Below are 49,661 nucleotides of genomic sequence, written 5' to 3'. Positions count from 1 at the left end.
AGATCTTCTTCAAAAAGGAAAAGCACCTTTTTGAAGAAGATCTTAAATTCTAATGCATGTTCACTTTTGTTTTTGCATATGGTTTATTAATCGCGCTCTTGAACACGAGGATGGAGGTACGATACATGAGTATATTAAAAAAAGTAGAACAGTTCAGAGAAGAAGAGGAACGCTTAAGATGGGAAGGAACATTTGCTGACTATTTGGAGTTACTAAAGGAAAAACCGTGGATTGCACAAACCGCTCACTCCCGTGTTTATAATATGATTAAAGATGCTGGTGTGGAAGAAGTGAACGGGAAAAAGGAGTATTCCTTTTTTAAGGATCAACTTTATGGCGTAGAAGAATCTCTTGAGAAGCTTGTTGAAGAATATTTTCACTCTGCTGCTAAAAGACTTGATGTTAGGAAAAGAATCCTTCTTTTAATGGGTCCTGTTAGTGGAGGGAAATCGACACTTGTTACAATGTTGAAGCGTGGATTAGAGCAATATTCTAAGACTGACAAGGGCGCGGTATTTGCAATAAAAGGTTGTCCAATGCATGAGGATCCACTACATTTAATTCCAACTCATTTACGTAAGGATTTTCAAGAGGAATATGGAATAAAAATTGAAGGTAATTTATCACCGTTAAATATGATGCGTGTGGAAGAAGAGTATGGTGGTCGTATTGAGGATGTTTTAGTTGAGCGTATTTTCTTCTCTGAAGACAAACGTACAGGTATTGGTACATTTAGTCCGTCAGATCCAAAATCCCAAGATATTGCTGACTTAACAGGAAGCATTGATTTCTCGACAATTGCTGAGTACGGTTCTGAGTCAGATCCAAGGGCTTACCGATTTGATGGGGAATTAAATAAAGCGAACCGAGGGATGATGGAGTTTCAGGAAATGTTAAAATGTGATGAGAAATTCTTATGGCACTTACTTTCGCTTACTCAAGAAGGAAACTTCAAAGCCGGTCGATTTGCATTGATTAGTGCTGATGAGCTTATTGTGGCGCACACGAATGAATCCGAGTATAAATCGTTTATCTCTAATAAAAAGAATGAAGCCTTGCATTCCCGGATCATTGTCATGAAGGTTCCATATAACTTAAAGGTAAGTGAAGAAGAGAGAATCTATAAAAAGATGATTCAAGATAGTGATCTCGCACATGTTCATATAGCACCTCACGCTTTAAAAGTGGCTGCCATTTTCACAATATTAACAAGGTTGAAGGAGCCGTCAAAGCAAGGCGTTGACTTGTTGAAGAAAATGCGCTTATATGATGGAGAAAGTGTTGAAGGATTTAATTCTCAGGATTTAGAAGAATTAAAGCAGGAAGATCCAGATGAAGGTATGAGTGGAATCGATCCGCGTTATGTCATTAATCGTATCTCTTCTGCGATCATTCGTAAGCAATTAACGTCTATTAATGCATTAGATGTATTACGCTCAATAAAAGAAGGGTTGAGTGAGCACGCCTCCATTTCAAAAGAAGACCGCGAGCGCTATATGGACTTTATTGCGATAGCTCGAAAAGAATATGATGCAATTGCAAAGAAAGAAGTACAAAAGGCATTTGTATACTCTTATGATGAGTCGGCTAAGACGTTAATGGATAACTATCTGGATAATGTCGAGGCTTATTGTAATAAAAATAAACTTCGCGATCCTCTTACTGGTGAAGAAATGACACCAGATGAAAAATTAATGCGTTCAATTGAAGAGCAAATTGGAATTTCAGAAAATGCTAAGAAAGCATTTAGAGAAGAAATCTTAATTCGAATATCAGCTTATGCTCGTAAAGGGAAGAAATTCGATTACAATTCCCATGAGCGCTTACGTGAAGCTATTCAAAAGAAATTATTTGCTGATTTGAAAGATATTGTGAAGATCACGACTTCTACAAAGACACCAGATGAATCTCAGTTAAAGAAAGTCAATGAAGTGATTGCTAGATTAATTGATGAGCATGGGTATAACTCTGTATCAGCGAATGAACTCCTTCGCTATGTAGGAAGTTTGCTAAATAGGTAATAGAGATTTAAGACACTGAAAGAGGTCAAATTGACCTTTTTCAGTGTTTCTACTTATTATTACTGGCTCCACCCTTGGGGGGTCTCAAAGGTCAAAAACAGACTTTTGAGACGCCCCCTTTTTTATGGATGCAACGGCTTTAGACATTGCAAGAGAATAACTAAAAGGTAAAGCAATGCTTTTTCAGAACTTCCCATACTGTGCAAGCTTCTTTTCTAATAAATTTGGTGCAGACTTTAACTTGTAGCGGTGGCAAATCTTTGGTAAATTGAAGAAAAGAGCTGGGCGGAGGAAATAATGTGGAAACTAGAACTAATGAGTGGCTGGAATGGGGAAAAGCATTTTTCATAGCAATTGTTTTTGCAATTTTAATCCGAACATTTGTCTTTACAAGCTATGAAGTACAAGGAGAGTCGATGTCTCCAAGTGTCTTTGATGGTGAGAGGTTTATTGTTAACAAAATTGGTTATGGATTTACAGAGCCTGAGCGTTTTGATCTCATCGTATTTCACGCTAATGAAAATGAGGATTATATAAAACGAGTAATTGGCCTGCCAGGAGATATCATATCTTATCAAGACGATGTGCTCTACATTAATGCTGAACCTATCGATGAGCCGTTTTTAAAGCAAAGAGTGGCAGAGCATAAATGGGGATCATATACAAATGATTTTGCTGTTTCTGACGTTGTTCCAGAAGGTCATGTTTTTGTTCTAGGAGATAATCGGCCAAATAGTTTGGACAGTCGTCGCCTAGGGTTTATTGCAACAGATCAAATTGTTGGAAAAGTCGATTGGCGTTTTTGGCCTATAAAAGAATTTGGGTTAATGAGATAATATATATAGTATCCAAAAAGGAACCAGCCCTCTTGATTTTAAGCGATTCAATTAAAATCATGAAATAAAAAAGGAGTTCAATTCAAATGAATTGGGCTCCTTTTATACGTCTAATAAGTCTATAGATTAGCACTGACTGGATTAAGGTCAGTATCAGTATTGCCACTTCCTAACTATCTTCATTCTCTGTGGTGCAGCGCTAATTTTGCGCTGCATGGATGGATACGAGAAAAAACTGCAACAATCTTTACGAAAGTTGCTTTTAATAAAAGAGGAGAATACCATACTTATCGCAGCAATTGAACTATGGAGCTTATGGCTCGTAGATATCTTCTAGTCATGAAGGCCATTTTGTATAGTATCTGAACTCATTTTGTCAATCATGAGTGTGATGATGACCTGTTTGTAATTGAATGAAACTCATTTGGTCTTTCATCAGTGCGATGAAGGACTTTTTATATATGGCATTATATGCTTTAGTCCTTAAATATCCAAAATGTGGATGTGTTTGCTTGTGTTAGTAAAAGCGTGGCTTTAGTTTAATCATTTTTGGGGAGGTAGTTAAATTATTAAACAAATTTCGATATGAAGATGAAGCCATAGAGCAGTGAACATTTAAGACTACTCACTCCGCTTGTTGGCAGTAGATATATACCTATTTTTTGCTTGTCCAATTTCGAAATTAGAAGATTTGTCAGAATTTATTAGCAACTCTCTCCCCTGTCTGCATAGGATAAAGTAAGCCATTTTATTAAAGGCTTTGTTATCTAATGCGACTCGAGACCATAGTATGCAAAGGCATAGGAAAGTGTGAAAACAAAAAATCGTTTTGTGAAACAGGAATGAAGTTATAAGAATAAAAAAGGAGGGGAATCACATGACGAAAAATAATCAACGTCAATTTGTCGTGTCACAAGAAAACTGGTCTCTTCATCGAAAAGGCTATCAAGACCAAAGACGCCATCAGGAAAAAGTACAAGAAGCGATCAAAAAGAACTTACCTGATCTTGTAAGTGAAGAAAATATTGTCATGTCTAATGGTCGAGATGTGATTCGTATTCCAATCCGTTCTCTCGATGAATACAAAATTCGTTATAACTATGATAAAAATAAACATGTTGGTCAGGGAGAAGGAGATAGTAAAGTAGGCGATGTGGTAGCGAGAGATCCAAATGCCCAAAAACAACAAGGGCCAGGAAAAGGAAGAGGACCTGGTGATCAAGCTGGGGAAGATTACTCTGAGGCAGAAGTTTCAATTATGGAATTACAGGAAATGCTTTTTTCAGAACTAGAATTACCTAACTTACAGAAGAAAGAGGAAGATGAGATTCTAATTGAAGACATTGATTTCAATGATATTCGCAAAAAAGGATTAATGGGGAATATCGATAAGCGCCGTACGATTCTTTCGGCTATCAAAAGAAATGCTCTTGAAGGCAGACCAGGTTTGAACCCAATTTATAATGAAGATCTTCGTTTTAAAACATGGAATGAAGTAACAAAACCAGAGTCGAAAGCAGTTGTCATTGCGATGATGGACACGAGTGGTTCTATGGGACGTTGGGAGAAGTATATGGCACGAAGCTTTTTCTTTTGGATGACTCGTTTCTTAAGAACCAAATATGAAACGGTCGATATTGAATTTATCGCCCACCATACAGAAGCGAAAGTTGTTTCTGAAGAGGACTTCTTTTCAAAAGGTGAGAGTGGTGGAACGATTTGTTCTTCAGCCTATCGCAAAGCTTTAGAAGTGATCGATAGCAAATATGATCCAAAACGTTACAATATTTATCCGTTCCATTTCTCTGATGGTGACAACCTTACTTCTGACAATGCACGTTGCTTGAAGCTTGTTGAGAAATTAATGGATGTCTCTAGTATGTTTGGATACGGAGAAGTAAATCAATATAGCCGTCACTCAACACTCATGAGTGCATACAAAAACATCGACGACATTCGCTTCCGTCACTATATCCTTAAGGAAAAAGGGGATGTCTATCACGCAATGAAGACATTTTTTAAGAAAGAGGAAGAAGAAGCAATGGCGTAAGTGAATAACCTAAAGCGAGGCTGTCACAAAAGTCAAAGAACGGACTTTTGTGACAGCCTCTTTGTTGTGAATACAGTAAATAGTCTATGGTGGAGCTATTGGAGTGGAACATTTTGCTGAATAGCTTCTAATGTTGGTGTCCCTAGACCTGCGCTAGGTGATCACTGCAGCCCAGCAAAAATAAAGGCTGTTTTTTTCACGATCAAATTGGTTGGTCGTATTCCTTTGAATTTTTAATGTTTCTATTAAATTAGGAGATAATAAAAAAAGTGGTAATAATGCTATAATAACGAAATGAGGTTATTCGTTATGGAGGTGAATGCATGAAAATTAACAAAGTAGAAAAAAAATCTATAGCTTTAGGTATGATAGGATTATTATTGTTTTTTATAGTTTTCTTTCAGACTATTCCAACGAATGAGTATTATCTTACCGACCATTTACCAGTTCATACACTTCTTGAACTAGCTAGTATTGTAATATCACTCTCAATATTTATTTATGGTTGGTTAACATTCCCTTTGGTTAAGTCAAGGTTTTTATTTGTCGTTTCTCTTACATTTCTTGCAGTCGGAATATTTGATGTTTTACATACATTCTCATATACAGGTATGCCGTTTTCCATTGCTTCCAATGCTCAAACAACGGTCTGGTTTTCGATAGTGGCTCGATTAAAAGTAGCTATTGTTTTAGTGCTAGTTGTTTTCTTATTAAGCTTAGAAACTAAAATCACTACTAAGTATGAAAGAAATAGTTGGTTAGTTGTTTTTAGTGCATATGTGGTTTTTATGTCGTTTTTTATTATTGCTAATATTTCTGCATTCCCACTGTTACTCCTTGAGACTGGACCGACTGTATTAAAAACGGGACTAGAGTACTTTATTGCTTTTTTACATTTGGTGGCTATTATTATTCTATGGAAAAATTATACTAAGAGCAGAGATCAATTTTATTTAAACTTAATAACAGCTTGTTATTTTCTTATTCTTAGTGGGTTAACCGTTACCATTTTTGCAACGGTTCACGATGTAACGTTTGTTGTAGGGCAATTATTCAAGGTAACCGGCTTCTATTTTATTATGAAAGCTTTCTATTACTTTACGATTCAGGTCCCTCTTCTAAATAAAAAAGAAGCAGAGGATAAATTAGTAGATATAGAAAGTGAGCTAGAGCTTCTATTTAAGAATACTGAAGATGCAATCTTTATTTATAATTTGAAAGACAAAAGTATCCTACGTAGGAACGCAGCTTTTACGAAGATGTTTGGATATGATAGTGCAAAGCCTTTATCTGCTAATTGCCTGATTCCTTCTGATCGTCGCAAAGAGTTTTCTCAATTAATTCGTCAATTAGAGCAGGGGCATTCAATCGTTAATTTTAAAACAGTTCGTCAACGTCAAGATAAAAGTCTAATTGATGTTAGTATGACCGTGTCTCCCATGATTAGTAAGGGGGGGATTGTAATATGTGCTGCTATTTTTCGTGACATTTCTGAACAAACTAAAGCAGAAGAGGAACTTAAACAAACAAAAAAAGAATTGCAGGAAATCATAGAGCAATATCAAGGGTTAATCTTCAAATTCAAAAAAGTTCAGGACACCTTTGTTTATACATTAATGGATGGAAAACTACTTTATGAAGAAGGAATGTCTCCAGAAAAGGTTGTTGGGAAACCTGTCGAGAAAACGTACAAAGGGAACGATAGGAGTCTTATAGATGTAAATAATGAGCGAGCATGGCAAGGAGAAGAAGTTGAATTCCAATTTGAAGATTCGAAAGGTTCAATTTTTCTTGCTTCATTAAAGCCAATTTACGCTAATGGAAAAGTTATTGAAGTGCTTGGTACAGTTGTAGATATTACAAAATTAATAAAGACTGAGGAATTACTTCGAAGAACAGAAAAGCTTTCTGTTGTAGGAGAACTTGCAGCGGGCTTTGCACATGAAATTCGCAACCCACTGACAACTGTTAAAGGGTTTCTACAATTAATTGGCCTTGAAGCTAAGGAAAAAAATCAAGAATATATTACAATCATGCTCAATGAAATAGACCGACTCGAGATGATCACGAACGAATTTATGGTTGTTGCAAAGCCTCAAGCTACTAAATATGAAATGGAAGACTTACAGATAATGACAGAGAGTGTTATCAAGTTTCTACAGCCGCAATCAATCTTAAATAACACCGAAATGAAAACGGTTGTACATGGCAAGTTAGCCGAGGTCTACTGTGATAAACATCAGCTAAGACAAGTGCTGATCAACATTTATAAAAATGCTATGGAGGCTATGCCGAGTGGCGGGGTTATCACAACAGAATTAGCTATATACGGGAATAATATTTCCATAGCTATAACCGATGAAGGAGTAGGAATTCCAGACGAATTGATTCCAAAGTTAGGTGAACCATTTTATTCGTTAAAAGAAAAAGGAACCGGGCTTGGTTTAATGGTAAGCAAAAAGATCATTGAGTCTCACGAAGGAGAATTATTGATCAACAGTAAACCAAATATAGGAACAACCATGACGATTGTGATTCCAATTAAGTCTAAAAAAGAATTATGTCAAACCTAGAAGTATAATAAATAGGAGGGTCTTTATGGTCCGTTTTGCCGTGATAGGAACAAATTGGATTACCGAAAGTTTTATTGAGGCTGCAAAGAACATTGATGGATTTGCTCTGACTGCCGTCTATTCAAGAACAGAAGATCGTGCTAACCAATTTGCTAGAAAGTTTAATGTGGAAAACATATATACAAATTTACAAGAGTTGGCTAGTAGTAATCAATTTGATGCCGTCTATATAGCCAGTCCCAATTCATTTCATGCTAGTCAGGCGATTCTCATGATGGAGAATGGAAAGCATGTTTTATGTGAGAAACCTCTTGCTTCAAACACAGCAGAAGTAAAAGAGATGGTACAATGCGCAAAGGATCATCACGTTGTATTAATGGAAGCATTAAAAACAACACTGCTGCCTAATTTTTTAACCATTAAGGAACACTTGCATAAAATTGGAACAGTTCGAAGGTATGTCGCTAGTTACTGTCAATACTCGTCACGCTATGATCGTTATAAGCAGGGGGAAGTATTAAATGCCTTCAATCCTGTTTTTTCGAACGGTTCTCTTATGGATATTGGCGTGTATGCTGTTTATCCTCTTGTGGTTTTATTTGGAGAACCACATTCAATTAATGGCCAATGTTATATGCTCGAATCAGGTGTAGATGGTCAAGGGAGTCTTTTACTACAATACGATGAAATGGATGCGGTTATCACTTACTCTAAAATCACTAATTCCTATATTCCTTCTGAAATTCAAGGTGAGAATGGAAGTATCATTATTGACAAAATTCATACGCCGGAGAAGGTTACAATAAAATACAAAGACGGTTCCGAAGAAGACATTACCGTAAAACAAGATCAACATTCGATGTACTATGAAGCAAAGGAGTTTATTTATTTAGTTCAAAATAAAGCTTTTGAATCGACCGTTAATTCTCACAAAAGCTCAATCATTACTGCAACAATTTTAGAAAAGGCAAGAAGACAGATGGGTGTTATCTATCCAGCCGATAAGTAGGATGAATGATTAGCTAAACCGTGCATAGAAATAGTAATACCCCACTCCAATAGGAGGGCATTGAAAAAGTACAACAGAACTTTTTCAGCGCCTTTACCATTTAGTGGGGTATTACGCTATTTATTTTGTAGTATTCAGCAGCATAATAATGAATTCTAGTTTGATTCTCTGGAGCTTCAAATGACATTGGGCTTGTTGATGAAGTGAAAGAGTAGATGAAAAACTAATCGATGCTACCTCATCGGTGATAATATTCATCGATCCCTCAATGATGTGCTCCAATTCTGTTACATTACCAGGCCGACTATATTGATAAAATGCTCGTAGAACTCCATCAACAATATAACAAACGATTCTTTACGTATGTAATTATTTCCAATTGCTTCAAATGGACCCTCACGTTACTCTATTTTTCAAAACATTTTCTTACAAACTTTCATACTTAGTAATATCACTAGCAGTATCAATTGCCCGACCATTTCACCGTTAGTTGTACCGGTTACGTATTATTGAGGGGTGTGATCTTTTTGCCGTCCTTATTGTAGTACGTTTGTTTCGCGTTCTTAGTAGTTTTTCCATCCTCTAACGCTGAGGTTTAAATATAATGTGCAATATTCGTATTTTAGAAAGTAAGGAATCATTTTAAAAGAAAAAGGAGTCGATTTCTATGACAGTCCCTTACAAACATGAACCTTTTACAGACTTTTCAATTGAGGATAATGTTAAACAATTTGAAATAGCATTAAAAAAAGTGAAAGATGAGCTTGGAAAAGACTACGGTTTAGTGATAGGAGCTGAGAAAGTTTCAACTGAGGAGAAGATTGTATCAGTAAACCCATCTAATGTATCTGAAGTCGTCGGTACAGTATCAAAGGCTAATAAAGAATTAACGGAAAAGGCAATGCAAGTGGCAAATAAAACGTTTCAAACGTGGAAAAAATGGGACCCTGAAGTCCGTGCAGATATTTTATTTAAAGCAGCTGCTATTGTAAGACGACGCAAACATGAATTCTCTGCATACCTTGTTTATGAAGCTGGAAAGCCATGGAATGAAGCAGATGCAGATACGGCTGAAGCAATTGACTTTTTAGAGTATTATGGTCGTCAAATGATTGAACTTGCAAAAGGGTATCCAATTGAAAGTAGAAAAATTGAGAACAACCGACTTGCCTATATTCCATTAGGAGTTGGAGTCGTTATTTCTCCTTGGAATTTTGCATTTGCGATCATGGCTGGGATGACTTCAGCAGCTCTTGTATCTGGAAACACAGTTCTGTTAAAGCCAGCCAGTACTACACCAGTTGTCGCTGCAAAATTTATTGAAGTATTAGAAGAAGCCGGTCTACCTGCTGGAGTAGTTAACTATATTCCTGGAAGTGGCAGTGAGGTAGGAGATTATTTAGTAGATCATCCAAAAACGAGATTTATTAGTTTTACTGGCTCTAGAGATGTAGGAGTTCGTATATATGAGCGAGCAGCTAAAGTACATGAGGGGCAAATTTGGCTTAAACGTGTCGTTGCTGAGATGGGGGGAAAAGATACAATTATCGTTGATAATCAAGCAGATCTTGATTTAGCTGCTGAAGCAATTGTGAAATCAGCATTTGGGTTTTCCGGCCAAAAATGCTCTGCTTGTTCAAGAGCAGTTATACATCAAGATGTATATGATGAAGTGTTAAGAAAAACAATTGCATTAACAAAAAAATTGACAGTAGGAGATCCAGCAGAAAGAACATTTATGGGTCCTGTTAATGATCAAGCAGCATTTGATAAAGTAATGAAGTACATTGAGATTGGGAAGGAAGAAGGAACATTAGTTGCAGGAGGAAAAGGTGATAATTCAAAAGGTTATTTCATTGAACCGACGATTTTTGCAGGGGTAAATGAAAATGCTCGTTTAATGAAAGAGGAGATTTTTGGCCCAGTTGTGGCTTTTTGTAAGGCAACAGATTTCGATCATGCCTTAGAAATTGCCAATAATACCGATTATGGATTAACAGGGGCGGTAATCTCGAATAACCGAGCACATATTGAAAAAGCAAAAGAAGATTTCCATGTTGGAAATTTATATTTTAATCGTGGTTGTACGGGGGCGATCGTTGGTTACCATCCTTTTGGAGGTTTTAACATGTCAGGGACGGATTCTAAGGCAGGAGGTCCAGATTATCTTCTCCTATTCACCCAAGCTAAATTAATGTCTGAGCAACTTTAAAAAAAGATACTAGTAGTTTTGTTTAAAAAGGACGAATAACTCTTTAGGGAATACACTCTATAAATTTCAGACACTTAAAAAGGTCGGTCTTCATCTTTATCCATGTCTACATCGCAAAGGGGGTTATTTTATTGGTTGAGAAACTCTCAAAAAATTTTTTTCTCTATCTTTCAAAAAATAAAATCCTTAATAAAGGTGCAAAAAGGTGGGGACTTAAATTAGGAGCAGCACAAGTAGTAGCTGGTGTAACCGTTGATAGTGTAATTAAAGTCGTTAAAGTTCTTAACAAAAAAGGATTGGTTTGTACCGTAGACCATCTTGGTGAATTTGTCCTTAATAGAGATGAAGCTAAACAGTCTATGAAAGTATGCATTGAAACGCTAGAAGCTATGTCAGCTACAGGTGTCAATTGTAATCTATCTTTAAAATTAACCCAGCTTGGACTTGATATAGACCGACAATTATGTATTGATCATATGAAAGCTATTCTGGATGCAGCTAAGAAAACGAATAATTTTGTCAGAATTGATATGGAGGATTACTCACATTATCATCAAACATTAGAGATATTGGCAGAACTTCGTCAGACATATGACAATGTAGGAACGGTTTTACAAGCATACTTGCATAGTGGTAAGAAAGATTTGGAAAGTTTGAGAGGTGTGCCGTTGCGTCTTGTAAAGGGGGCTTATAAGGAGTCACCTAAAGTAGCTTATCAAAATAAAGAGAAAATAGATGAGAATTATTTAGAGATGATCAAACAACATTTGCTAACAGGAAGTCACACAGCTATTGCTACTCACGATCACAGAATCATTGAAAAAGTAAAGCGCTTCTGTAAAAAATGGAATATTCCAAAGTCACAATTTGAATTTCAAATGCTATATGGTTTCCGAACCGAACTGCAGGAACAAATTGCTAAAGAAGGGTACACGATGCGTGTTTATGTACCTTTTGGTCATGATTGGTACGGCTATTTTATGAGAAGATTAGCAGAAAGACCTCAAAATGTTTCTTTTGCATTAAAGGGCCTCTTTTCTAAGAAATGAGCATAGATTAATAGAAGCGGTTGTGTCAAAAGGAAAGCCGTAAAAAAGGTGAAAATCGGAGGCCCTTTGAAAAAGTCCTTTTTAGCAGATTCGAGGAAGTAGCAATGGCTCCACACGTTGCGCGCCTGCTATGAGAAAACCACTCATAGCAGGCTTTAAGACAAAGCAACGGTTTCGCTCATTGCTTAAAGGCCACTGAAAAAGGTCAAAACCGTACCTTTTTCAGTGGCCTCGAAAATCGAACCTGCTTCAATGCCTGTAACAATGGCTACGGACCTGGTATGAGAAACCCCCACTCATAGCAGGCTTTTTCAAAAAATGGGGAAGGCTGTGGCTTTTGACACAACCTTTAAGCAATGAGCCCTTATTTTATAGTTTTTAAGTCCGTACTCTCTTCGTTTTTTATTTCTCATTAGTATGTTAAATGTTACGCCTTATTGAGAGGGGGGTTCATAATGGATGAACAGAAAAAAATATCAATAGTTGGAGTTCCTATGGATTTAGGGCAAGTTCGCCGTGGTGTCGATATGGGACCAAGCGCGATGAGATATGCTGGCTTACTAGAGGAGCTAAAGAGTCAAGGTTTTGAAGTAGTAGATTACGGTGATATACCCATTCATAGGTCGACAAATGGAACAAACCAAGAACAGAAATTAAGAAACTTACAGGAAGTTATTAAAGTTAGTGAAGAGCTATGCACAGAGTTAGACAAGGCGATAAATAAAGGAGGATTTCCACTAGTGTTAGGTGGAGACCATAGTATCAGTATAGGCTCGATTGCTGGAATTTCTAAGCATTATAAAAGGCTGGGGGTTATTTGGTATGATGCTCATGCTGATTTAAACACGGCGGAAACATCTCCATCCGGGAATATTCACGGCATGCCCCTTGCTATTAATCTAGGTTTGGGCCATAAGTTATTAACAAAAATTGGTGGATATATCCCTAAACTGAAACCAGAGAATATTGTTATTATTGGTGCAAGATCGATTGATGAAGGAGAGCGTAAGTTAATAAAGGAAAAAGGGATCAAAGTGTTTACGATGCATGAAATTGATCGCAGAGGCATGACAGCAGTTATGGAAGATACGATTCATTATTTGTCTGACCGTACAGACGGGGTACATCTAAGCTTTGACTTAGATGCCATTGACCCGATATATGCACCAGGGGTGGGGACTCCAGTACTTGGAGGGGTTACCTATCGTGAAAGTCACTTAGCAATGGAAATGTTAGCAGAATCAGAAATCGTAACATCAGCAGAATTTGTAGAAGTAAATCCTATCTTAGATCATAAAAATAAAACAGCAGATATAGCAATTGAGTTAGTAGCCTCTTTACTAGGTAAGCAGCTTCTTTAAATACAGGTGTTTGCTATAAAAAGAAAAGCTGTTGAAGTGGGTTATGATGGGAGGAATGAATATGAAGAACTCAAGAGATATTATTAGAAAAACAGAGCAATTTGGTGCTAATAACTATCATCCACTGCCCGTAGTCATTTCGGAAGCAAAAGGAGTTTGGGTAAAGGATCCTGAAGGTCATACGTACTTAGATATGTTAAGTGCGTATTCAGCTGTAAATCAGGGACATTGCCATCCGAGAATTGTAGCTGCCTTAATAGACCAAGCAAACAAAGTGACATTAACATCGAGAGCTTTTCATAATGACAAACTTGCCCCATTTTATAAAAAGGTGGCTGAATTAACTAGAAAGAATATGGTATTGCCGATGAATACGGGAGCAGAGGCTGTGGAAACTGCGGTAAAAGCTGCGAGACGTTGGGCTTATGATGTAAAAGGGGTAAATGACAATAAAGCAGAAATTATTGTTTGTGAAAATAATTTCCATGGGCGGACGATGACGGCTGTTTCATTATCTTCAAATGATGAGTACAAAAGAGGATTTGGCCCGATGCTCCCAGGTATAAAAGTGATTCCTTATGGCAATTTAGAGGAATTGAAATCAGCTATCACTCCAAATACAGCAGCATTTCTCCTTGAACCAATCCAAGGAGAAGCCGGGATTATCATTCCTCCAAAAGGATTTTTGAAGCAAGCATATGACTTGTGCAAAGAGAAGAATGTTTTATTTATAGCTGACGAAATTCAATCTGGTTTAGGGCGAACAGGAAAGCTATTTGCTTGTGATTGGGATGGAGTAGAACCAGATGTATACATTTTAGGAAAAGCATTGGGTGGTGGGGTTTTCCCTATTTCCGTTGTCGCAGCAAATCAAGAGATTCTTGGTGTATTTGAACCAGGGTCTCATGGATCGACCTTTGGAGGAAATCCGCTTGCATGTGCTGTTTCGTTAGCCGCATTAGAGGTTATCGAAGAAGAACGATTGGTGGAACGCTCACTTGATTTAGGAAATTATATGCTAAAACAGTTAAGGAATATTAAAAGCCCGGTGATAAAAGAAGTGAGAGGAAGAGGTTTATTTATTGGAGTTGAATTACATGTTTCGGCGAGAGAATACTGTGAACTTTTAAAAAAGGAAGGACTATTATGTAAAGAAACACATGAAAACGTGATCCGTTTTGCACCTCCTCTTGTCATTGAGAAAAAAGATCTAGAATGGGCTATTGCTAAGATCTATAAAGTTTTTCAATAATTTTTAGATAGCCTTCTTCTCTATTCGGGTTTAGATCAAAAAAAGAAAACGCTTTCTTAATTGAACTTGCTTAATTTAAACGATTCCTGTACGATTTTCATATCACATGATAATTAGGGGTAAAAAGTATGGGGAAAAGCAAATACATTTTAGCAGAGTCGATAGGTTATAAAATAACGAACACAGCACGTCTTATTACGAATCGTTTAAATAAAAATTTCAAGCAAAATAACTTACCTGTAACACATGAACAATGGGCGATAATGATCAGGTTGTGGGAGGAAGATGGGTTAACTCAAAACAACTTAGCAGAAATGACGAAGAAAGATTCACCAAGTATCTCAAGGTTGATTAACAATATGGAAAAAAGAGATCTAGTCACAAGGATCCCGCATCCAGTCGATAAACGTACAAACTTAATTTTTTTAACAGCAACAGGAAAGAAAATGCAAATGAGTATGATTGAACAAGCTCAAAATACAGTTGATCAAATATCAAATGGAATTGAAAAAGAGGAGATGGAAATCTTCTTAAAAGTTTTAAGGAAAATTGACCAAAATTTATCTGATTAAAAAAACACTTCTTTTCTCTAAATGAGAATAGAAGTGTTTTTTTTGATGCACCAATCATACCAACATTAATACAATAAAGTTGTTTAGACAACATTGTTGTTTGCTTATTATTTAATATAGTAATAAATTCAATGAAAATACGCATAATATAGCGGTTTTCTTTATGTCAATTAGTTGTTTAGACAGATAATTTCAAAAATGATATTGACAATCGTTATCAATTAGCATTAAAATACGTTATACCGATAATCATTATCAATGACGAAGGTTTTCTTTTTTGTCTTTAACTGAATATGATTCTCATTTACATACGGCGGGAGGCTTAAGTAGTTCCATACGATAGTTTACTAGAATAAATTTTTTTACATAGAAAGAGCTGTCCATTATGCGTAAAAGTTATTTAGTACTAATTCTAATAATATTATCTATAGCCTCACTTTTTATAGGAGTTAGGGATATATCGCCACTTGATGTGTTTCGTCTGACGGAAGAGCAAATTCAAACGATGATGCTTGTCCGATTCCCAAGGTTAATTAGTATAATAATTGCTGGAGTTGGGATGAGTATATGCGGACTGATCATGCAACAATTAACAAGAAATAAATTCGTATCTCCTACAACGGCAGGAACGTTGGATTCAGCGAGGCTGGGAATCTTAGTATCATTAATTCTATTTACATCTGCTAGTCCGTTGCAGAAAATGATTGTTGCTTTTGCGTTTGCGTTAGCAGGAACGTTCATATTCATGAAGATTCTTGAGCGAATAAAGCTTAAAGACACGATATTTATCCCGCTTGTTGGATTAATGTTTGGAAACATTGTAAGTTCTGTAACGACATTTTTTGCTTACCAGTACGATCTCATTCAAAATATGTCTGCTTGGTTGCAAGGGAATTTTGCTGTCATTATTAAAGGTCAATATGAATTACTTTACATAAGTATTCCAGTGCTAATTGCCGCTTACATATTTGCTAATAAATTTACTGTTGCAGGGATGGGTGAAGAGTTTGCTGTTAACTTAGGTTTGAACTACAAACATGTAATGAATATTGGATTAGTTATAGTAGCACTTATCACTTCTGTTGTTGTTCTGACAGTTGGAATGATTCCTTTCTTAGGGCTAATTATTCCAAATTTAGTAACGATTTATAAAGGTGATAATCTTCGTGAGAATTTACCTTATACGGCTTTACTTGGAGCAATATTTGTACTTTTCTGTGACATTTTAGGACGCATAATTATTTACCCATATGAGATTGCCATTGGTCTCACAGTAGGGGTAATTGGAAGTGGTATTTTCCTGTATTTATTATTAAGGAGAAAGACGTATGGGCTATAAAGGGAAGTTAACAACATTATCCATCATCGCTGTGGCTCTCACGATTCTCTACTTAACAATAGGCGCAAATGGGAATTGGGAGTATGTTTTACCAAGAAGAGGTTATAAGATTGCTGCAATTATTTTAACAGGTGCTGCAATAGCGTTTTCAACGATGGTGTTCCAGACAATTACAAATAACAGAATTTTAACCCCGAGTATTATAGGACTAGATTCACTATACTTATTGCTTCAAACATTCATAATTTTTACGTTTGGTTCATTAAGTGTTGTGATGATTAATAAATATTTAAATTTTGGTCTTTCTATTGTTTTAATGGTTGTATTTGCAGCAATTCTTTTTAAACTACTTTTTAAACGTGAAGGACAAAACATTTATTATTTATTGTTAGTTGGAATTGTGTTCGGAACGTTATTTGGAAGTTTATCAACGTTTATGCAAGTATTAATTGATCCAAATGAATTTCTTATGGTTCAAAATCGGATGTTTGCAAGCTTTAATAATGTAAATACAGATATTTTTTGGATCTCGGTGCTTTTGATCATTTTCCTCTCTATTTATTCTTACCGCTATGTCAAATTTTTAGATGTTTTATCATTAGGAAAAGAGCATGCGGTTAATTTAGGAGTTAACTATGATCAAATTGTCAAAAAATTATTAATGATTATTGCGATATTAGTAGCTATTGCAACGGCTTTAGTAGGCCCGATTACATTTTTGGGACTTCTTGTAGCAAATGTTGCTCATGAATTTATGAAGTCGTATCAGCACAAGTATTTGATTTCCGGTGCGATTCTTATAAGCATTGTTGCATTAGTTGGTGGTCAGTTAATCGTTGAACGTATTTTTGCTTTTTCAACGCCATTAAGTGTCATCATCAACTTTGTTGGCGGCGTGTATTTCCTATATCTATTGTTAAAGGAGACGAAAAAATGGTAGAAGTGTTGAATGTTTCAAAACAATATCAATCGAAAAAAGTGGTCGATGATGTCTCAGTTAAAATTAGAAAAGGAACGATTACTTCGTTTATCGGTCCCAATGGGGCTGGAAAGAGTACACTACTATCGATTGTTAGTCGCTTAATTGCAAAAGACGAGGGCGAAGTCAAAATAGATGATGTTGATATTAGCAAAACGAATAGCAATGAATTAGCGAAAAAAATATCAATTTTAAAACAGTCTAATAATATTACGATTCGCTTAACGATAAGAGATTTAGTATCTTTCGGTCGCTTCCCATATTCACAAGGCAGATTAACAAAAGAAGACAAAAAATATATTGATGAAGCAATTCGCTATATGGAGCTAGAGGATATTCAACATAAGTTTTTAGACCAATTAAGTGGTGGGCAAGGGCAACGTGCCCATATAGCCATGGTTATTGCTCAAGATACAGAATATATTTTACTAGATGAGCCTCTTAATAATTTAGATATGAAGCATTCAGTCCAAATTATGAAAGTGTTAAGAAGAATGGTAGATGAATTAGGAAAAACAATTGTCATTGTTTTACATGATATTAACTTTGCTTCCTGTTATTCGGATTTCATTGTTGCATTAAAGGATGGAAGGATTGTACGGGAAGGCCCCGCACAAGAGATCATTAATAATGCAGTTCTAAAAGAAATTTATGACATGGATATTCCGATTAACTGCATAGGAGACAAAAAGATTTGTGTGTATTTTGCATAGATTTTATGCCAAAAGGGTGAACTTCCCTTTTGGCATAAAATCGAAGCGCTGAGCGGAGCCGCCGTAAGGTTTTAAGCCTTTTAAGCGGTCTTCTTAAAAGGCGCACGGCGAGAGAAGCCAGCGCAAATCATGATCGTACACGCTTAAAAGAGTATTATTTCTTTTTTTTTTTTTTTTGATGACAATGATAATCATTATTGATATTAGTGGGTTCTGTTATAACATTCGTTAGTTATAGATTTTTGGCAGTTTAGTAGTAAGTACTCGTCTAACTCTTGCAAAACAGAAACTGTCAATGTCTTTAATTATAAAAAATAAGCAAAGAAAAATAGGAGTGAGTAGAAATGAAAAAGTCATTGATGTTTTTACTAATGACATTGGTTTTATCGTTATTTATTGCAGCTTGCACTTCAGCTAAAGAGACAGATGGGGAAGCATTAGAACCAGCAGAGGAGGGAGTTGAAGCTATAGAAGAAGAAGCAACTGAAACAGCAGAAGAAATTACAGTTACGCATGAACTTGGTGAAACAGTAGTCCCTAAAAACCCTCAAAGTGTTGTTGTTTTTGACTTAGGGGTACTTGATGCTTTAGATAAATTAGGAGTCGAGGCTGTAACAGCTGTACCAACAGATAATGTGCCTGATTACCTTGCAAAATACAAAGGTTCCGAATATGAAACTGCAGGAACTTTATTTGAGCCAGACTTTGAAAAGATTTATAATCTGCAACCAGATTTAATCATTATTTCAGGTAGAGCACAAGAAGCTTATGATGAGTTAAGTGAAATTGCACCTACTCTTTTCGTTTCACTAGACACATCTAACTATTTAGAATCACTAACTGGAAACATTGATTTATTTGGCGAAATCTTCGGAGTAGAGGAAACAGCAGAACAAGAATTAGCTGCAATCAATGAATCTTTAGATGCGTTAAATGCAAAAGCAGCTGAAATGGGAGCTGAAGGTTTAGTTATTCTAGCAAATGATGGGTCAATTAGTGCTTATGGCCCGGGTTCAAGGTTTGGAATGCTTCATACTGATTTTGGGGTTACTCCTGTAGATGAAAATATTGAAGTTTCTCAACATGGACAAAACATCTCTTTTGAGTATATTGCCGAAAAGGATCCAGAATATTTATTCGTTGTTGACCGAGGTGCTATCGTTGGTGGAGAATCATCTGCACAACAAACAGTAGAAAATGATCTAATTAAAGGTACTCAAGCGTATCAAAATGACAATATTATTTACTTAAACCCAGTTTACTGGTATATCACGACTGGCGGGTTAACTGCAGTAGACGAAATGATTGCTGAAGTAGACGCAGCGTTAACTGAATAAAATGTGGTTAAGGCAGCAACAGTGGAGAGCATTGTTGCTGCCTTTTTGGATTAAACCGTAGTTTTAACGAAGGAGATTAACCTACGAAAAACGTGAATCTATCTCCTTTATTCTCTTCTACGTTGAAGTTTTGGGATATATAGATAGGTTCCCCATCTCCAAAACCACTCAAATGGGCCAATGTAAAAGTTGCGAAGCCACCACTTACTTGCAATTAGTTGCAATGTAAAGAACAAAAAGACAAGCAACAATCCCATAAAAACACCGATACTAGAATATAAACCAAGACCATAACCGTAAAATAAAGTCGTAAAAACAATTGATTGTACTAAATAGTTAGTTAATGATAATCTCCCTACATACGTGAGAGGCTGTAGAAATTTTCGACCACGTTTATTCTCAGCTAGTAGTGCAATGCTTGAAGCATAGAACATAGCGACAAGAGGACCTCCAACAGTTGTATGCAGCATTTCATAGGCATAGTTATCAATGAATAAATAGGCAATTTTACATGGGAATCCAATAAACAACGTTATCCACCAAACGCGTAAAAAGAGCCGACGATGAGAAGCAACATCTAACAGCCATTTCTTTCTAGCGACAAAGGCCCCTAGTAAAAACATTCCCAACACACTAACCATCGCTGTTGCATTGATAATGATATCTCCTGTCCAACCTAAACCTAGAGGATCGGTAGTTAAGCGAAAATGAACGACTTCTGAGTAACTACCTGACATTAATACTTCTTTTTCTTCAATTGAATAAGCTAAGAGCTGATCATCTAGAGTTGTTGATGAGTCTTCCTCGGGTGTAGCAATTGATAAGGCCATAAGAAATAATAGGAGGAAGGACCAGATCAATAGACCTCTTTCTTTTAGTTTTAAGAAGAAAAAAAGAATAAAGGCAGTAAGTGCGTAAACAAAGAGGATATCCCCATCCCATATGAACAATCCGTGTAAATAACCGACGATTAGCAATATGAATGTACGCCTAAAATAAACGACTCCAAATTGTAAGTTTCTTTGTTCAAGTCGTTCTTTTAAAAAGGCCATACCATACCCAAATAAAAATGAGAAAAGAGTATAAAAGCTAGCTTGTGCAAAGACAATGATAAATCCTTCAGTTATTTGATCAATAATGCCAAGGGGATAAAGTTGATGAATATCAGGAATCACGAACAATCCATATTGAAAGTGTAAACTGTTGGCTATGAGAATACCTAAGAGTGCCAAGCCTCTCATCATATCTAAAGCAACAATTCTCTCACCTTCTTGTAAGGGACGAGAATGACTATTCATGAATAGCTCCTTTCATTTTTGTGTTTTCCTTTAATTGTAAATTACCATTAATCAAAAGAACAAGGCGAATGTATGATTTTTAAGTAAGATTTCTTTTAAGAACATATCACATTGATATAAAATAATAATAGAAAGTAATCAAAAAGGAGTCAATCACATTGGAAAACAATTCCGTTGTTACATTAATTCAAAGCCATCGGTCCATCCGTAAGTTTACAGATAATCAATTAAAAAAAGGACAAATTGAACAAATCATTGAATCAGGACGCTGGGCTCCGACTTCTCATCATGTTCAAGCATATAGCATTATCGTTGTCCAAGATGAGGAAAAGAAAAGAAAATTAGCGACTTTGTGTGGTAACCAATCTTATGTTGAGACATGTCCTGTATTTTTTGTCATATGTGCTGACTTCTATCGATTAAAACAAGCAAGTGATATTCATCAGCAAGCCTTTGAAGCTGGTGAACAAGAACAGGTCCTTGTTGGAGCGGTTGATGCTGCTTTAGTTGCTCAAAATATGCTTTTAGCAGCAAGGTCCTTTGGTCTTGGAGGCGTCATGATTGGCGGGATAAGAAATGATCAGCAAGCTGTTGCAGAATTGCTTAACTTGCCATCTCATACATTCCCTGTAATGGGCCTTTGTGTCGGATTCCCGGCTCAGAACCCTGAGCAGAAGCCGCGTTTGCCCCAAAAGGCCGTTGTTCACGTTGAGGAGTATAACAAGGAAGATTTTGTTGAGCAGATTAAAGAGTATGACGAGATTATGAAGAGGTATTATTATGAAAGAACAAATGGGAAACGTTCAGACACTTGGTCAGAACAAATGGCGGAATTTTTCTCAACACCAAAGCGACCGCAAGTCGGTGTATTTTTAAAAAATCAAGGGTTTTCTAAAGGTTAACAATAATGAAAGATCTATAAGTATAGGTCATATTTGAACAGGAAGGCTCTTTTTTGAATATAGAGAGGTGAAAAATATTGAAAGAATTTCCACAATCAGAAGCTTTGCAACGATTGCCTGAACAGTTTTTTGCAAAGCTTGTCAATAAGGTAATGAAAGTGAAAGAACAACATGATGATGTCATAAATTTAGGACAGGGGAATCCGGATCAGCCAACGCCTAAGCCAATCGTTGATCAATTAAAAAAAGCAGCAGATAATCCTAATTATCACAAGTACCCACCATTTGCTGGATACCCATTTTTAAAAGAGGCAGTTGCAGACTATTATAAGAGGGAATATAACGTTGATATTGATCCTGGAACTGAGGTTGCGGTACTTGCTGGAGCAAAAACAGGTCTAGTAGAGATTAGTCAATGCTTACTAAATGCTGGAGATACTGTTTTAGTACCTGATCCGGGATACCCTGATTATTGGTCAGGAATTGCACTAGCAGGAGCTAATATGCATGAAATGCCTCTAAAACAAGAGAACGACTTTCATCCTGATTTTGCCGAATTAAGCGCTAACACTTTACATAATGCAAAACTTATGTTCTTAAATTATCCTAATAACCCAACAGGTGCTGTTGCCACCCATGCGTTATTTGAAGAGGCGATCAACTTAGGAGATAAGCATGATATATGTATTGTTCATGATTTTGCCTATGGTGCAATAGGCTTTGATGGAAAGAAACCAATTAGCTTTCTTCAAATACCAGGAGCGAAGAATGTTGGTGTGGAAATGCTGACCTTATCAAAAACGTATAATATGGCTGGCTGGCGCGTTGGATTTGTTGTAGGGAATCCAAGCGTTATTAAAGCAATAGAACTAATTCAGGATCATTATTACTGCAGTTTATTTGGAGGAATTCAAGAAGCAGCCGCTTTTGCCTTGAGGTCAGATCAATCGAGTGTCACACAATTAGTCACAATGTATGAAAAACGGAGAACGGCACTTGTTGATGCAGCTCAAAAGATTGGATGGAACGTTGAGGCACCTAAAGGTTCTTTTTTTGCATGGTTTCCTGTTCCCGAAGGATATACTTCTGAAACATTTGCTGACCTTGTGCTAGAAAAAGCTAGGGTTGTGGTTGCGCCAGGGGTTGGCTTTGGAAAGCATGGCGAGGGGTACGTGAGAATCGGATTATTAAGTGAAGAGAAGGTACTTCAGGAAGCAATGGAACGTATTGGAAAACTGCAGCTGTTTCCGTCCCCTTAGTAAAATAATTTATGGAATAGGACATCCGTCTTCCTTCATATGAACATAGTGAATCTCATTTTGTTCAATTGGAGGGACGGCTTGTGATAAAACGTTTAGATAAGCTATTAATTGACTTGCCTAAGCCGGAGCACCCAGATGCCAATGCTGCTGCGGCGGTACAAGAATTACTTGGTGGTAAGTTCGGGGAAATGTCTACATTAAATAACTATATGTATCAGTCTTTTAATTTTCGCAGTAAGAGGAAACTTAAACCGTTCTATGATTTAGTTGCAAGTATTACGGCTGAGGAATTTGGCCACGTCGAACTGGTATCTCATACAATTAACAACATGATTGAGGGCACAACCTTTACAGCAGACCCTGATATGCAACCAATGCAAAACGCAAAGGATAAGCGTAATACGTACCACTTTATTGATACGGCTCAAACGTCACGCCCGATGGATTCAATGGGGGCTCCTTGGAGAGGAGACCACGTTTTTAACAGTGGAAATTTGATTTTAGATTTATTGCATAATTTCTTCTTGGAATGCGGAGCGAGAACTCATAAGATGCGAGTGTACGAAATGACGGAGAACCCAGTTGCCCGTGAAATGATTGGCTACCTCCTCGTACGTGGTGGTGTCCATGTAGTTGCATATGCCAAAGCGCTTGAAATAGCAACAGGTGTTGACATGACGAAAATGGTACCAATCCCGAATTTATCGAACAAAGCTTTTGACTATACTAGAAAGTATGAAGACCAAGGAATTCACCGTAAGTTGTATACGTTTAGTGATACGGACTACCAAGATATCGATAAGATTTGGAAAGGAACTCATCCTGAGGATGGAAAACCGGTAGAAGTCATTCGAGGCGCTCCACAAGGTGCTCCAATTCCAGATTATCCAGAAATACCAGAGGAATTTGCTCCAGGAATTTCACACGAGGACTTCTTGGAAATTGCCAAGCGACTCCAACGTTCAGCTGGAATTTAGTATGAATGATAAGTGTTCCAATAGGTTAGTAACTTATTGGAACACTTTTTTGTTTAATTTGTTAAAGGGAATAGGATCGATTAGATAAATCGTTAACGCTATCATTCTTTATATTGTTTCAGTACAATGAAATTAATATGATGAGTGCCCCTATTTTGAGTCTGGTGAGGCGATTCATTGTCATAAATGAAAGGATGATATCGATGAATATTTATTGCATTGGTCGTAATTATGCAAATCATGCTAAAGAACTAGGGAATGCGATTCCGGATCAACCGCTTTTATTCTCAAAACCTAGTCATTCGTTAACAATTGCCCAAGGCCAGTCGATTGTACTCCCAAAAGGGCTGGGAGAAATACATCACGAGTTAGAAATTGTTTTAAAAATAAATAAGACAGTTCAAAAGGGAGACAAAGTCACGGATGTAGTAAACGAAATGGCTCTTGGGCTAGATTTAACGTTAAGGGATGTTCAATCTGTGTTGAAACAAAAGGGACAGCCTTGGCTTCGAGCTAAAGGGTTTAAAAACTCGGCTATTATTACTGATTTCTGGGAATTTAGTCAAGAGGAGTGTGCGAACACAGAGTTTGCTTTCGAATTGAATGGGCAATTGGTTCAAAATGGGAATATTCGAGATATGTTGTTTGACTTTCAAGAGATTATCGATGAATGTGCAGAATGGTTTGGATTAGCTGAAGGTGATCTTATTTTTACAGGTACACCTGAAGGAGTGGGACCATTACAATCTAATGATTTTGGAAGAATGCTATGGGGGAAAGAGGAGAAAGGTACCTTTTCTATAGAATAGTGTTCTTATATTTGTAAAGTAAAAGGGGGAATCAAGATGAATCAGACAAAAGTTTTCGCGCATCGCGGTTTCTCAAGTCAGTATCCTGAGAATACAATGGCGGCTTTTGAAGCTGCTGTAAAAGCAAATGCCGATGGAATTGAACTTGATGTCCAGCTAACATTAGATGAAGTACCTGTCGTTATTCATGATGAAACATTAGATAGAACAACATCAGGGTCTGGGCTCGTTCAAAGCCACACGGTAGAAGAAATAAAGAAATTAAGCTCAGGTGCTTGGTTTAGCCAAACATATAAAAACGAACAAGTTCCAACACTTGAAGAAGTCTTAGTATGGTCAAAGGATCAATCTATCGTATTAAATATTGAGCTTAAAGGCCAAATCAGTGATAGATATAAGGCAGCGTCTATTATTTTTCCGCTAATAGAAAAACACGGATTAGAAGAACAAGTAATTATATCATCTTTTGATCACAAAGTGATTGCGTTATGTAAAGAGCAGGCGCCTATGCTTGAAACAGCCATTATAGTTTTCGCAGCACTTTTTGAACCTGTACCGTATTTAAGAAAAGTTGATACGCTAGGGTATCATTTTTATTATAAAAGTTTGTTAAATGAAGAAATTGAAGATCTTATAAAAAGGGGGATTCGTCTAAGGCCGTATACGGTTAATGATGACCATCAAATAAAAAAGTTTATTCAGCTTGGTTGTGAAGCAATTATTACAGATCACCCTAAAAAGGCCGTGGACATAAGAAGATATTACTATAATCAATTAACCAAATAAAATGTAAGTAGGAGGTGTCTCCAAAGGTTTGTTTTTAACCTTCTGAGACACTCCCTTACCTTTTATAAAATTGGATGTGTTGGGACCTTGGTTGGATGGATATTCCAAATCTCTTCAGCGTATTGTCTAATTGTTCGATCACTTGAAAAAGCACCAGAGTGCGCAATATTCACGATACTTTTTTGTAACCAATCTCTTTGGTTTTGGTACGTATGATCAACTCGATTCTGAGTAGAGAGGTAACTATCAAAGTCTCGCAGGACAAAATACTCGTCATTATTATAAAGAAGCGAGTAGAAGATATCCTTGAAATCAACATCATCTCCTGAAAAATGTTGATTAACAAGAAGGTCCATTACATTTCGTAATCTTCTATCATTGTTATAATAATCTCTAGCACGATAGTCTCCACGCATTTGATAATTAAATACTTCTTCTGACGTTATACCGAAAGTGAAAATGTTGTCATTTCCTACATACTCACCAATCTCTACATTGGCTCCGTCTTGTGTTCCAATTGTTAATGCACCGTTCATCATGAGTTTCATATTTCCAGTGCCTGACGCTTCTTTACTAGCTGTAGAGATTTGCTCACTGACATCTGCCGCCGGAATGATTTGTTCTGCTAGTGTCACTTGATAATTTTCTAAAAACAGAACTTTTAGGTGTTTGCTAACAGTTGGATGATGATTAATCTTTTCTGCAACGGCATTAATGAGCTTAATTACTTGTTTAGCAAATGTGTAACCAGGTGCTGCTTTTGCTCCGAAAATGAAAATGCGTGGAGTCATTTTAATATCAGGGTTCTCTAAACAAGTATTATAAAGATGAATGATATGAAATAGATTTAACAACTGACGTTTGTATCCGTGTAGACGTTTAATATGAACATCAACAATAGCGTGATCATCAATTGTGAGATTGTAATGTTGTTTAATATACATGGCTAACTTCTTTTTGTTCTCATGTTTTACGCGAGCAACTGCATCTTGAAAAGCTGGATCCGTCGCATAAGGGAGAAGAGAAACAAGCTGTTCCGGTTTCCTTATCCAATCAGTGCCAATCGCTTCTGAAATGACATTAGCAAGGCCTGGGTTGGCATTTAAAAGCCATCGCCTATGTGTGATTCCATTTGTCTTATTATTAAACCGGTCAGGATAAACAATATGAAACGGCTTCATTACACGATCCCTTAATATGCTCGTATGTAACTTTGCTACACCATTAATACTAAAGCTTCCTACCATTGCAAGATGAGCCATATGAATCTGTCCATATGCTAGGATGGCCATTTCTGGTATCTTTTCGCGTAATTCTGGGTAGTCAAACCAAAGCATTTTACAGAAGCGTTCATTTATTTCATATATGATTTGGTACAGCCTTGGAAACAACGTTTCAATCATATCTTCTGGCCATTTCTCTAAAGCTTCACTTAAAGTGGTGTGGTTTGTGTAAGCAACTGTCTCCTGAGTGATCGCCCATGCCTCATCCCAACCAAGTCTTTCATCATCAAGCAAAAGACGCATTAATTCTGGAACCACAAGGCTTGGATGTGTATCGTTTATCTGGATAACGACATGTTTTGAAAGCTCCTTTAGTGGTTTATTTCGTTTTTTGTACCTTTGAAGGATACTTTGTAAACCTGCAGATACAAGGAAATATTGTTGCTTTAGGCGCAATATTTTCCCTTCATAATAGGAATCATCGGGATAAAGGAATTCTGAAATCTTCTCGATTGAACGTTTATAGTCAAGGTAGTGATAGTAGTCATGGCCGCGACTTGAGTGAAAGTGGAAGTGATTCGTAGTTGATTCAGCGCTCCATAACCGAAGTGTATTTACTGTATTATTGTCGTAACCTACTATAGGTACATCATATGGTATTGCGAGAACACGCTCATAGTCGTGATGTTGAAAATGAAGTTCACCATTAATCGTTGTAGTCTCAACCGTACCACCGAAGCGAACTTCAATTGCTTTATCAGTTCGCTTTGTTTCCCACATGTACTCATCTTCTAACCAGTAGTCTGGTAGCTCTACTTGATAACCATTAACAACCTTTTGTTGGAATAAGCCATATTTATAACGAATGCCCATTCCATATCCAGGTAGTTGAAGGGAGGCAAGGGAATCTAAAAAGCAAGCAGCCAGACGCCCTAGTCCTCCATTTCCAAGTCCTGCATCATGTTCTTCCTTAAATACTTCCTCTGGGTTGAACCCTAGGGATGTCAAAGTTTCTTTGTAGACATCTAATAGTCCCATGTTAAGTAAATTGGTCTCAATCATTCTTCCAAGGAGAAATTCCATTGAAAAATAATAAACTTGTTTGCTTTCGTTCTCATCATATGTTTGCTGCGTCATTTGCCAATTAGGGTGTATAGAATCTTTCATTATAAGACAAATGGATTGAAATACATCTTTTGTCGTAGCTTCCTCGAGGCTTTTACCGAATGATGAGGTGAGCTTCTCTTTCAGTAACTGACTTAGATTGTCGACGTTCATTGTCATGTTTTTCCTCCTCATTCACCTGCATCGTTAGCATATTATATACTTCCAAATAGCTTGATGCAGAATGTTCCCAATTTAATTTGGATTTGTAGACGTTCTTTAGGAGTCGGTTCCAGTGTGTAGGTTGATAGTACAAATGGATGGCATAACGGATGGTGTTTAAAAAGTCATAGGCATTATAATTCGTGAAAGAAAAGCCATTTCCTTCTCCATTAAATTCATTATACGGTTTTATTGTATCTTTTAACCCTCCTGTTTCTCGAACAATCGGAATACTTTCATATCGAAGGGCTATTAATTGCCCTAAACCACAAGGTTCAAATCTTGATGGCATAAGAAAGAAATCAGATGCTGCGTAAAGTCTGTGAGCGAGCCCTTCATGAAAGACATTTATGAATCGACATGAATTAGGAAATCTGTTTGAAATAGAATGAAAGGCTTCTTCAAAACGGGCTTCTCCTGTTCCCATAATGACCACTTGAACGGTTTCGGTACTCAACAACTCGTCAAGAATGTGGGTGAGAAGTGGCAGACCTTTTTCTTCTACTAAACGACTAATTAAAACAAACATAGGAATATCGTTTGAGATGATTAGATCTAACTCTTGTTGCATTATTCTTTTATTCTCTTTTTTTCCCGCGTAATTCTTAGAGTAAGGTACTGATACATTAAGATCAGATTGAGGATTGTATATCTCTTCATCTATCCCATTAACAATTCCTGTAATACTCGATATTCTTTCGGCTAAATACTTCTCTAAGCCTTCACCGTAATAAGGGTCTAATATCTCTTTTGCGTACGATGGACTAACAGTTGTAACCCAATCTGCATGAACTAGTGCACCTTTCATAAAATTAATCGTTCCATTAAGTTCAAGTCCACCCATATGAACAAGGTCTAAATGTAATAATTCCTCAAAGATAGAGAGGGGGAAAACACCTTGGTATTTTAAATTATGAATAGTAAAGACAGTTTTAATAGGATGTTGATAGACTCCAGCCTTGATATAGAGAGGGATTAATCCGGTTTGCCAATCATGACAATGGATAATGTCTGGAACTAGATTCAATTTGTTAAGAGTTTCAAAAAAGGCATGAGTAAAAAAGGTGAACCGTTCAGCATCATCTGGCTCGCCATATAGATGAGCTCTGTTGAAATAGTATTCGTTATCAATAAAATAATATGTTACGCCTTCTTGTTTATAAGAAAACAACCCACAATATTGTTTTCTCCACTTTACCCAAACATCAAATGAGGATTCAAACTGTAGTTGGCTCTGTATTTCTGATGGCATAGCTCGGTATTTCGGTAAGATAACCGTCAAATTATGCTTTTTATTCGAAAGTGCCTTTGGAAGAGAAGCGATGACATCTGCTAAACCTCCTGTCTTAAAGAAAGGTGCGCATTCGGATGCTGCCATTACAATATTCATCAGTTTAACTCCTTTCGAACTATTATTTTAGGGATTACAATACTTTTCTCTTAGCAACGATGTATGGGTTCTCTGGTGCACCAATGAAAGTGCGATCAGGTGAAATAATGATGTCTTTATCAAGTACGACATTTTGCAATAAGGTTCCTGCTTGTATTTCACAACGTTGCATAATAATTGAATTTCGGACGACAGCGTCTTTATGTATGTGAACGCCGCGGAATAAGATGCTATTTTCAACTGTACCTTCAATCACACAACCATTTGCTATTAATGAACCCTTAGCGATAGCGCTTTTTGCATACTTAGTTGGTGGTTCATCTTTAGGTTTCGTGTAAATAGGTTTTCTATTTAAAAACAATTGAGCATAAACGTCTATGTCTAATAAAGACATACTGTGTTTATAGTAGCTTTCGATTAAATTAATGACGGATAAGTATCCATTGTATTCATAAGAATGCACAGTAAGACGATTTAAATTGGCAATAATACCATCAAGTAGTAAATTTTCTTTCTTTCTAGCAATACAGAAGTCTACTAGCTCTAACAATAGAGACTTTTTAATAATATACATATCCATAAATAAATTAGAATTGTTTGCATCCGTCGTAATGTTTAATACGTTTCCAAGCTCATCTAACTCTAATTTCTTTTCGGTTAAGTGCTCACTTTGCAGATGGGTAACAGGTTGATAGATTGCGGTTACATCTGCACCAGTATTAAGGTGTTGTTGAAATACTTTTCTATAGTCAATATTGCATATGTGGTGACTTCCGGTAATAAGAACATATTCTCCTAATCCCCGGTTAAAGAAGTCTCTATTGTTGTGAAAATGCTGCAAGTCTCCTCTGGAAAAATCGGTAGGATCATTCCAATCAGGAGGAAGAATAAATAATCCCCCTCGTTTTCGGTCTAAATCCCACGGCTTTCCTGTACCTAAGTGATCCATGAGTGAACGATACTTTTGCCTTGTGAAAACGGCAATATCTTGAATTTGAGAATTCACCATATTAGAGAGAACAAAATCAATCATACGATATCTACTACCGAATGGAACAGCAGCCCCGCACCGGAAATACGTAAGTTCTTTTAATAAATCTAATTCACCATCTAATTGAATAACGCCGATAAGTTTTTCCATTCATTTCGTCCTCTCAAGTGTATTTTATCTAGGGATTGTTGCGTAGTTTTGAATAGGGGTTTCTTTATCTATTACAATGATTTCATTATCGGGTGATTCTATTTCTGTATAATCAGGTATCGTTACTCCTTCGGCTAAGATCACTTTCTTTAACTTAACATTTTGGCCGATTTTCACATTTGGCATGACTACACATTGGTCTAGTTGACTATGGCAGCCAACACCAACTTGATGAAATAAAATAGACTTGGAAACCTCTCCGTAAATGACACATCCTTCATTAACTAGAGAGTCTGTGACATGAGCTTGAGGTGAAATATATTGCGGTGATTGACATTCGTGAACGGAGTAAATGCGCCAGTTGTATTCATTAAGTTTTAGAGAGGGTTGTTTCTTTAATAAATCCATATTGGCTTCCCAAAAACTTTGAACTGTTCCGACATCTTTCCAATACCCTGAGTATGGATAGGCAAAGAGCTTTCGATTATCTTTAAGCATGGCTGGGATTATGTCTTTTCCAAAGTCGTGACTAGACTCCTTGGATTGTGCATCTATATTTAAATAGGATTTTAAAATTGACCAGTTGAAAATGTAAATGCCCATAGACGCCAAATTGCTTTTAGGGTTTGCAGGCTTTTCTTCAAACTCAATAATATCTCCATTATCAGTTGCGTTCATAATGCCGAAACGATTAGCTTCTTCCCATGGAACTTCTATAACAGAGATAGATGCATCAGCACCACGCTCCTTATGGTATTCAAGCATTAGGCTGTAATCCATCTTGTAAATGTGGTCACCAGATAAAATTAAAACGTATTCAGGATTATACTGCTCAATGAAACAACGGTTTTGGTAGATGGCATCTGCTGTCCCTAAATACCATGATCCCCCTCGTTTTTCAACAAAAGGAGGAAGTGGAGTTAACCCTCCGTTGCGTCTATCTAAATCCCAAGGCGTTCCAATCCCAAGGTGATTATTTAGCGCGAGTGGCTCATACTGAGTGAGTACGCCAACGGTTTCAATACCTGAATTAATGCAATTACTTAATGGAAAATCAATAATTCGATATTTACCTCCGAAATAGACAGCAGGCTTGGCTAGTTTTTTTGTTAGGTTTCCAAGCCGTTTCCCTTCACCGCCTGCTAGTAGCATTGCAACACATTCTTGACTTCGATTCATTTTTACCGCCCCAGTCTGAATTAATTTTAAACGTAAAAGAACCATTTTGTGGGGATACTAGTTGTTTCAATAGAGGTATCCTAACGTGTGAGTGGCATGACCACAATGTTGTTTTCAGTGTATGCGAGTGGGAGCGCTTAACATTCCAACCAATTAAAAAAATTTTTAAATGACATTTGGTGAGCAATTTCACGAGAAGAAAGAAGAAATCAATAAAGACGATTAATATTAGGAAATTAAAGGGATGCTCTTGCTAGGTAAGTGAGAATTCGTAATATATGAGTGAAATGCAAAAGAGTGTTCATCCTAAAGAAAAAAAGGTAAACTTCATGAATGGATAGAAAGGAGTGGATTCGATGTCTAAAAAAATAGATGTTTCTAAATTTGAGAAAAAGATGATTATTCGAAATATTATACCGGATGACTTTGATGATATTATTGAAATGTCAAAATTGTGCTTCCCGAATATGGAGCCTTGGGAGCGAGAACACTTGCAAAGTCATGTTGATATTTTTCCGGAAGGTCAATTTTGTGTCGAGTATGACGGAGAAATTATCGGGTCTTGTTCTAGTCTTATTATTAATTTTGATGAATACGATGACCAACATACTTGGGATGAAATAACGGATAATGGATATATAACAAACCATGATTATGAAGGGTATAATTTATATGGAATTGAGGTCATGGTTCACCCCGATTACAGAAGAATGAAGATTGGTCACAGATTATATGAAGCGAGGAAGGACTTAGCCAGGGAGTTAAACTTAAAAAGTATTATTATTGGTGGTCGTATTCCTAATTACTTTAAGCACGCTAAAGAAATGACGCCGCGGCAATATGTTGAAGAAGTTACGATGCATAACATATACGACCCTGTTCTTACGTTTCAAGTAATGAATGGCTTTACTATGAAACGTATTAATCCAAATTATTTAGAGGACGACCGAGCGTCACTTCGGTATGCTACGTTAATGGAGTGGAATAATATTGACTATCGTCCTACAGTTCCAAAACGACAATTTAAAACATCGTTCCCTGTTCGAATCACAACGATTCAGTATGCAATGAAGAAAATTTCGTCTTTTGAGGATTTTGCTATTCAATGTGAATACTATACAGATGTTGCAGCTAGCTATCATTCGGACTTTGCCGTATTTCCCGAAATTTTCACTTTGCAACTGTTATCGTTCTTACCTGAGAAAAGTCCAAGTCTTGCGATAAGACGTTTAACGGAGTTTACAGAGGATTATATTGAACTATTTACGATGCTAGCTGTTAAATACAACGTGAACATTATTGGTGGTTCACACTTTGTTGAAGAAGAGGGGAAAATTTATAATATTGCTTATTTATTTAGACGAGATGGGACAATTGAAAAGCAGTACAAACTTCATATAACTCCAAATGAGCGGAAATTTTGGGGGATATCTGGTGGAAACCATGTAAATGTATTTGATACTGACTGCGGAAAAATTGCGATCCAAATTTGTTATGATATTGAATTTCCCGAGTTAGCAAGGATTGCTGTTGATAAAGGAGCAAATATAATTTTCACGCCATTTTGTACAGATGATCGTCAAGGGTACCTTCGCGTTAGATATTGTTCTCAGGCTAGAGCAATTGAAAATCAGGTGTACACGGTCCTTTCTGGAACGGTTGGTAATTTAACAGATGTAGAAAACATGGATATTCAATATGCACAATCGGGCATTTTTAGTCCTTCTGATTTTACATTTGCCCGTGACGGAATTGTAGGTGAGTGCCAAGCGAATATAGAAACAGTCGTGGTAGGTGACGTTGATTTAGAGATACTTAGAAGAAATCGACGTGCTGGTAGTGTGAATCAATTACGTGATCGTAGGCACGACATTTATTCGATAAATTATAAACAATCTTAATTTTATGTTTACCTCCTCTTTAGTTTGGATAGGCTGAATTGTGACTCATAAGGGAGGTCAGCTTGATGAGACTAGAGAGGGAACCATTAGAAAAGAGACCAATGCTTATGCTAAGTCTGGGATGTATTTTAGTCCTTTCCTCTTACGTGCTTGCCACATTACCAAGCATGGAAAAGCTTGAAACAAATTGGACATTATCATTTGCAGGGGCAGATGAGTTTTTTCAGACAGGCCAAGCAACAGATTTTCATGTTTTTCTAGAGGATGAGTTTGGAAATGCTATTGAAAATGCAACCGTTACTGCTGTATTCGATCGACCAGATACCGTTCATCATATAAAAAAAGTATTTAGTCGGGTAGAGGGTGGTCTTTACGAAACGGAGATAGTATTTTCTGTACCTGGAACGTGGATTGCAATGGTTGAAGCAGAAAAAGGAGATCATATTTACAGAAATCAAATATTATTCACAGTTGATGGATCGATTGTTTCAGAAGCAAACCGAGATCCAAAAGATCATTTTCATCTAGAACAACCTCTTCCATCAGAGCTGCAGCGAAGTTTAAATAATATTCCAGTATTCAATAAATAAGTAAAAGAAATAAAGAAGCACATGTTTAAATGGCACAGAAAAAGGTGATGTTGACTTTTTCTGTGCCATCTTTTTCACTTCATTTAATTATCTTTTACTTTTATTTTTGGAATTTTAAAGGATAATTAGGTCCTGGGGTAGAATTGAAATGCTATAATAAACGACATACTGCATGAATTAGGAGGAAGAAAATGACTTGGAAAGATCAATATGAAAAGTGGATCAATTTTTCAGCTTTAGAAGAAGAATGGAAAGAAGCGCTAATTGAGAAGAAAGATAACGAAGTAGAGCTTGAAGATTGCTTTTATAAAGATTTAGAGTTTGGAACTGGTGGTATGAGAGGTGAAATCGGTCCAGGGCCAAATCGAATGAATACATATACGATTCGAAGAGCGGCTGAAGGTCTAGCACGCTTTATTGAAAAGGCTGGTACGGAAGCAAAAGAGCGTGGAGTGGCAATTGCATTTGATTCTAGACACAAATCTAGACAGTTTGCTCTTGAATCCGCACTTACATTAGGAAAGCATGGCATTAAGTCGTATTTATTTCATGAGCTCCGCCCTACACCTGAGCTTTCTTTTGCTGTGCGCCATTTAAATGCATACGCAGGAATTGTTATTACAGCCAGCCATAATCCACCTGAATACAATGGATTCAAAGTGTATGGTGAAGATGGCGGGCAATTGCCACCAGGGCCTGCAGATGAGCTTGTCGGCTATGTAAATGAGATTGAAGATGAACTTCAAATTGAAGTTGCTGATGAATTAGACCTTAAAGGAAGTCGTTTACTTCAAGTAATTTCAGATGATATTGATAGTGCTTATAATGAGAAGCTACAGTCAATTATTGTTCAAAAAGATATCATTGAACAATTTGGTGACAAGGTAAAGATCGTCTTTACACCTCTACATGGAGCGGCTAATATTCCTGTTCGACGCGTCTTAGAGAGTAGTGGTTTTTCACAAGTAATAGTTGTTCCGGAGCAAGAACTGCCTGATCCTAATTTTTCAACAGTGAAATCCCCTAATCCAGAGGAGCACGCTGCTTTTAAATTAGCAATTGAGCACGGAAAAAAGCTTGATGCTGATGTGTTAATCGCAACTGATCCAGATGGCGATCGTGTAGGTGTAGCGGTTAAAAACCGTGAAGGTAACTATGTAGTATTAACAGGAAACCAAACTGGTGCATTAATGCTAGACTATATTTTGTCACAAAAACAAGCACAACAAACCTTGCCTGCTAATGGTGTTGTGTTAAAAACGATTGTTACATCTGAAATTGGTAGAGCGGTTGCAGATGAATATAATTTGAAAACAGTTGACACGTTAACTGGCTTCAAATTTATTGGTGAGAAAATTAAACAATATGAACAATCAGGTGAACATAGTTTCTTGTTTGGATATGAGGAGAGCTATGGCTACTTAATTGGCGACTTTGTCAGAGATAAAGACGCTGTTCAAGCTTGCCTATTAGCTGCAGAGTTAGCTGCGTACTACAAATCACGTGATATGAACTTGTACGATGGGCTAATTGAAGTGTTTGAAAAATACGGTTATTATCAAGAAGGATTAGAATCATTAACTTTAAAAGGAAAAGCGGGAATTGAGCAGATTAATCAAATTCTCACTTCTTTCCGAGAAACTCCTCCTAATGATCTAGATGGAAACAAGATTGTAACGATTGAAGACTATAAGTCAAGCAAATCTAAGAATGCATTAACGGGTGTTGAGAGTTCTATCGAATTGCCATCATCTAATGTATTAAAATATATTTTAGAGGACGGATCTTGGTTCTGCATTCGTCCATCAGGAACTGAACCGAAGATTAAATTTTATTTTGGAGTTAACAAAGAAACTTTAGAAGAGAGCCAAAAATCGCTGGAACAATTAAAACAAGCAGTGATGGGGCTAGTTCACAAGCTAATATAAATAGTAAAAAAGCTACCAAGATTGGTAGCTTTTTTTGCTTTTTTTAAAAGAAATAAGAGCAGTTGTACTCATGATTTGTATTTACTCATCATAAATTGAAAGAAAGCACGTTCAAGGAGGGATTCGAATGTCGTCGGAAAATTGGAAGCAACTTGAACACTCTATTGCTGAAATTACAGAAATAGCTGAGGGGTTTGGGCTCGATTTTTATGAGATGAGATATGAGATTTGTCCAGCTGAAATTATTTATACATTCGGTGCTTATGGGATGCCAACTAGGTATAGTCATTGGTCCTTTGGTAAGCAATTTCATAAAATGAAACTGCAATATGATTTGGGGCTTAGCAAAATCTATGAACTTGTAATTAATTCTGATCCTTGTTATGCATTTCTATTAGACAGCAATTCTCTTATCCAAAATAAATTAATTGTTGCTCATGTTCTTGCCCATTGTGACTTCTTTAAAAATAATGTAAGGTTCTCAAATACTCGCCGAGACATGGTGGAAAGTATGAGTGCAACAGCTGAACGAATTGCTCACTATGAACATGTACATGGAAAAGAAGAAGTGGAGAATTTTCTAGATGCCGTTTTAGCTATACAGGAACATATTGATCCAAGTATTCTGCGTCCAAAACTAAATTGGAGCATGGAGGACGAGGAAGAGATAGAGCCGAAGAAGAAACTATCAGAATATGATGATTTATGGGCTCTTGACGAAAAGAAAAAAACTGAAATACCTAAGCCGAGAAAGAAACATTTCCCTCCAAGTCCTGAAAAAGATATATTGTTATTTATTGAGGAATATAGTAGAGAACTAGAACCATGGCAGCGTGATGTATTAACAATGATGCGAGAGGAAATGTTATATTTCTGGCCACAATTAGAAACAAAGATCATGAATGAAGGCTGGGCATCATATTGGCATCAACGTATCCTTCGAGAAATGGATTTAACTAGTGAAGAGACCATTGAATTTGCCAAATTAAATGCGGGCGTTGTACAGCCATCGAAAACAACTATTAACCCATATTATTTAGGGTTGAAAATATTTGAAGATATTGAAGAAAGATATAACAATCCAACAAAAGATATGCAAGAACGTCAAGGTGTAACTCCAGGTAGTGGTCGAGAAAAGATGTTTGAAGTTCGAGAAATTGAGTCAGATATCTCCTTCATTAGAAACTATTTAACGAAGGACCTCGTTACACGAGAAGATATGTACTTGTTTCAAAAACAAGGTGCGGATTACAAAATAATTGATAAACAATGGGAACAAGTTAGAGATCAACTAGCTCAATCTCGAGTAAACGGAGGGTTTCCATATCTGGTCATTACAGACGGTGATTATTTAAAAAATGGCGAGCTTTATATTAAACACAATTATGAAGGAACAGAATTAGATGTTGGTTATTTAGAAAAGGTACTCCCATATTTATTCCAACTTTGGGGACGCCCTGTTCATATTGAAACAATTATAAATGAAAAAGAAATCGCCTTCGTCTACGACGGAAAAAAAGTCCATAGAAAATACCTGTAGAGTTAATGAAAAAAGGCGCCCTTTCCTTTTTTCATTAACTCGAAGCGATGAGCGAAGCCGCCGTAATGTCTTAAGCCTAAAGGAGTGGGTTTCTCCTTTAGGCGCACGGCGAGCGTAGCCAACGCAAACATGTTCGCACAAATACCGCCAAAGTATTTTCCCATTTGAAGAACGAGAGGATGAGCAGGAGTGCCGTAATGTCTTAAGCCTAAAGGAGCGGGTTTCTCCTTTAGGCGCACGGCGAGTGAAGCCATCGCAAACATGTTCGCACAAATACCGCCAAAGTACTTTCCCATTTGAAGATCGAGAGGATGAGCAGGACTGCGGTAATGTCTTAAGCCTAAAGGAGCGGGTTTCTCCTTTAGGCGCACGGCGATTGAAGCCATCGCAAACATGTTCGCACAAATACCGCCAAAGTACTTTCCCATTTGAAGATCGAGAGGATGAGCAGGACTGCGGTAATGTCTTAAGCCTAAAGGAGTGGGTTTCTCCTTTAGGCGCACGGCGAGCGTAGCCATCGCAAACATGTTCGCACAAATACCGCCAAAAGTACTTTCCCATTTGAAGAACGAGAGGATGAGCGAAGCCGCCGTAATGTCTTAAGCCTAAAGGAGCGGGTTTCTCCTTTAGGCGCACTATTAAAGTAAAAAGGCGCCCTTTCCTTTTTTCATTAACTCGAAGCGATCTAACGTAACCCCTACTCTAATAATTCTTTGGTAAGCTCCTTTCCCGAGCTTACCTGTTTTATTTAACAATGAGAGGTTTTTGAAATAACAGAAAATTGAAATAGAATATTGACGAATTCTTGACCACAGGAGTAGTATTAATGGTAGTCATTTATTATTCGAGATGCTAAATATTAGATTACGGAATTATTATTGAACGGGAGAGTGACTATGGAAACATTTAAACGGTTAAAGCAATTTTATTGGCCTTACAAAGGGTATTTTATTTGGTCGTTGTTAGCTCTATTCATTGTTACTGGTATGACGGTTCTTTATCCAGTGATCTTACAGTTTACGATTGATCATGCTGTACGGGCAGAGAATTATGAATTAATCCCCTATTTGGCCTTGGCTATTGTCGCAGTTATGGCGTTAAAAGGTGGAGCTGTTTATATTCATCAGTATTTTGGTGATCTTTTTGGGATTACGACGGTCTACAAGTTACGAAATACATTGTATAGGAAACTCCAGTTTCTTCCTTTTCGTTACTATGATAATGCCAAAACAGGAGATTTAATGTCTCGGTTAACAGGAGACGTAGAGACATTTCGGTTTTTCCTCTCTTTTGGTTGCGCGCAAGTTGTGAATTTTATCTTACTTGTTGGTTTTAGTATGGCTGTGATGTTTTACTATTCCATCCCTCTAACTCTTGTAACATTGGCTGTACTTCCATTTTTGGCCATCACTGTAAGGAAGTTTGATAAAAGGGTTCATCCTGGATTTCGTGGAATTCGAAAGTCTTTAGCAAGGTTGAACACAAAAGTACAAGAGAATGTAAGCGGAATGCATACTGTAAAGGCATTGTCTCAAGAAGATCAAGAAATCAATCGCTTCGAAAAATCAAATGAAGACTATCGACAAAAACATCTTGATATTTCAAAAATTTGGGGTAACTATTTTCCATTCATGGAGTTTTTGGGTAATTTATCGGCGGTTTTCCTTTTGGTATTCGGTGGGTATTTAACAATACAAGGTAGCTTGCAGCCTGGTGAACTTGTTGCCTTCTTTAGTTTGGTTTGGTATATCATCGGTCCAATTATGAATCTAGGTTTTATTATTAACATGTTTTCGCAATCAAAAGCATCAGGCGAACGTTTATTAGAGATTCTTGATGAAGAAGAAAGAATTGATAAGGCATTACCTAATACTAAATGTAATGAATTTGTAGGTGAAGTTATATTCAACGAAGTCTCCCTTACATATGGAGCAAAGTCTGCATCTGCACTTAAAGGAATCTCTTTTGAAGCGAGCAAAGGGAAAACCATAGGCCTAGTTGGAGCTACAGGTTCTGGAAAATCAAGTATAATTCAGCTTATAACAAGGTTTTATGAACGTTCCTCAGGGGAAATCCTCATAGACGGTAAATCGATAGATGAGTATACCCTAGGTGACCTAAGAGAACAAATAGGAGTTGTTTTACAAGAGACGTTTTTATTCTCGTCAACGATTCGTGATAATCTTGCCTACGGAAGACCAGATATATCGATGGAGGAAATCATAGAGGCAGCTAAACGTGCCGATGCTCACGAGTTTATCACTTCACTACCAGATGGATATGAGACAGTGCTTGGAGAACGGGGGCTTGGTTTATCGGGTGGACAAAAGCAGCGGATTGCCATTGCAAGAGCGATCATCATGGATCCGAAGATTTTGATCTTAGATGATGCTACAAGTGCTGTAGATATGCAAACAGAAGTGAAAATTCAAAAGGCCTTCCGTGAAGTGATGGAAGGACGTACAACCTTCATTATTGCTCATCGTATTTCATCTGTGAAACATGCCGATGAAATCCTTGTACTTGAAGATGGGGAAATTTGTGAACGTGGAACGCACAAAGAACTGCTAAATTCGGATGGACTTTACCGTCGAATTTACGATATCCAAAACCAGGATCAAGAATACGTTCTTCAACAGGCTTAAGGGGGAAACCATGGAACAAACGACAAAGCGATCAAGATTTCATTATACGACCGAACAAATCATTGAAAAACCATTCAATTGGTCACAGATGGTTCGCCTTTTTGGTTATATGAAGCCCTATGCGTGGACGCTTTTACCAAAAACCATTATTGCTATGTTAATTGTTACAGCAGTAAGAGTAGCGGTTCCTATTTTTATCGGGGTATTAGCGATTGATTATGCGATTATTCCAGGTGATTTAAACTTACTTTATACATTTGCTGTAATTGTACTTGGACTTTATCTTTTTTCATGGATTGCCAATGTATTTCGTATTAGATGGATGAATGAAATCGGCCAGCATATGATATTTGATATTCGGACAGCACTATTTAATCACATACAGAGGTTATCACACCGTTTCTTCGATCAACGTTCAGGAGGCTCAATCCTGGTTCGAGTAATCAATGATGTAAATTCAATGCAAGATCTATTTACGAATGGTGTAGTAAATTTATTAATGGATATCGTCATGCTAGTAGGGATTATCATCATTTTGTTTACATTAAGCCCTGAGCTTGCGATGTTAATATTAATCGTATTGCCTATCATGTTCTTTATTTCAACAAAACTTAGAAGGAAAATAAGAAGATCCTGGCAGACAGTACGTGTAAGACAGTCAAAAATGAATTCACATCTCAACGAAAGTATTCAAGGAATCCGTGTTACACAAGCTTATGCACAGGAAAAAGAAAACATGGAGTTCTTTGATGGTGTTAATACAGATAACTATGAAAGTTGGAAACACGCAACACGAATGAATGCAATCTTTCGTCCGTTTGTTGAAATGTCCAGTGCAGTAGGAGCTGTTGTATTAATTTGGTATGGAGCTTCTTTGATCGAATCAAATACAATTTCCATTGGGATTTTTGTATCATTTGCTTTTTACTTAGGGATGTTCTGGGAACCAATTTCTAGATTAGGGCAAGTTTATAATCAATTACTCGTAGGAATGGCTTCATCAGAAAGAATCTTTGAGTTCCTTGATGAAAAGCCATCTGTACCAGAAAAAAAAGACGCAATTTCTCTATCAAAAGTAAAAGGCGACATAATTTTTGAAGATGTTGAATTTGCTTATGATGAATCAAGAAAGGCTCTTCAAGACATTAATTTAACATTTGAAGCTGGCCAAACAATTGCGTTAGTTGGTCATACAGGTTCAGGAAAATCAACAATCGTGAATTTAATGAGTCGCTTTTATGATCCGACAAAGGGGCGAGTTCTCCTTGATGGTGTTGATTTGCGTGATCTGCGTTTAGATGAGCTGCGTTCTAATGTCAGCTATGTGTTGCAAGATACGTTTATCTTTGCAGGAACGATTATGGATAATATTCGCTTCGGGAGACCAGATGCTACTGATCAAGAAGTAATTGAATCTGCTAAAGCAATTGGTGCACATGACTTTATTGTAAAGTTAGAAGATGGTTATAATACCGAAGTGGAAGAGAAAGGAAATGTCCTTTCTGTAGGAGAACGTCAATTGTTATCCTTTGCACGCGCTTTGCTTGCAAATCCACGGATTCTCATTTTAGATGAAGCAACAGCAAGTATTGATACAGAGACAGAACTGAAGATTCAAGAAGGGTTAAAACGATTATTAGCAAACCGTACGGCAGTGATGATCGCACATCGTTTGTCGACGATACGTGATGCAAATAAAATTATCGTGTTAGAGAAAGGGAAGGTTTTAGAAGAAGGAACCCATGATAAATTAATGCATAGTAGGGGAGCTTACTATAACCTTGTGAAATCACAATATGCTGCAATGATGGATAAAAGCTAGAGACAGTTAAGTGTGGACTTATAAGACGTGGCAACTGTAGAAGCAGAATGTGCGTGATAATTACTCACGTATATGTTTTAAAGCAGCTGCCCATTATGAGTCCTTTTTTAAATGAGCTTTAAACTTAGTTCACAATTTAATCCCTTACAATTGTGAATACGTATCAACGTTATATTGTCCAGCCCATTACTTTTTTCTTGTTTCTAAAGCGTCTAAATAGTATCCTTTATAGGGGCAACAGGGAATGTGGAGAATATTCTTAAAGGTGATGGAAAAAGTAATTTATAGGTTCTTTTTGTAAAGTGAGTTAGATTTATTGACAAATTAATAAATCGGGGTAATATAGATGTAATATTCTAAATTTTATAAATAAATAGAGGTGCTAGAAATGAAGTATGCCTTTGCAGATCGAGTTCGGTATTTACAATCTTCTGCGGTTAGAGATATTTTAAAAATTGTAGGGAAGGGGAATGTCATTTCATTTGCTGGAGGACTGCCAGATGATGATTTGTTTCCATTAGACGGCCTTGAAGATGCATTTTCAAGGGTTTTTCAAACAGGTAAAAAATCGTTACAGTATATGGAGACAGAAGGGTATCGTCCTTTACGAGAAGTCATATTAGAACGGATGAGTAAAAAAGGGATAACGGGATTTACATCAGATGATGTTCTTATTACCACAGGATCACAACAAGCCATTGACTTATTTTCGCGAATTATGCTAAGTCCTGGAGATGTTATTTTAACGGAAGATCCAACGTATCTAGCTGCGCTGCAAGTATTTAAATCGTACGAAGCAAAGGTTGTAGCTGTTGACTCAGACGATAACGGGATGCTTCCAGATGATTTAGAGAGTAAATTAAAGAAACATAATCCAAAGTGTATTTATGTAGTACCGACTTTTTCAAACCCGGCTGGACGTGTTTGGTCGCTTGAGAGACGCAAACAGTTAATTAACCTTGTACATAAGTACAAAGTTGTGGTGTTTGAGGATGATCCATATGGTGAACTTCAATTTACGGAAGATGAAGTGTATCAGCCATTGGCTTCTTTAGATGATGGAACACATGTTATGTATACTAGTACGTTTTCGAAGACAGCTGTACCTGCTTTACGTACCGGTTGGATTGTCGGACCATATCAAGTAATACGTATGATGGCTCAGGCAAAACAAGCAAATGATTTACATTCGAATTCATTGTCCCAACAAGCTTTATATCAATTATGTACACATTATGATCTAGATGCACATATAAAACATCTGATAAAAGTGTATAAAAGCCGGATGGAGGTTATGGTACAATGTCTTGAAGAAGCCAACATGCCTGAAGTTCATTTTGTTAAGCCAAAAGGTGGAATGTTTCTCTGGTTAGAAGTAGAAAAGTCTCTAAATATGACTTCTCTATTAAATGATGCGGTTGACCGAGGGGTTGCATATGTACCTGGTGAACCGTTCTACGCAGGGCCCCCAAAGAAGAATACATTACGGTTGAACTTTACTCATTCGACACCAGATAAAATTGAACAAGGCATGAAGTTATTTGTTCCATTAATACAAGAAGAAATGAAAAAAAGGTTAGTGAACGTCGAATAGAAAAAAAGAGACAGAGTCGGGATTAATAAAGCCAACTCTGTCTCTTTTTTTCATGACGTATTTTGCAATATAAAAAACGGACTCAGGGGAACTGAACAAGGAGATATTCCTCATTTAGTATTGAGTCCGTTTCTTTATTAAAATTCTCTAATTGAACTAATAAAGACAGCTAGAATGGCTACTGGTACAATGTAGCGTAATAAAAATAGCCAAAGATGCCCAATTCTTGTGTTGCCGAAATCGGAATCACGTAATGCATCAGCTTTCTTCCAGCCCCATCCCATAAAGAGGGCAATAATTAATCCGCCAAGAGGAAGGAAAACATTTGAGGCAATAAAATCAATAGAATCTAAGATGTCTCGGCCTCCAATAATACTAATGTTTGATAATACCCCTTGACTAAGAGAAGACGGGATACCGAGTAAAAAGATTAATGAGCCAACAATAAGAGCTGCTTGCTTACGAGACCAAGCAAATTTTCTCATGAAATAGGCTACCGCTACTTCTAATAATGAGACAGCTGATGTTAGTGCAGCTGCAGCAAGTAAGAAGAAGAATAATAGGCCAAAAACTCCACCAAGGGCAAAGCTGTCAAAAACATCAGGCATAACAACAAAAACAAGTCCAGGCCCTGAACCAGGCTCGATACCGAAAGCAAAAACAGCTGGGAAGATCATAATACCAGCAATAATAGCAAACGTTGTATCTAAACCAGCGACACTTACAGCTGCACCAGGAAGCTTCTCTTTGTTTGATAAGTAACTGCCGTACGTTATTAATGCCCCCATCCCTAAACTAAGGGAGAAGAATGCTTGACCTAATGCGGCTAAATAAATGTTAGGGTTTGTTAAGGCAGACCAATCAGGAGAGAATAAAAATGCTAAACCTTCTTGTGCTCCACCAAGAGTTAATCCATAAATAGAAAGTACAATAAGTAAAACTCCTAATAATGGCATTAAAATTTTGTTTGAACGTTCAATTCCTTTTTTAACTCCTACAAAAACAATTCCAATTGTTAAAGCCATAAATAAAAATTGCCAGAAAAGTGGCTGTCCTGGGCTAGAAATAAACCCTCCAAAGAACGCCCCGTACCCATCTGCTGGAGCAGTCCAAAGGTTTCCTGTTAAGTAATTAAAGAAATAATAAACAATCCATCCAGCGATAACGCCATAAAATGAAAGAATCATAAATGCAGCAGCAACACCCATAATACCAGCTGCTTTCCAAGGCTCACCTGGTGCTAGACGATCTCCACCAGGAGACAATTTTTCAAACGCACCAACAGCGTCGCTTTGTGCTTTACGTCCAATTGTAAATTCGGACATCACAATCGGCAACCCGATTAAAATGATCATTACTAGGTAAACCAAAATGAAGGCGGCACCGCCATTTTCCCCAGCTACATAAGAAAACCTCCAAATATTACCTAATCCAACAGCTGAGCCCATAGCCGCTAAAATAAATCCTAGGCGTGATGCCCACTGCTCACGTCCTGGTTCATGCTTTCGTGACACAATGTATTCCTCCTTTAAATTGTTAAAATGTTTTGTGAATATACTATATCACACTAAAGAAAAAATGAATAGAAAATTTTCTGACAACATTTTTTGGAAAATAAGCAAGCAAGTGGATTGATTTTTAAGAATGGGAAGGGGGTGTCTCATAAGCTGGGGAACAGAGAGGTATGGCTTTCACTATTTGCCTTGAGAGGGAAAACAACTTCTCTCAAGGCTTTTAAAGGACGTAGCGACTTTGTAAAAAAATTACATGTTAGAAAGCCTGCGAATTCGTTCTTCGGGTTGTGGGTGCGTTGAAAAAAGCTGGGCTGCTCTTTTCTTTAGAGGGTCTGCAAAATATAATGGAGCTGACGTACTTGATGCCTCTTGTACGGGAGTTTCAACACTTGTTATTTTTCTTAAGGCTGATGCGAGCGCATAAGGGTTTCTCGTTAGCTCGGCTGCACTTGCGTCAGCTAAGAATTCTCGATTTCGTGAAATGGCGAAACGGATTAATATAGATATTAGTGGGGCAAGAATTAATAACAAAAGAGCAACAAGCAGTATAGCGGGATGTTGCTTTTGGTTACGACTTCTGCGTGAAAAAAACATCATTCGTGAACCAAGATCACTTAAAATAGCGACAGCTGATACGAGAGCTACGGCAATCGTCGCTAAGCGAATATCAAAATTACGAATGTGAGCAACTTCATGTGCTAAGACTCCTTCAATTTCTTCGCGATTTAACCGATTCATGAGCCCGGTTGTTACAGCAACAGCACCACTTTTGGGGGAATTTCCCGTGGCAAAAGCGTTAGGGCTTGGATCTTGTATAATAAAAATTTTCGGCATTGGAATTCTTGCTGCCATAGCAAGATTCTCAACTGTATGCCATAAAAAAGGATCATCTTCTTTTGATTTTATCTGTTTTGCATGATTCATTTTCATTACGACGTTTGTACTTGATATTAACATCATGATTGTATAGCCGCCGCCAATGACGGCAGCAAGAAACATACCGCTATAGTATTCACCAGTGGTTATATATGTTAGTGCTGCTCCTACTGCTAGCATAAAGATGATAAACCCTGCAACGATAAACACAGTAATTCGTTTATTTCGTTCGATTTGTTTATAGAGAATCATTGCATTTCCCCATTCTAAAACTGTACTTTTACACTTTCACGTTCTTCAGCAGGAATTTCTAGCATATCGCGTCTTGAAAAGTTATGAACCGAAGCAACTAAATTCGTTGGGATTGATTGAATCTTTGTATTGTACTCCATTACAGTTTTGTTGTAGAGTTGCCTTGCATAGGCGATTTTGTTTTCTGTTCCATATAGATACGGTTTAGGTCAAAAAACAACACAAGAGAGTTAAGTGTCCTTAATATGCTTGATAATAAGGAGTTTTAGTGTAAAATTAAAAAAGCCCATTATAAAGAAAAATGGACAAAATGATAAAGGTGTGAGTAAATAGTGTTTAGAGGATATAACAATAACAAGGGATTCTAAAGGTTTATAAATAAAAAAGTGTGGGGAGTAGTCCCGGCGCGGGAATAGCGCAGTGGGAGTGAATTAGGTTTGTGGTCAACGTGCCTTTCGTTGTCCACACTCCTGATGAGCGAGCATTAGTTTTGTAGGGCTATTTGGAGGAGGTATTGTAATGGAACTCTTAAATTATAAGTTTGTAAGTAGAGAAGTTACTGTTAATGAGATTATTCAAAATAAAATGAGAAATATAAAAGTTGTTATGATTGGGGTGTTAGAAGAGCACTCAGGAATTGTATATCCACATCCCATTACCCATTTTATAAAAACTATGTATGAATACAGTGGCAAATCATTAAACAGTACAGATGTTCCAGCAAAGGTAGTATGTAGACTATTAAATTATTGCTTAAATAAGGTTGAAGAAAACCATGAAGACTACATTGAACTTAAACAAATAGGGCTAAGAGGGTTAAAAAGAAAACATGCTAGTGGTTACATTACCCATCTCTCTTTAAAAGGTCTACAAAAATCAACTGTAGAGCAATATGAATATTATCTAACTGCTTTTTTCGTGTATTTAAAGAAGATGAATTTAATAAATGAAGAGTTTGAAATAGATGAGAGAAAGAACGCAATAGGTAATACCACATATAAATCCATTTTTAGAGCACCTCATTTAGGGACAAGGTTCCCTTCTCAAGAAACTAAAAAGACTAAAGTAGCAAAGTTAAAAGATTTTGGAGATGACAGAGTAACTTTAACATCTCATTTTATTAGTATAGCGATGAAGGTTGCACCCGAAATTGCATTGGGGCTATGTTTCCAATTTTATGGTGGATTAAGGCGGGGGGAAGTTGTAAATATTGATAGAGGCGGCTTAATTGTTAGACGAGGAGAGTCTATGGAGGTACAAATTAAGGATAATAGAAGAAAGTTTTTCTCTCGTTTAAAAGATACTAAATCAGAAAATCCTAAGAGATTAAATTATCTTGGTGTAAATTTGTCAAGGCAAACAGTTCTTGACAATGACTTAGTGTGGTCTATTTATGACAAACATATGAGAAGTCTAGACTCTATGCTCCTTAAAGGGAAATGTAAGAATATAAATGCTTTATTCATAGATAAGGATGGATATCCAATGTCCGGAAAAGTGTATGATAGACGTTTCAAAAAAGTTAAGAAAGCATTTCTAATTTCAATAATGGGACATGAAGATTATGACCTTTTAGCAGATACTGTTTGGAGTACACATATTGGAAGAGGAGTTTTTACTAATACCCTTATAGATATGGGCTTTACCCCAACACAGTTAGCTATAGCAAGAGGTGATAGGAATATTAATTCTGCTTTGGCTTATATAGATGCAAACTTAACTACTGAACAAATTAAAGAGGCTGTTAATGAGTTTAAAAAACACCCTATAGAGCGATTGGGGTTAGTCGATTTCAAATATGTGAAGAGATGGAAGGAAAGGGTGGGATAAAAACATGGAGTCCGAATGGATAGGAAAATATGAGGTAGTGAATTCTGGTAAATACGACAAGATAGCCAAAACTTACAAAGGATTTAAACCTTGGGTAGAACAAGGTTATATCTCAACCAAAGAGGCTCCTGGTAAAACAATGATTTCAACTTATTTCAAAAAAAAGGATTTGGATGAATTATTACAATTAATTTATCTATTGGAAACGCAGTATATTACTGACAAAGAAGCTGTTAAATTACTTGGATTTGAAGGGAAATCCCCCCTACATGGGACAAGTAAACGAAAAGAAATTCTTAAAGGAATAATTGGTTTGTGCAATTCTGAAAGAATTGAATTTAAGTACTTTGAAAAGGGGTTCAAAAAGATTTACTTGTTTGTGAACAAGGAACAATTGTTACATTTTTTAAATACAAATATTCGATGTGTTGATGCTTGGGACAAATATAAAGTCTCATATGAGGATATTTATGCTTTGGAAAAAAAATACGACATTAAAAGGATTACGATAACCAAGAATAATTATTTTTATCGCTTATTAGATGCTGAAAAATATTTTAAACCTTTAATAAGGAATGTATCTGAATTTTATAGTCTAGATGAGGTAATGTCAATTCTTGGATTTAGTAGAAATATATTAAATGCGCTTAGAGAAGAAGGGAATCTAGAACCTTCCTATATTAAAGGAAAAATATTCTACCTTAAGTTAGATATTGAAAAAGTTAGGAGAGAAATTACAGAAATTCAAAAAGGTTATTGTACTGCACAAGATGTAATGGATATTTGTAATCTTAAATCTTTTCAATATGATAAATTTACAAACTTTAAAACTAATGTTTTGGCAAGAAGTGCATTAGGTTCAAAGGCGCAGATAATGTTTTCATTAGAAGAAGTTTATGAGTATAAAAAGGAGATAGAACTCCGAAATGAAATAAGCAGAGTATTAAATTCTAAGGTTAATACAGTTAATCGCTTTTATGAAATCTTAAAATTAAAACAAATCGCGTTCTCAGGGAAATGTCCACACACCGAACAAGAGTGGTATTTGTATTGTGAACAAAAATTGAGTTTGTCTAATGGTAGCAATCAAGTTATAAAAACTACTATTTCACAGTACGTCGATTGTACTAACTATCTATCTAACTTAACGCTAGAAAATGAGTTGTACTCTTTAACGTCTAATAATATTAATCTAGAGCTTTTCAACAACTCAATATCATCTTCAAAACAGTGTAAACTTTATAGTTTCCTTCTTGAATATCATGCAAAATTAAACACTTTTGTAAAAGATAAAAAGGAAATAAAAAAATCCTTTAATATGTTGAAAGTCATTAACCCTTATTTTTATGAGTCTGTTGAAAAGCCTAAAGAAACATATGATTATTCCGAATATATCGAAATCTATGATTATGCAAAACTGATGACACATAAACATAAAGCTATTATTGATGCGGAGCAAATGATTGATGGTACAGGTGAACATAATTACTACGCATGTGCCTGGTTATATGTACTTACTCATTTAGGTAATGCTTGGAGACATGGCGATGTTATGTCACTTCCGATGATAAAC

The 49,661-nt window shown here is 36.7% G+C and carries 36 protein-coding genes and 1 pseudogene (1 of these 37 only partly in view); 28 read left to right on the top strand and 9 right to left on the bottom strand.

What is annotated here, in order from left to right:
- Positions 1-125: 125 nt before the first annotated feature.
- The 14 genes from MF646_RS08095 (at position 126) to MF646_RS08030 (ending at position 19,303) form a co-directional block, all read left to right on the top strand.
- A complete protein-coding gene (locus MF646_RS08095; protein ID WP_250095982.1) occupies positions 126-2,021 on the top strand; it encodes a PrkA family serine protein kinase in 1,896 nt (631 codons plus the stop codon).
- Positions 2,022-2,320: 299 nt separating this feature from the next.
- Positions 2,321-2,857 (top strand): signal peptidase I, encoded by a 537-nt coding sequence (gene lepB / locus MF646_RS08090; protein WP_250095981.1) that lies wholly within the window; start codon positions 2,321-2,323, stop codon positions 2,855-2,857.
- An 877-nt stretch (positions 2,858-3,734) separates the two neighbouring features.
- The gene (yhbH, locus tag MF646_RS08085; protein ID WP_250095980.1) at positions 3,735-4,907 is read left to right on the top strand and encodes a sporulation protein YhbH; all 1,173 of its coding nucleotides are present in this window, start codon (positions 3,735-3,737) and stop codon (positions 4,905-4,907) included.
- Positions 4,908-5,230: 323 nt separating this feature from the next.
- Positions 5,231-7,480, top strand: coding sequence for an MASE3 domain-containing protein (locus MF646_RS08080; protein ID WP_250095979.1), 2,250 nt, complete (start codon positions 5,231-5,233; stop codon positions 7,478-7,480).
- A gap of 25 nt (positions 7,481-7,505) precedes the next feature.
- On the top strand, positions 7,506-8,489 hold the full coding sequence (locus MF646_RS08075) for a Gfo/Idh/MocA family protein (RefSeq protein WP_250095978.1): 984 nt from the start codon (positions 7,506-7,508) through the stop codon (positions 8,487-8,489).
- A gap of 667 nt (positions 8,490-9,156) precedes the next feature.
- On the top strand, positions 9,157-10,701 hold the full coding sequence (gene pruA, locus MF646_RS08070; RefSeq protein ID WP_250095977.1) for an L-glutamate gamma-semialdehyde dehydrogenase: 1,545 nt from the start codon (positions 9,157-9,159) through the stop codon (positions 10,699-10,701).
- 131 nt (positions 10,702-10,832) lie between these two features.
- Complete coding sequence (locus MF646_RS08065; RefSeq protein WP_250095976.1) at positions 10,833-11,750, top strand: proline dehydrogenase family protein; 918 nt, start codon at positions 10,833-10,835, stop codon at positions 11,748-11,750.
- 455 nt (positions 11,751-12,205) lie between these two features.
- Positions 12,206-13,111: an arginase gene (rocF, locus tag MF646_RS08060; RefSeq protein ID WP_250095975.1), complete on the top strand. Its 906-nt coding sequence runs from the start codon at positions 12,206-12,208 to the stop codon at positions 13,109-13,111.
- A 61-nt stretch (positions 13,112-13,172) separates the two neighbouring features.
- Positions 13,173-14,363 (top strand): ornithine--oxo-acid transaminase, encoded by a 1,191-nt coding sequence (locus MF646_RS08055; RefSeq protein WP_250095974.1) that lies wholly within the window; start codon positions 13,173-13,175, stop codon positions 14,361-14,363.
- Positions 14,364-14,491: 128 nt separating this feature from the next.
- A complete protein-coding gene (locus MF646_RS08050; protein WP_250095973.1) occupies positions 14,492-14,935 on the top strand; it encodes a MarR family winged helix-turn-helix transcriptional regulator in 444 nt (147 codons plus the stop codon).
- Positions 14,936-15,320: 385 nt separating this feature from the next.
- Positions 15,321-16,274 (top strand): ABC transporter permease, encoded by a 954-nt coding sequence (locus tag MF646_RS08045; RefSeq protein ID WP_250095972.1) that lies wholly within the window; start codon positions 15,321-15,323, stop codon positions 16,272-16,274.
- Positions 16,264-17,214 (top strand): iron chelate uptake ABC transporter family permease subunit, encoded by a 951-nt coding sequence (locus MF646_RS08040; protein ID WP_250095971.1) that lies wholly within the window; start codon positions 16,264-16,266, stop codon positions 17,212-17,214. Before MF646_RS08045 ends, MF646_RS08040 begins: the two co-directional genes overlap by 11 nt.
- Complete coding sequence (locus tag MF646_RS08035) at positions 17,208-17,966, top strand: iron ABC transporter ATP-binding protein (protein ID WP_250095970.1); 759 nt, start codon at positions 17,208-17,210, stop codon at positions 17,964-17,966. The genes MF646_RS08040 and MF646_RS08035 overlap by 7 nt, the downstream gene beginning before the upstream one ends.
- A 344-nt stretch (positions 17,967-18,310) precedes the next feature.
- Positions 18,311-19,303 (top strand): siderophore ABC transporter substrate-binding protein, encoded by a 993-nt coding sequence (locus MF646_RS08030; RefSeq protein ID WP_250095969.1) that lies wholly within the window; start codon positions 18,311-18,313, stop codon positions 19,301-19,303.
- A gap of 107 nt (positions 19,304-19,410) precedes the next feature.
- Here the strand turns inward: MF646_RS08030 and MF646_RS08025 are convergent, their stop codons facing one another.
- Positions 19,411-20,601 (bottom strand): DUF418 domain-containing protein, encoded by a 1,191-nt coding sequence (locus tag MF646_RS08025; RefSeq protein WP_250095968.1) that lies wholly within the window; start codon positions 20,599-20,601, stop codon positions 19,411-19,413.
- 158 nt (positions 20,602-20,759) lie between these two features.
- Here MF646_RS08025 and nfsA point away from each other — a divergent pair, with 158 nt between their 5' ends.
- The 5 genes from nfsA (at position 20,760) to MF646_RS08000 (ending at position 25,337) form a co-directional block, all read left to right on the top strand.
- Positions 20,760-21,503, top strand: a complete 744-nt coding sequence (gene nfsA / locus MF646_RS08020; protein ID WP_250095967.1) for an oxygen-insensitive NADPH nitroreductase — start codon at positions 20,760-20,762, stop codon at positions 21,501-21,503.
- Positions 21,504-21,580: 77 nt separating this feature from the next.
- Complete coding sequence (locus MF646_RS08015; protein WP_250095966.1) at positions 21,581-22,762, top strand: pyridoxal phosphate-dependent aminotransferase; 1,182 nt, start codon at positions 21,581-21,583, stop codon at positions 22,760-22,762.
- 83 nt (positions 22,763-22,845) lie between these two features.
- Positions 22,846-23,742 (top strand): manganese catalase family protein, encoded by an 897-nt coding sequence (locus MF646_RS08010; RefSeq protein WP_250095965.1) that lies wholly within the window; start codon positions 22,846-22,848, stop codon positions 23,740-23,742.
- A 203-nt stretch (positions 23,743-23,945) separates the two neighbouring features.
- Complete coding sequence (locus MF646_RS08005) at positions 23,946-24,551, top strand: fumarylacetoacetate hydrolase family protein (RefSeq protein WP_420842491.1); 606 nt, start codon at positions 23,946-23,948, stop codon at positions 24,549-24,551.
- A 36-nt stretch (positions 24,552-24,587) separates the two neighbouring features.
- A complete protein-coding gene (locus MF646_RS08000) occupies positions 24,588-25,337 on the top strand; it encodes a glycerophosphodiester phosphodiesterase (protein ID WP_250095964.1) in 750 nt (249 codons plus the stop codon).
- 62 nt (positions 25,338-25,399) lie between these two features.
- Here MF646_RS08000 and MF646_RS07995 read toward each other — a convergent pair whose 3' ends face one another.
- The 4 genes from MF646_RS07995 to MF646_RS07980 are packed head-to-tail and all read right to left on the bottom strand — an operon-like array spanning position 25,400 to position 31,596.
- Positions 25,400-27,844 carry a glycogen/starch/alpha-glucan phosphorylase gene (locus MF646_RS07995; protein ID WP_250095963.1) on the bottom strand — a complete coding sequence of 815 codons (2,445 nt, stop codon included), beginning with the start codon at positions 27,842-27,844 and terminating at the stop codon, positions 25,400-25,402.
- Positions 27,780-29,276 (bottom strand): glycogen synthase GlgA, encoded by a 1,497-nt coding sequence (glgA, locus tag MF646_RS07990; protein WP_250095962.1) that lies wholly within the window; start codon positions 29,274-29,276, stop codon positions 27,780-27,782. The genes MF646_RS07995 and glgA overlap by 65 nt, the downstream gene beginning before the upstream one ends.
- 34 nt (positions 29,277-29,310) lie before the next feature.
- On the bottom strand, positions 29,311-30,417 hold the full coding sequence (gene glgD / locus MF646_RS07985) for a glucose-1-phosphate adenylyltransferase subunit GlgD (protein WP_250095961.1): 1,107 nt from the start codon (positions 30,415-30,417) through the stop codon (positions 29,311-29,313).
- Between the two features lie 24 nt (positions 30,418-30,441).
- Entirely contained in the window at positions 30,442-31,596 is a 1,155-nt protein-coding gene (locus MF646_RS07980; RefSeq protein ID WP_250095960.1) for a glucose-1-phosphate adenylyltransferase, read from the bottom strand.
- A gap of 356 nt (positions 31,597-31,952) precedes the next feature.
- Here MF646_RS07980 and MF646_RS07975 point away from each other — a divergent pair, with 356 nt between their 5' ends.
- The 4 genes from MF646_RS07975 to MF646_RS07960 all read left to right on the top strand — a co-directional run bounded on the left by MF646_RS07975 (position 31,953) and on the right by MF646_RS07960 (position 37,555).
- Positions 31,953-33,497 (top strand): bifunctional GNAT family N-acetyltransferase/carbon-nitrogen hydrolase family protein, encoded by a 1,545-nt coding sequence (locus MF646_RS07975; RefSeq protein ID WP_250095959.1) that lies wholly within the window; start codon positions 31,953-31,955, stop codon positions 33,495-33,497.
- A gap of 65 nt (positions 33,498-33,562) precedes the next feature.
- Positions 33,563-34,087: a FixH family protein gene (locus MF646_RS07970; RefSeq protein ID WP_250095958.1), complete on the top strand. Its 525-nt coding sequence runs from the start codon at positions 33,563-33,565 to the stop codon at positions 34,085-34,087.
- A 191-nt stretch (positions 34,088-34,278) separates the two neighbouring features.
- The gene (locus MF646_RS07965) at positions 34,279-36,015 is read left to right on the top strand and encodes a phospho-sugar mutase (RefSeq protein WP_250095957.1); all 1,737 of its coding nucleotides are present in this window, start codon (positions 34,279-34,281) and stop codon (positions 36,013-36,015) included.
- A 127-nt stretch (positions 36,016-36,142) separates the two neighbouring features.
- Positions 36,143-37,555, top strand: coding sequence for a SpoVR family protein (locus tag MF646_RS07960; RefSeq protein ID WP_250095956.1), 1,413 nt, complete (start codon positions 36,143-36,145; stop codon positions 37,553-37,555).
- A 2-nt stretch (positions 37,556-37,557) separates the two neighbouring features.
- On the opposite strand, the gene MF646_RS07955 is transcribed toward MF646_RS07960, so the two are convergent.
- The gene (locus tag MF646_RS07955) at positions 37,558-38,082 is read right to left on the bottom strand and encodes a hypothetical protein (RefSeq protein WP_250095955.1); all 525 of its coding nucleotides are present in this window, start codon (positions 38,080-38,082) and stop codon (positions 37,558-37,560) included.
- A gap of 369 nt (positions 38,083-38,451) precedes the next feature.
- Here MF646_RS07955 and MF646_RS07950 point away from each other — a divergent pair, with 369 nt between their 5' ends.
- From MF646_RS07950 to MF646_RS07940, 3 genes are all read left to right on the top strand, one after another.
- Complete coding sequence (locus MF646_RS07950) at positions 38,452-40,200, top strand: ABC transporter ATP-binding protein (protein WP_250095954.1); 1,749 nt, start codon at positions 38,452-38,454, stop codon at positions 40,198-40,200.
- 10 nt (positions 40,201-40,210) lie between these two features.
- A complete protein-coding gene (locus MF646_RS07945) occupies positions 40,211-42,022 on the top strand; it encodes an ABC transporter ATP-binding protein (RefSeq protein WP_250095953.1) in 1,812 nt (603 codons plus the stop codon).
- Between the two features lie 388 nt (positions 42,023-42,410).
- Complete coding sequence (locus MF646_RS07940) at positions 42,411-43,616, top strand: aminotransferase-like domain-containing protein (protein WP_250095952.1); 1,206 nt, start codon at positions 42,411-42,413, stop codon at positions 43,614-43,616.
- Positions 43,617-43,753: 137 nt separating this feature from the next.
- Here the strand turns inward: MF646_RS07940 and MF646_RS07935 are convergent, their stop codons facing one another.
- The 3 genes and pseudogenes from MF646_RS07935 to MF646_RS07925 form a co-directional block, all read right to left on the bottom strand.
- Positions 43,754-45,130, bottom strand: coding sequence for a sodium-dependent transporter (locus MF646_RS07935; RefSeq protein WP_250095951.1), 1,377 nt, complete (start codon positions 45,128-45,130; stop codon positions 43,754-43,756).
- Between the two features lie 249 nt (positions 45,131-45,379).
- On the bottom strand, positions 45,380-46,255 hold the full coding sequence (htpX, locus tag MF646_RS07930) for a zinc metalloprotease HtpX (RefSeq protein WP_250095991.1): 876 nt from the start codon (positions 46,253-46,255) through the stop codon (positions 45,380-45,382).
- 17 nt (positions 46,256-46,272) lie between these two features.
- Positions 46,273-46,446, bottom strand: a pseudogene (locus tag MF646_RS07925) (LemA family protein); the annotation flags it as partial.
- Positions 46,447-46,777: 331 nt separating this feature from the next.
- On the opposite strand from MF646_RS07925, the gene MF646_RS07920 reads away from it, so the two are divergent.
- On the top strand, positions 46,778-48,088 hold the full coding sequence (locus tag MF646_RS07920; RefSeq protein WP_250095950.1) for a site-specific integrase: 1,311 nt from the start codon (positions 46,778-46,780) through the stop codon (positions 48,086-48,088).
- Between the two features lie 4 nt (positions 48,089-48,092).
- Positions 48,093-49,661, top strand: partial view of a hypothetical protein gene (locus tag MF646_RS07915; protein ID WP_250095949.1) — the 5' portion only. It continues 1,173 nt past the right edge of the window; only the first 1,569 of its 2,742 coding nucleotides appear in the window; it begins with the start codon at positions 48,093-48,095; its stop codon lies off the right edge, out of view.

Origin of the sequence: Halalkalibacter alkaliphilus (genome assembly GCF_023555415.1) — a bacterium.
GTDB classification, from domain to species: Bacteria; Bacillota; Bacilli; order Bacillales; family Bacillaceae_D; genus Halalkalibacter; species Halalkalibacter alkaliphilus.
This window is presented reverse-complemented; position numbering and strand designations above follow the sequence as displayed.

Excerpts from the sequence above, each read along its gene's own strand:
- MF646_RS08095 (WP_250095982.1), top strand. The coding sequence starts at position 126 with ATGAGTATATTAAAAAAAGTAGAACAGTTCAGAGAAGAAGAGGAACGC.
- yhbH (WP_250095980.1), top strand. The coding sequence starts at position 3,735 with ATGACGAAAAATAATCAACGTCAATTTGTCGTGTCACAAGAAAACTGG.
- MF646_RS08080 (WP_250095979.1), top strand. The coding sequence starts at position 5,231 with ATGAAAATTAACAAAGTAGAAAAAAAATCTATAGCTTTAGGTATGATA.
- MF646_RS08075 (WP_250095978.1), top strand. The coding sequence starts at position 7,506 with ATGGTCCGTTTTGCCGTGATAGGAACAAATTGGATTACCGAAAGTTTT.
- pruA (WP_250095977.1), top strand. The coding sequence starts at position 9,157 with ATGACAGTCCCTTACAAACATGAACCTTTTACAGACTTTTCAATTGAG.
- rocF (WP_250095975.1), top strand. The coding sequence starts at position 12,206 with ATGGATGAACAGAAAAAAATATCAATAGTTGGAGTTCCTATGGATTTA.
- MF646_RS08055 (WP_250095974.1), top strand. The coding sequence starts at position 13,173 with ATGAAGAACTCAAGAGATATTATTAGAAAAACAGAGCAATTTGGTGCT.
- MF646_RS08050 (WP_250095973.1), top strand. The coding sequence starts at position 14,492 with ATGGGGAAAAGCAAATACATTTTAGCAGAGTCGATAGGTTATAAAATA.
- MF646_RS08045 (WP_250095972.1), top strand. The coding sequence starts at position 15,321 with ATGCGTAAAAGTTATTTAGTACTAATTCTAATAATATTATCTATAGCC.
- MF646_RS08040 (WP_250095971.1), top strand. The coding sequence starts at position 16,264 with ATGGGCTATAAAGGGAAGTTAACAACATTATCCATCATCGCTGTGGCT.
- MF646_RS08035 (WP_250095970.1), top strand. The coding sequence starts at position 17,208 with ATGGTAGAAGTGTTGAATGTTTCAAAACAATATCAATCGAAAAAAGTG.
- MF646_RS08030 (WP_250095969.1), top strand. The coding sequence starts at position 18,311 with ATGAAAAAGTCATTGATGTTTTTACTAATGACATTGGTTTTATCGTTA.
- MF646_RS08025 (WP_250095968.1), bottom strand. The coding sequence starts at position 20,601 with ATGAATAGTCATTCTCGTCCCTTACAAGAAGGTGAGAGAATTGTTGCT.
- MF646_RS08005 (WP_420842491.1), top strand. The coding sequence starts at position 23,946 with ATGAATATTTATTGCATTGGTCGTAATTATGCAAATCATGCTAAAGAA.
- MF646_RS08000 (WP_250095964.1), top strand. The coding sequence starts at position 24,588 with ATGAATCAGACAAAAGTTTTCGCGCATCGCGGTTTCTCAAGTCAGTAT.
- MF646_RS07995 (WP_250095963.1), bottom strand. The coding sequence starts at position 27,844 with ATGACAATGAACGTCGACAATCTAAGTCAGTTACTGAAAGAGAAGCTC.
- glgA (WP_250095962.1), bottom strand. The coding sequence starts at position 29,276 with ATGAATATTGTAATGGCAGCATCCGAATGCGCACCTTTCTTTAAGACA.
- glgD (WP_250095961.1), bottom strand. The coding sequence starts at position 30,417 with ATGGAAAAACTTATCGGCGTTATTCAATTAGATGGTGAATTAGATTTA.
- MF646_RS07980 (WP_250095960.1), bottom strand. The coding sequence starts at position 31,596 with ATGAATCGAAGTCAAGAATGTGTTGCAATGCTACTAGCAGGCGGTGAA.
- MF646_RS07975 (WP_250095959.1), top strand. The coding sequence starts at position 31,953 with ATGTCTAAAAAAATAGATGTTTCTAAATTTGAGAAAAAGATGATTATT.
- MF646_RS07970 (WP_250095958.1), top strand. The coding sequence starts at position 33,563 with ATGAGACTAGAGAGGGAACCATTAGAAAAGAGACCAATGCTTATGCTA.
- MF646_RS07965 (WP_250095957.1), top strand. The coding sequence starts at position 34,279 with ATGACTTGGAAAGATCAATATGAAAAGTGGATCAATTTTTCAGCTTTA.
- MF646_RS07960 (WP_250095956.1), top strand. The coding sequence starts at position 36,143 with ATGTCGTCGGAAAATTGGAAGCAACTTGAACACTCTATTGCTGAAATT.
- MF646_RS07955 (WP_250095955.1), bottom strand. The coding sequence starts at position 38,082 with ATGTTTGCGATGGCTACGCTCGCCGTGCGCCTAAAGGAGAAACCCACT.
- MF646_RS07950 (WP_250095954.1), top strand. The coding sequence starts at position 38,452 with ATGGAAACATTTAAACGGTTAAAGCAATTTTATTGGCCTTACAAAGGG.
- MF646_RS07945 (WP_250095953.1), top strand. The coding sequence starts at position 40,211 with ATGGAACAAACGACAAAGCGATCAAGATTTCATTATACGACCGAACAA.
- MF646_RS07940 (WP_250095952.1), top strand. The coding sequence starts at position 42,411 with ATGAAGTATGCCTTTGCAGATCGAGTTCGGTATTTACAATCTTCTGCG.
- MF646_RS07920 (WP_250095950.1), top strand. The coding sequence starts at position 46,778 with ATGGAACTCTTAAATTATAAGTTTGTAAGTAGAGAAGTTACTGTTAAT.